At 70.6% G+C, this 41,003-nt stretch carries 37 protein-coding genes; 14 read left to right on the top strand and 23 right to left on the bottom strand.

Translation table 11 applies throughout. From position 1 onward, the window contains the following. Positions 1–30 precede the first annotated feature (30 nt). Positions 31–1,059, bottom strand: coding sequence for a glycosyltransferase family 2 protein (locus F3T56_RS32720; RefSeq protein WP_149828968.1), 1,029 nt, complete (start codon positions 1,057–1,059; stop codon positions 31–33). Positions 1,060–1,193: 134 nt separating this feature from the next. Between F3T56_RS32720 and F3T56_RS32715 the strand changes: the two genes are divergently transcribed. Next, on the top strand, positions 1,194–2,636 hold the full coding sequence (locus tag F3T56_RS32715) for an LCP family protein (protein ID WP_484422109.1): 1,443 nt from the start codon (positions 1,194–1,196) through the stop codon (positions 2,634–2,636). A gap of 133 nt (positions 2,637–2,769) precedes the next feature. Further along, complete coding sequence (locus F3T56_RS32710; protein ID WP_149828966.1) at positions 2,770–4,056, top strand: LCP family protein; 1,287 nt, start codon at positions 2,770–2,772, stop codon at positions 4,054–4,056. Positions 4,057–4,116: 60 nt separating this feature from the next. Here F3T56_RS32710 and F3T56_RS32705 read toward each other — a convergent pair whose 3' ends face one another. The 7 genes from F3T56_RS32705 to F3T56_RS32675 form a co-directional block, all read right to left on the bottom strand. Further along, positions 4,117–4,482, bottom strand: coding sequence for a four-helix bundle copper-binding protein (locus tag F3T56_RS32705; RefSeq protein WP_149828965.1), 366 nt, complete (start codon positions 4,480–4,482; stop codon positions 4,117–4,119). Positions 4,483–4,580: 98 nt separating this feature from the next. Next, positions 4,581–5,528, bottom strand: a complete 948-nt coding sequence (locus tag F3T56_RS32700; protein WP_149828964.1) for a hypothetical protein — start codon at positions 5,526–5,528, stop codon at positions 4,581–4,583. Beyond that, positions 5,525–6,667 (bottom strand): protein phosphatase 2C domain-containing protein, encoded by a 1,143-nt coding sequence (locus tag F3T56_RS48450; RefSeq protein WP_281291931.1) that lies wholly within the window; start codon positions 6,665–6,667, stop codon positions 5,525–5,527. The genes F3T56_RS32700 and F3T56_RS48450 overlap by 4 nt, the downstream gene beginning before the upstream one ends. A gap of 37 nt (positions 6,668–6,704) precedes the next feature. Next, complete coding sequence (locus F3T56_RS32690) at positions 6,705–7,370, bottom strand: vWA domain-containing protein (RefSeq protein WP_149828962.1); 666 nt, start codon at positions 7,368–7,370, stop codon at positions 6,705–6,707. Positions 7,371–7,421: 51 nt separating this feature from the next. Further along, positions 7,422–7,955: a hypothetical protein gene (locus tag F3T56_RS32685; protein ID WP_149828961.1), complete on the bottom strand. Its 534-nt coding sequence runs from the start codon at positions 7,953–7,955 to the stop codon at positions 7,422–7,424. A 14-nt stretch (positions 7,956–7,969) separates the two neighbouring features. After that, on the bottom strand, positions 7,970–9,295 hold the full coding sequence (locus F3T56_RS32680; RefSeq protein WP_149828960.1) for a methyl-accepting chemotaxis protein: 1,326 nt from the start codon (positions 9,293–9,295) through the stop codon (positions 7,970–7,972). 287 nt (positions 9,296–9,582) lie between these two features. After that, complete coding sequence (locus F3T56_RS32675) at positions 9,583–10,740, bottom strand: acyl-CoA dehydrogenase family protein (RefSeq protein ID WP_149828959.1); 1,158 nt, start codon at positions 10,738–10,740, stop codon at positions 9,583–9,585. A gap of 198 nt (positions 10,741–10,938) precedes the next feature. Between F3T56_RS32675 and F3T56_RS32670 the strand changes: the two genes are divergently transcribed. Then, complete coding sequence (locus F3T56_RS32670) at positions 10,939–12,282, top strand: UDP-glucose dehydrogenase family protein (RefSeq protein ID WP_149828958.1); 1,344 nt, start codon at positions 10,939–10,941, stop codon at positions 12,280–12,282. A gap of 177 nt (positions 12,283–12,459) precedes the next feature. Further along, the gene (locus F3T56_RS32665) at positions 12,460–12,822 is read left to right on the top strand and encodes a VOC family protein (RefSeq protein WP_149828957.1); all 363 of its coding nucleotides are present in this window, start codon (positions 12,460–12,462) and stop codon (positions 12,820–12,822) included. A gap of 12 nt (positions 12,823–12,834) precedes the next feature. Here the strand turns inward: F3T56_RS32665 and F3T56_RS32660 are convergent, their stop codons facing one another. The 4 genes from F3T56_RS32660 to F3T56_RS32645 all read right to left on the bottom strand — a co-directional run bounded on the left by F3T56_RS32660 (position 12,835) and on the right by F3T56_RS32645 (position 17,141). After that, entirely contained in the window at positions 12,835–14,070 is a 1,236-nt protein-coding gene (locus F3T56_RS32660; RefSeq protein ID WP_149828956.1) for a dipeptidase, read from the bottom strand. Positions 14,071–14,202: 132 nt separating this feature from the next. Continuing rightward, the gene (locus F3T56_RS32655) at positions 14,203–15,381 is read right to left on the bottom strand and encodes a dipeptidase (RefSeq protein ID WP_149828993.1); all 1,179 of its coding nucleotides are present in this window, start codon (positions 15,379–15,381) and stop codon (positions 14,203–14,205) included. A 78-nt stretch (positions 15,382–15,459) separates the two neighbouring features. Further along, entirely contained in the window at positions 15,460–15,984 is a 525-nt protein-coding gene (gene purE, locus F3T56_RS32650) for a 5-(carboxyamino)imidazole ribonucleotide mutase (RefSeq protein ID WP_149828955.1), read from the bottom strand. Continuing rightward, positions 15,981–17,141: a 5-(carboxyamino)imidazole ribonucleotide synthase gene (locus F3T56_RS32645; RefSeq protein ID WP_149828954.1), complete on the bottom strand. Its 1,161-nt coding sequence runs from the start codon at positions 17,139–17,141 to the stop codon at positions 15,981–15,983. The genes purE and F3T56_RS32645 overlap by 4 nt, the downstream gene beginning before the upstream one ends. A gap of 201 nt (positions 17,142–17,342) precedes the next feature. On the opposite strand from F3T56_RS32645, the gene F3T56_RS32640 reads away from it, so the two are divergent. Further along, the gene (locus F3T56_RS32640; protein WP_149828953.1) at positions 17,343–17,915 is read left to right on the top strand and encodes a GtrA family protein; all 573 of its coding nucleotides are present in this window, start codon (positions 17,343–17,345) and stop codon (positions 17,913–17,915) included. 126 nt (positions 17,916–18,041) lie between these two features. On the opposite strand, the gene F3T56_RS32635 is transcribed toward F3T56_RS32640, so the two are convergent. The 7 genes from F3T56_RS32635 to F3T56_RS32605 all read right to left on the bottom strand — a co-directional run bounded on the left by F3T56_RS32635 (position 18,042) and on the right by F3T56_RS32605 (position 25,415). Continuing rightward, positions 18,042–19,310: an ATP-binding protein gene (locus F3T56_RS32635; protein WP_149828952.1), complete on the bottom strand. Its 1,269-nt coding sequence runs from the start codon at positions 19,308–19,310 to the stop codon at positions 18,042–18,044. Between the two features lie 280 nt (positions 19,311–19,590). Next, on the bottom strand, positions 19,591–20,268 hold the full coding sequence (locus F3T56_RS32630; RefSeq protein WP_149828951.1) for a response regulator transcription factor: 678 nt from the start codon (positions 20,266–20,268) through the stop codon (positions 19,591–19,593). 261 nt (positions 20,269–20,529) lie between these two features. Next, entirely contained in the window at positions 20,530–21,960 is a 1,431-nt protein-coding gene (locus F3T56_RS32625) for a hypothetical protein (protein WP_246204115.1), read from the bottom strand. 14 nt (positions 21,961–21,974) lie between these two features. Then, positions 21,975–23,123 (bottom strand): hypothetical protein, encoded by a 1,149-nt coding sequence (locus F3T56_RS32620; protein ID WP_149828991.1) that lies wholly within the window; start codon positions 23,121–23,123, stop codon positions 21,975–21,977. Between the two features lie 48 nt (positions 23,124–23,171). Continuing rightward, positions 23,172–23,906 (bottom strand): LPXTG cell wall anchor domain-containing protein, encoded by a 735-nt coding sequence (locus F3T56_RS32615; protein WP_149828950.1) that lies wholly within the window; start codon positions 23,904–23,906, stop codon positions 23,172–23,174. A 226-nt stretch (positions 23,907–24,132) separates the two neighbouring features. Continuing rightward, entirely contained in the window at positions 24,133–24,714 is a 582-nt protein-coding gene (locus F3T56_RS32610; RefSeq protein WP_149828949.1) for an ATP-binding protein, read from the bottom strand. A 332-nt stretch (positions 24,715–25,046) separates the two neighbouring features. Next, positions 25,047–25,415 (bottom strand): STAS domain-containing protein, encoded by a 369-nt coding sequence (locus tag F3T56_RS32605; protein WP_149828948.1) that lies wholly within the window; start codon positions 25,413–25,415, stop codon positions 25,047–25,049. A gap of 248 nt (positions 25,416–25,663) precedes the next feature. Here F3T56_RS32605 and F3T56_RS32600 point away from each other — a divergent pair, with 248 nt between their 5' ends. After that, positions 25,664–26,566, top strand: coding sequence for an RNA polymerase sigma factor SigF (locus tag F3T56_RS32600; RefSeq protein WP_149828990.1), 903 nt, complete (start codon positions 25,664–25,666; stop codon positions 26,564–26,566). 238 nt (positions 26,567–26,804) lie between these two features. Further along, entirely contained in the window at positions 26,805–28,574 is a 1,770-nt protein-coding gene (locus tag F3T56_RS32595; protein WP_149828947.1) for an RICIN domain-containing protein, read from the top strand. Between the two features lie 35 nt (positions 28,575–28,609). Here F3T56_RS32595 and hutI read toward each other — a convergent pair whose 3' ends face one another. The 4 genes from hutI to hutU form a co-directional block, all read right to left on the bottom strand. Continuing rightward, the gene (hutI, locus tag F3T56_RS32590) at positions 28,610–29,893 is read right to left on the bottom strand and encodes an imidazolonepropionase (protein WP_149828946.1); all 1,284 of its coding nucleotides are present in this window, start codon (positions 29,891–29,893) and stop codon (positions 28,610–28,612) included. Further along, positions 29,890–31,227, bottom strand: a complete 1,338-nt coding sequence (locus tag F3T56_RS32585; RefSeq protein ID WP_149828945.1) for a formimidoylglutamate deiminase — start codon at positions 31,225–31,227, stop codon at positions 29,890–29,892. Before F3T56_RS32585 ends, hutI begins: the two co-directional genes overlap by 4 nt. Continuing rightward, entirely contained in the window at positions 31,224–32,426 is a 1,203-nt protein-coding gene (locus tag F3T56_RS32580) for an allantoate amidohydrolase (protein WP_172639247.1), read from the bottom strand. The genes F3T56_RS32585 and F3T56_RS32580 overlap by 4 nt, the downstream gene beginning before the upstream one ends. Positions 32,427–32,587: 161 nt before the next feature. Next, a complete protein-coding gene (gene hutU, locus F3T56_RS32575; protein ID WP_149828944.1) occupies positions 32,588–34,306 on the bottom strand; it encodes a urocanate hydratase in 1,719 nt (572 codons plus the stop codon). A 144-nt stretch (positions 34,307–34,450) separates the two neighbouring features. Between hutU and F3T56_RS32570 the strand changes: the two genes are divergently transcribed. From F3T56_RS32570 to F3T56_RS32540, 7 genes are all read left to right on the top strand, one after another. Continuing rightward, positions 34,451–35,920, top strand: coding sequence for a type III PLP-dependent enzyme domain-containing protein (locus F3T56_RS32570; RefSeq protein WP_425473678.1), 1,470 nt, complete (start codon positions 34,451–34,453; stop codon positions 35,918–35,920). Positions 35,921–36,326: 406 nt separating this feature from the next. Then, positions 36,327–36,725 carry a hypothetical protein gene (locus F3T56_RS32565; RefSeq protein ID WP_149828943.1) on the top strand — a complete coding sequence of 133 codons (399 nt, stop codon included), beginning with the start codon at positions 36,327–36,329 and terminating at the stop codon, positions 36,723–36,725. After that, on the top strand, positions 36,722–37,549 hold the full coding sequence (locus tag F3T56_RS32560; RefSeq protein ID WP_149828942.1) for a hypothetical protein: 828 nt from the start codon (positions 36,722–36,724) through the stop codon (positions 37,547–37,549). Before F3T56_RS32565 ends, F3T56_RS32560 begins: the two co-directional genes overlap by 4 nt. Before the next feature lie 37 nt (positions 37,550–37,586). Then, the gene (locus F3T56_RS32555; protein WP_149828941.1) at positions 37,587–38,120 is read left to right on the top strand and encodes a roadblock/LC7 domain-containing protein; all 534 of its coding nucleotides are present in this window, start codon (positions 37,587–37,589) and stop codon (positions 38,118–38,120) included. Between the two features lie 16 nt (positions 38,121–38,136). Further along, complete coding sequence (locus F3T56_RS32550; protein WP_149828940.1) at positions 38,137–38,511, top strand: roadblock/LC7 domain-containing protein; 375 nt, start codon at positions 38,137–38,139, stop codon at positions 38,509–38,511. A 151-nt stretch (positions 38,512–38,662) separates the two neighbouring features. Then, the gene (locus F3T56_RS32545) at positions 38,663–39,349 is read left to right on the top strand and encodes a lipoprotein (protein ID WP_149828939.1); all 687 of its coding nucleotides are present in this window, start codon (positions 38,663–38,665) and stop codon (positions 39,347–39,349) included. Between the two features lie 180 nt (positions 39,350–39,529). Then, positions 39,530–40,921 carry an APC family permease gene (locus tag F3T56_RS32540; protein ID WP_149828938.1) on the top strand — a complete coding sequence of 464 codons (1,392 nt, stop codon included), beginning with the start codon at positions 39,530–39,532 and terminating at the stop codon, positions 40,919–40,921. Positions 40,922–41,003: the final 82 nt, after the last annotated feature.

Here is a 41,003-nt window from a genome sequence, read left to right as displayed (position 1 = left end):
TGTGGGCCCCGACTCGTACGTCCTTCGCGCTCAGCTCTCGGTGAGCACCGCCGGGCGGCGGGACGCGATGACCTTCTTCGCCAGCGACTTGGGGCTGGTGAGGAAGCCGAAGCCCCAGGACATGTGCATCGTGGCGAGCGCGATGGGGATCTGGAGGCGGGCCTTGAGCGGCAGGCCCTTGCCGGCCGGGATCGAGCCCGCGACGATCGCCGCGAGGTAGCCGCCGGGGACGACGAAACCCAGCGGGGTCAGCAGGCCGCCCACCAGCAGCCCGGCCGCTATCGCGCACACCGCGGTCGGCGGGGCGAGGTAGCGCAGGTTGATGGAGCCCTCGTGGTAGCGGGCGACGACGTGGCGCCAACGCCCGTAGTCCTTGTACTGCTTGGCGAGGGCCTTCACGCTGGGCCGCGGCCGGTACGACACCCGCAGCTCGGGCGAGAACCAGACGAGCCCGCCCGCCTCACGGATCCGGAAGTTCAGCTCCCAGTCCTGGGCGCGGATGAACTCCACGTTGTAGCCGCCCTGCTGCTCAAGGGCTTCGCGCCGGAAGACGCCGAGGTAGACCGTCTCGGCCGGACCGGCCTGGCCGCCCGTGTGGAACGCCGCGTTCCCCACCCCGATCTTCGAGGTCATCGCCGCCGCGACCGCGTGCTCCCAGTCGTTCTCGCCCTCGGCGTGCATGATCCCGCCGACGTTCTGCGCGCCGGTCTCCTCCAGGAGCCGTACGGCGGTGGCGATGTAGTTCGGCGAGAGGATCCCGTGGCCGTCGACGCGGACGACGATCGGGTGGCGGGAGGCTCCGATCGCGGCGTTGAGCGCGGCGGGCGTACGACCGGTGGGGTTGGGCACGGTGTGCACGCGCGGGTCTTCGGCCACGAGCTCGGCGGCGATCTCGTCCGTGCGGTCCGTGGACGGACCGAGGGCGATCACGACCTCCATCTCACCGGCGTACTCCTGCGCGAGGATCGCTTGGACGGCGCCGCGCAGATGCCGCTCCTCGTCGAGGACAGGCATGATCACGGACACGGCGGGGAGCCGCACGTCGGGCTTGGCGTTCATAGGGGGCTCACGTTACCGCGAACGGGGGACACGAACGCGACCCGCCCGGTCGCCGGGACGGGCCGCAGATCGTATGGCCCTACGGTGCTCACGGATCCCCCACTCCCCCGACCGGTCTCGCGGAGGTATCTCCCGTGCCCACACCGCCCCGCCACCCCGCCCGGCCCCCGCAGCCCCGACCGCCCGTGCGTCCACGGAGGACGAGTTGGGCCATGCGGGCGGCGACCACACTGTCGGTGGTGGTGCTGGCCGCCGCGGGCATCGGGCACGCGGTCGTCACGCGCCTGGACGGCGAGATCGCCCGGGTCGACGCCTTCAAGGACATGAAGAACCGACCCGAGGCGGGCCACGGCATGAACGTCCTGCTGGTCGGCACCGACGGCCGCGAAAGGATCAGCGAGGAGGAGCGCCGCAGGTACCACCTCGGCGGCGAGCCCTGCCACTGCACGGACACGATGATGATCGTCCACATCGCGAAGGACCGTGAGCGGGCCAGCATCGTGAGCCTGCCGCGCGACTCGTACGCCGAGGCCCCCGCGCACACCGACCAATCCACCGGCGAGAAACACCCGGCCCATCCGATCAAGCTGAACGCGGCCTACGCGGAGGGCGGCCCGCAGCTCACCGTGCGCACGGTCGAGCACATGACCAAGGTGAAGATCGACCATTATGTGGAGGTCGACTTCACCAGCTTCATGCGGACCGTGGACGTCCTCGGCGGCGTCAAGATCTGCACTGCCGAGCCGCTCAAGGACTCCTACACCGGCCTCGACCTCCCCGCCGGCACCCATGAACTCGACGGCGGCCAGGCCCTCCAGTACGTCCGCTCCCGCCACACCGACGGCTCCTCCGACCTCGGCCGTATGAAGCGCCAGCAACGCTTCATGGCGTCCCTGATGTCCCAGGCGACGTCCTCCGGGGTGCTGCTGAACCCCATGAAGTTCCGCGACATCACCCGGGCCGTCCTCGGCTCCGTCCGCGCCGACAAGGAGTTCGGCACCGGCGAGCTGATCGACCTCGGCCGCGCTCTGCGCAACCTCACGCCCGCGTCCTCCGAGTTCACCACCGTCCCCATCGAGCGCATGGGCTACCCCGTGAAGGGCATCGGCTCGACCCTCAAGTGGGACGGCACCAAGTCCGACCGCCTCTTCAGGGCCCTCCGCGACGACCGCCCCCTCGCCCCCTACAAGACCCGCGTCAAGTACGTCCAGGTCGACGTGGCCCCTCAGCAGATCCGCGTCCAGGTGGCGAACGGCACGACGGTGTCCGGCCTCGGCAGGGCGATGGACAAGCAGCTGGCGGCCACCGGCTTCCGCACCACGAAGACCCCCGTGAACGCCCCCCAAAGTGACGTTCGCCGCACCGTCGTCCTCTACGACCCCCGCTGGGACCGCTCGGCGAAGTCCCTGGCCACCGCCCTCCCCGGCGCGGAACTCCGCACGGTACGCGGCCAGGGCCCCACCATGAAGGTCATCGCGGGCAAGGACTTCAAAAAGGTGCAGAAGGTACGGGTTGAGGATCCTCAGCAGGACGAGGCCGGAGTGCTGAAGGGCAACGAGGTGTCGTGCGCTCCGTAGCAGGCGCCTCTGAACCGCGGGGTGTCCGGCCCTCTACACATGCGTGCGATTTGTGTCAGCTTGGCAACAGCCCTGCCCTTGTTTTTCGTCGACCCTTGTAAACGACACAGCTCGGCACTGCACACTGGGGCGCATGAACGATTGGCCCGAGGGATGGTCCGGCAACAACCGCGGTGGCGGCTACGGACACGGAAGCGCGAGCGCACAGCCCGACGGGGCGCGTGTGATGCGCCAGGTCCGTCGCGGCCCGTCGGCACCCCCGCAGGGCGGCGTGCCACAACAGCCGTCGTACGGCGACTCGTACGGTGACGGTTACGGCAACGGCCCCGACCAGTACGGCGGCGGCCCCAACAGCGACTACAACACCGGCCAGGTGTACGGCTCCGGCGGCCCGGGCGCTCCCGGTGGCCATGGCGGCCGCGGTGACCGTCCCGCGCCGGACTGGCGCCGCCGTATCAAGGTGACGGCGATCACGGTCACCGTCGTCCTGCTGGCGACGACGATAGGCACGTACTTCTGGGCCGACTCCAAGCTGAACCGCGAGGTCGACCTCTCCAAGGTCATCGAACGGCCCGAGGCGGGCGAGGGCACCAACTACCTGATCGTCGGCTCCGACAGCCGTGAGGGTCTGTCCGACGAGCAGAAGAAGGAACTCCACACCGGGTCCGCCGACGGCAAGCGCACGGACTCGATGATGATCCTGCACACCGGCTCGGGCGGGCCCACCCTCATATCCCTCCCCCGCGACTCGAACGTCGAGATCCCGACCTTCGTCGGCTCCGAGTCCGGCAAGACGTTCGAGGGCACCGGCCGCCAGGTGAAGCTGAACGCGGCGTACGCGGAGGACGGCCCGGAGCTGCTGGTCCGCACCGTCGAGGCCAACACGGGCCTGCACATCGACCACTACGTGGAGATCGGCTTCGCGGGCTTCGCGAACATCGTCGACGCGGTCGGCGGCGTGGACATCGAGATCCCGAAGGGCGGCATGAAGGACACCAAGTCCGGTGCCAACTTCGAGGCGGGCACGCAGACCCTGAACGGCGAACAGGCCCTCGCCTTCGTCCGCACCCGCTACGCCCTCGCGGGCAGCGACCTGGACCGTACGAAGAACCAGCAGAAGTTCCTCGCGGCCCTCGCCAACCAGACCGCGACGCCGAGCACGGTGCTGAACCCGTTCAAGCTGTACCCGACGATGAGCGCGGGTCTGGACACCCTGATCGTCGACAAGGACATGAGCCTGTACGACCTGGCCGACATGTTCTGGGCGATGAAGGGCGTGACCGGCGGCGACGGCAAGTCCATGAACATACCGATCTCGGGCAACTCCGCCAACGGCAACCTCCAGTGGGACACCACGAAGGTGAAGCAGCTGGTGGAGCAGTTGAAGAACGACGAGACGGTGACGGTGTCGAGCAACTGACCCTGCCGTACGACCGAGGGGCACCCCGTGGACGGGGTGCCCCTCGGTCGTACGGCAGGGTCAGGCGGTCGCGCCCGCCATCGTCCGGCACGTCTCGGAGCAGCGGCGACACGCCTCGGCGCAGCGCATCATCTGCTGGTCGTCCGGCATGGACATACACGCCTCGGCACACATGTCACAGGCGCGGGCGCACATCGCGCACATCTCGGCGGACAGCGGCGAGCGGCGCATCATCATGTCCGCGCACATACGGGTCATCTCGGCGCAGTCCATCAGCGCGCGCATGATCTGCATCTGCGCCTGGCCGCCGGCCTGCATGCAGGAGCTCATGGTCTCCTCGCACACGCTGTGGCACGTCATGCAGGCGTCGACGCAGTCCTGCATCTCCTTGCTCATCGCGGTCATCGTTCCGGCCTGCTGCTTCATGGCTCCTCCTGGGGATGGTGGGAGCGGGGGCCCGGGGCGGGCCCCGTGCACTTCCGTCCTACGCCTCATCACCCTGCCGCGCCACAGGATCCGGTGGGTCAGTCCCGCAGACTGATCCGCCCGCGTCTGCGCGGACCGTCGAACTTCGTGCGGTCCACGGGCGGCCGCACGGCCGGCTCGGCGGCGGCGAGTCTGATCGTCTCGCGGCCGGCCAGTGCGATACGCCACTGACCGAGGTGCGGTCTCTCACCACGCGGCTCGGCCGCCTGGTCCCACAGGGCCCTGACCGCGTGCTCGCGCCGGTCGTCGAGCACGCCGGGCAGCGGTTCCAGCCGCCGGCCGGGGGCGCTGTACGCGTCCTGGCTCAGCACACGGCCCACCAGCAGGGCCACCTTGTAGCGGTCGCTGTCGACGGTGACCGTCCCGGGCACGGCCAGCGGGTCGTGCCAGTCCGGTGTGTCCGCCTGCTCCAGGACCGGCGGACGTCCCACGAGCCGTACGCCGTCGCAGTCCAGGAGGTGTACGGCGGGCCCCGGCCGTACGGTCCACAGCACGTTCGCCTGCGACACGTCACCCACGACCAGGCCCAGCGCGTGCAGCCATTCGAACAGCTCCACGGCGGCCACGACCAGGGCCTGGCGTTCCGCCGGTGTCGGCTGCGCGACGGCCTGCCATGCGGCTTTGGGGGCCCGGAGCAGGTACGACAGCTCGTTCAGCCGGGTGTCGCCGCGCGAGGTCCGCCACGTCATGCTGTCCGGCGCACGGTGCATGAGGAAGCCGGTCACCCGGCCGCCGTCCACGACCCGGCACAGCGGCCAGGCGGTCTCCCGGTCCAGACGGTCCCGGTCGGCGGGGGCGAGGCCCTGGCGGAGGGCGACGAGGGCGGCGAGTTCCCTGCCGTCGACCTTGTGCGGCTCGCGGTAGCTCTTGTACAGCAGCCGTCCCGGGCCGGTGACATCGAAGACCTCGCCCTGGCCGCCGTCGCCGATGCGGTCACCCAGGGCCAGGGTGTGCAGGGGGACATCGGCTCCGTCGACGGGGCTCATGGCGTGCCCTCCCAAAGGACGACCGCGGTGCGGTCGTCGTCGTACGACTTCACCCGGTACTGCAACTGCCACAGGAAGTCGGCCGGCGCGGGCGCGGTCCCGGAACCCCAGGCGGAGCGCAGGAAGTCCCGCATCCCGCCGTCCCCGGCGAGCGGTGCGGACAAGCCGTCCGTGCACAGGACCAGTACGTCGCCGGAGAGAGCCGGGCCGAGGAGGCGAGCGCGTACGCCGTGGTCGTGCGGCAATGCCGCGGTGCGGGTGTCGATCATCCCGTCGTCACCGTGCTCCGGATCCGTCACGGCCAGATACCACTCGGCGTCGCGCAGCAGCGCGGTGCCGCCATCGCCGACGGCCAGGAATCCGCGGGTGCGGATCTCCGGGTCCAGGGGCACGAGCAGGCAGCGCAGGGTGGTGGCGTACGCGGCCGGATCGTCTCCCCGCTCGCGGGCGTGGTGGGTCAGGAGCGTTCCGACGCGCTGCACCAGGGTCTCCACCAGCGAGGCGAATCCGTCCTGGTCGCCCGTGCGGAGCGCCTCGGTGAGCTCGGCGGAGGCGGCGTCGAGGTGCAGCGCGGCCAGTCGGCAGGCCTCCTGTGAGCCCACGTGCGAACGGGCGGCCGACCCCACGCCGTCCGCCACGGCGAGCAGCAGCAGCTCGTCACGGCCGGGCTCTCCGATGCGGGTCAGCGCCAGGGAGTCCTGGCGCGGCTCACTCTGGTAGCGGTGCGAGTCGCCGCGTACGGAGGCGGCTCGCACGGTCAGGGAGCCGTAGGCGGCCCCGTCCACCACGATGTCGGGGATCAGGGCCGCGGTCGGGTCACGGCGCACCGCCGGGATGTGACGGGGTTCCGCCGGATACAGGGGCGGCTTCGGGCCGGAGTGACGTGGGACTCCCAGGACGGGGATGTGCGGTGCTGCGCCGTCCGACGGGGGTGGGGGTGGGGGTGGGGGTGGGGGTGGGGGTGGGGGTGGGGGTGGGGACAGCGGTGTGGCCTCGGTGACGGTGGTGGCTGGTGGGACGGGCTGCCGCAGGGGTTCGGAGAAGACCTGGCCGACGCTCCGCCACGTCTCGTCCAGCGGATCGGGCGGATCGGGCGGATCGGAAGGCTCCAGGGCGGCGTGGGACGTTCCGGCGTTCATGCGCGCGGTGTTTCTGTCCTCTCCCATCGGTACGGCCTCACAGCTTGTCGAGGGAAACGGTGGAGAACCCCGGCACGGTGTCGTCCACGGCCAGGGTGAACCCGTCGCCGCCGTCCGCCGCTATGCTCCCTGCCGAGCGGACGATCGACCGCGTGAGGCTGGACGCGAACTCGCGCAGCGCCTGGGCCGGTGACACCGCGCTGTCCTGCTGCATGAACGCCCGGAAGTTCGCGACGTGCGCGATCGTGGACTCCTGCGCCTCGCCGATGCCGAAGGCGATGATCTTGGGGCAGAACCGGGACTCGGTGAGCTCCTTGTACGCCTGCTCCCAGTCCTCGTCGGTGGGGATGCCGTCGGACAGGAAGAAGACCACCGGGCGGTACACCTCGTGGCCTTCCGCCTTGAGCGCGGCCACGTCGGCCTCGACGCAGCGCAGCAGCGTGCGGAACGCGTCACCGTACGAGGTGAGCCCACCGGCCGCCAGCGCCGGCACCTCGTCGATGTCGCTGAGGTCGACGAGCGGCTGCAGCACGGTGGCGGTGTCGGAGAATCCGATGAGGCAGAAGCGAGTCTTGTCGGCGACGGTGGGGTTGGTGCTGATCTCGTGGTGCAGGTCCGGGAGAGCGCGGTTGATGGCATCGATCGACTCGCCGATCATCGACCCCGACTCGTCACAGAGCAGGTAGAAGGGCAGGATCTGCAAGGTCGGTACCTCCGGGACGTGGGTCGGTAGGCGTGGGTCAGTAGGCGTGGGTCAGTAGGTGTAGAAGTAGATCTCGATGTCGGCGTGGCCCGAGGAGGCTCCGCCCTTCCAGAAGTCGCGTGTGGTGGCGCCGCGGAACATGTCCGGACGGGCCTTCTCCAGCAGGGCGTTGACCTCGTGGGCGTAGGCCCCTCCGCCCCCCGGGTCGGGGTGGCGGCCGAAGGTCAGCACGAAGGCGGCCTGCCGCCCGTCGTACCGTTCCGTCACCTTGCGCAGCCCGCGCAGGATGGCGTCCTTGTCTCCAGCCCTGGCGTTGATGGCCACCTTGACCGGAGTCCGGACGACGGCCCGCGGGCCCTTGGGCTTCTTGGGCTTCGCCGAGGCCGAGGGCGAAGGCGAGGGCGAAGGCGAGGCGGACGGTGAGGGCAAGGGCGAGGGCTTTGTGGCGGGCTTCGCGGCGAGCGGATCGGCCTGGTCGCCCATGGCCACCAGGGCGAGGACGAGCAGCATGTCCGCGAACAGCCACCCCGCCAGGTGCAGCGGCTCGAACCTCCGGCGGCCCTTCGACTCCGTAGCCCGTTTCATCCCTGTCACCTGTTTCATCCCCATCGCCCCCACAGCCCCTTCCCGCGGGGTCGAGCCTCGACCGGGAGCGCCGGAGGCGATTGCGGGGGCTCAGGAATCCGATCCGCGGGAGCCGACTGTCCGGGGTCCTGATGGCCCTGGTCCTGGTCCTGGTCCTGGTCCTGGACGTCGGTCACCCGCACCAGCCGCAACGACGGGTCCGTCCGCAGTGCGTCGGCGAGGCGCGCGAATCCCTCGGCCGCCGCGCGCAGCGCCTCCGTGTGGGCGCCCAGCTCGCGCACCGCCTGCTGGGACTCCTCGACCGCGCGGGCCGTGTCCTCGGTGATCTCGCCGATCCTGCCCAGCAGTTGGGAGGAGACGTCGGAGGCGACCTCCATGCCCGTGGTGTGGGCGCGCTGGGCCGCGGCCAGCACGGTGACCGAATCCTCGACGCGGCCGCCGGCGCCCTCCACGGCGAGCCGCACCCCGCTGCTGGCGTCGCGGACGTCGTCGAGCGCCTTGCGGACCTGCACTCCGCTGTCGCTGACGGCGGCCTCGATGCGGCCCGCCGCGGCCTCCAGGGGCCGGATGGAGGTGTCCACCCCGGCCAGCCGTCGCTCTGCCGCCTCCACCGCACCGCCCACGACCGAGGCCGCCGACGTCAGGTCCTGCTGTAGGCGTATGGCCTTGCTGCCCAGCTTGTTGAGGGTCGAGGCCGCCGAGGAGAGCTCGGCGGCGAAGCGCTGCGGTGAGCCGTGCCGCTGCTGGTTGACCAGCAGCTGGGCACAGGTCAGTGCCGGTACGAGCCGCGCCATCAGCTCTTCACAGGCCCGCTCCGCGGCTTCCTCCCGGTGGGTCACGGCGGACCGGCGCAGACCGTGCAGGAGGATCAGGGTGAACAGCAGCGCGATGGCCGCCGTGGCGCTCATCGCCACGTGGCCGAAGGTGAAGGCGCCGGTGAGGTGCCCCTCGAAACCCGACTGCCAGAGTTGCAGGAACGGCCGGGAGGCGGCTTTCGGGTCCGCTCCGGTCAGCGCCTCGTACGCGCTGGAGGCCTGGGTCAGGCCGTACCAGGTGAGGAGCAGCGGTACGAAGACCAGCGAACCGAGCGCGCCTTCGGCATAGATCCAGGCCTTGTGCTCCGGCACCTGGTCCTGGGCCGCGTGGAGACTCTCCGGCCGCGCGTAGGCGGCGAGGAGATCGAGTTCGGACCACGGTTCGAGCGCGGAGGCGTCCGGGGCCCGAAGCGCGTCCGCGAGGGCGGTCAGCTCGTCCTTCCGGGTCCCGAGGGCCGGCCGTTCGGCCAGGTCCTCGATGCTCTGAGCGACCTCTTGGCGGTCCATCAGGGCACCCGTAGGCATGCCCCACCCCCTTAAGAAACTTGGCGGCACACGGGGTGAGTTGACGCTCGTCCGGATGAACGGCCTCTGCTCCCCCGCGAGTTCACACGCATCCGACGCGTGACCGAGGAGCACAGACAGTAGGCCAGGGCGCCGGGACCCGTCCCGAGATGTGACAAGACCCCGGCCTACGCGGTAAAGGGCGCAGTTGAGCATCGACGCTGATGAGCGACGACCGTCGCCGGGAAACACGCGTGGCCCTCCGCCGGAGAGGACGGAGGGCCACGGTCGGCCCGGGAGGGCGCGCCTTACGGCAGGTTGCGGGCCATGACGATGCGCTGGACCTGGTTCGTGCCTTCGTATATCTGCGTGATCTTGGCGTCGCGCATCATGCGCTCGACCGGGTAGTCGCGGGTGTAGCCGTAGCCGCCGAGGAGCTGGACGGCGTCCGTGGTGACCTCCATGGCGACGTCGGAGGCGAAGCACTTGGCGGCGGCGCCCTGGAAGGTGAGGTCGCTGTCGCCGCGCTCGGAGGCGGCGGCGGCTTGGTAGGTCAGGGCGCGGGCGGCGGTGACCTTCATGGCCATGTCGGCGAGCATGAACTGGATGCCCTGGAAGTCGGCGATCGCCTTGCCGAACTGCTTGCGCTCCTGGACATAGCCCTTGGCGTAGTCGAGGGCGCCCTGGGCGACGCCTAGGGCCTGGGCGGCGATGGTGATGCGGGTGTGGTCCAGGGTCTTCATCGCGGTGGCGAAGCCCGTGCCCTCGTCGCCGATCATGCGGTCGGCGGGGACGCGGACGTTGTCGAGGTAGACCTCGCGGGTCGGGGAGCCCTTGATGCCGAGCTTCTTCTCCGGTGCGCCGAAGGAGACGCCCTCGTCGGACTTCTCGACGACGAAGGCGGAGATGCCCTTGCTGCGCTTCTCGGGGTCCGTGACCGCCATCACCGTGTAGTACTCGGACTCGCCGGCGTTGGTGATCCAGCGCTTCACGCCGTTGAGGATCCAGTGGTCGCCGTCGCGGACCGCCTTCGTCTTCATGCCGGCCGCGTCGGAGCCCGCGTCCGGCTCGGAGAGGCAGTACGAGAACAGCGCGTCGCCCTTGGCGAGCGGGCCCAGGTACTTCTTCTTCAGCTCCTCGGAGCCGGAGAGGATCACCGGGAGCGAGCCCAGCTTGTTGACGGCCGGGATGAGGGAGGAGGAGACGCAGGCGCGGGCCACCTCCTCGATCACGATGACCGTGGCGAGCGCGTCGGCGCCCGCGCCGCCGTACTCCTCGGGTACGTGGACGGCATGCAGGTCGCTGGCGACCAGCGCCTGAAGCGCCTCCCTGGGGAAGCGGGCCTCCTCGTCCACCGCGGCGGCGTACGGGGCGATCTTGGCCTCGGTGAGGGAACGGATCGCGTCGCGGAGCATGTCGTGCTCCTCGGACGGGCGGTACAGGTCGAAATCAGCCGATCCGGCCACGGACTCTCACGCTCCTGACGCTAACTACCGTTAAGTAACTCAAAGTTTAGGGGTCCGTCCACGCGAGTGATACGTGAGCTTGGCGACAAGGAGAAGGACAAGGCGAAAGACAAGGAGAAACTCCCCCGTGAGGGGCCCGAACACGCCCCGACTATGCTCGTGCAGCGCACTCACGGCCGTATATCCCAGGAGCACTCCATGGCCCTCAAGATCACTGTGATCGGCACCGGCTATCTCGGCGCCACGCACGCCGCGGCCATGGCCGAGCTGGGTTTCGAGGTGCTGGGCCTGGACGTCGTCGAAGAGAAGATCGACATGCTCCGCCGGGGCGAGGTCCCGATGTACGAGCCGGGGCTGGAGGAGCTGCTGCGCAACCATGTCGCCGGAATCGAGGGGTCCACCGGGCGGCTGCGCTTCACGACCGACTACGCCGAGGTCGCGGCCTTCGGTGACATCCACTTCGTGTGCGTGAACACCCCGCAGCGGCACGGCGAGTACGCCTGCGACATGTCGTACGTCGACGCCGCCTTCGCCGCGCTCGCCCCGCATCTGACGGGCCCGGCGCTGGTCGTCGGCAAGTCGACCGTGCCCGTCGGGTCCGCCGACCGGCTGGCCGCCTATCTCGCCGAGCACGCGCCCGCCGGGGAGGACGCCGAGCTGGCCTGGAACCCGGAGTTCCTGCGCGAGGGCTTCGCCGTGAACGACACGCTGCACCCCGACCGGATCGTGGTGGGGGTGCGGAGTGAGCGCGCCGAGAAGCTGTTGCGGGAGGTGTACGCGACGCCGGTCGGTGAGGGCTCGCCCTTCGTCGTCACCGACTTCCCGACCGCCGAGCTGGTGAAGACCTCCGCGAACTCCTTCCTCGCCACCAAGATCTCGTTCATCAACGCCATGGCCGAGATGTGCGAGGCCTCCGGGGGCGATGTCGCCAAGCTGGCGGAGGCGATCGGGTACGACGACCGGATCGGCAGGAAGTTCCTGCGGGCCGGCATCGGCTTCGGCGGCGGCTGTCTGCCGAAGGACATCCGGGCGTTCATGGCCCGTGCCGGTGAGCTGGGGGCCGACCAGGCGCTGACGTTCCTGCGCGAGATCGACTCCATCAACATGCGCCAGCGCGGGCAGATGGTCGAGCTGGCCCGGCAGGCGCTGGGCGGTGGCCCTTTCCTCGGTAAGCGCGTGGCCGTCCTTGGCGCCACCTTCAAGCCCGACTCGGACGACGTACGCGACTCACCCGCCCTGAACGTCGCCGGGCAGATCCATCTCCAGGGCGGCCAGGTCACGGTGTACGACCCCAAGGGCATGGACAACGCCCGGCGGATCTTCCCGACCCTCGGGTACGCCGACACCGCGCTCGACGCCGTACGGGGCGCCGACATCGTGCTGCACCTCACCGAGTGGCGCGAGTTCCGCGAGCTGGACCCGGCGGCGCTGGGCGAGGTGGCGTCGAATCGGCTGCTGCTGGACGGCCGCAACGCGCTGGACCCGGCGCTGTGGCGCAAGGCCGGGTGGACGTATCGGGCGATGGGGCGCCCTACCGCGTAGGGCCCACGGGGCCGGGTTCACCGAGCGGGGTCACCGGGCGGTGCGGTGGGTGGCCGGCGTGGGCCGGCCACGGCCGGCTTTCCGGTGTGTCCAGGCGTCGGTGCCCGACTCCAGGTAACCGTTACTGGTTACCTGCTTCCACAGGTAACCGCGTCTCGCAGCCGAGGAGAGAAGGCCATGGCCATCGCCAAGCTGGATGTCGTCGTACTGGACTGTCCCGACCCGGTCGCGCTCGCCGGGTTCTATGCCGGGGTGCTCGGCGGGACGGTCGTCGAGGAGGCGGACTGGGTCGATCTGAAGCTGCCGGGGGGTGGGGTGGCGTTGGCGTTCCAGGCCGCGCAAGGGTTCGTGCCGCCGGAGTGGCCCGCGCCGGACCACTCGCAGCAGTTTCATCTGGATCTGACCGTGGACGACATGGATGCCGCGGAGAAGGAGGTGCTGGCGTTGGGGGCGCGGCCGTTGGAGGCGGACGACCGTGAGCGGAGCTTCCGGGTGTACGCGGATCCGGCGGGGCATCCGTTCTGCCTCTGCCGGAGCTGAGCCGGACACCCCCTAGCCGTCCAGATCTCCGATCTTCGCCGTCGAGGCCTCTCTGCGGTCCTGGGCGGCTCTGGCCGTGAAGTCGGCGGTGCGGAGGACTCGTTGGACGTTGCCCCAGGTCAGGAGGGCCAGGTCGTCCTGGGACCAGCCTCTGTGCATCAGCTCGGCCACCAAGCGGGGGTAGCAGGAGGCGTCGGCCAGGTTCTGGGGGTGGGCCGCGCCGGAGTCGTATGTGCCGGAGAGGCCCACGCACTCGGGGCCGACGATGGCGCGGACGTGGTCGAGGTGGTCGGCGACGTCGCGGATGGACGGGCCGGTCTGTTCGGCGGTGAGCGGGACCATGCACAGGCCGTGGGCCTCGCCGAGTACGGCGAGGAGGTCGTCGGGGAGGTTCACGGGGTGGGGGCGCAGGGCCGCCGCCGCCGAGCGGGTGCACAGGACGGGGGCGCGGGAGACCGCCAGGGCCCGGCGGACGGTGGACTCGGAGGCGCCGGAGACGTCGGCGAGGACGCCGAGGCGGTTCATCTCGCGGACCACTTCCTCGCCGAACCGGCTCAGCCCGGCCTCGCCCGCCCAGGAGGCGCCGGCGAGGGTGACGGCCTTCAGGCCGAGGGCGTGCAGGGCGCGGAGGATGCCGAGGGAGTCGCCTAGGGAGGGGGCCCCGGCCGGGCCGAGCAGGATGCCGATGCGGCCGCAGTTGCGGGCGTCGGTGGTTTCCCCCGCGCTGTGCACGAGCCGCAGGCCCTCGGGATGGGCGTGGACCACCGTCCGGACCAGGTCCAGCTGTTCGAGGGTGGCGCCGACGGCGCGCTCGCCCGTCAGCCGATCCGACAGGTGCAGCGACCAGAACAGCGCGCCGATGTGGCCCTTGCGCATCCGCGGCACATCGGTGTCCACGCCGCCCTCGCCCAGTTCGAGGTCGTACGAGGGGAAATGGCGCAGCACCCAGGGCAGCCCGCTGTAGCCGTCGGCCACGGGGTGGGCGGCGAGGAACTCGTGCGCCTCCCCCAGCCCGTCCGGATCCTCCAGCCCGTCCGGATCCTCCAGCCCGTCCGGATCCTCCAGCCCGTCCGGATCCTCCAGGTCCTCCTCCTGGCCTTCCAGGTTCTCCAGGTCCTCCAGCCTTTCGGGCGCGGCCGGGGGCGCCTTGGTGCCGTCGCGGGTGACCTCGGCCGTCTCGGCGCGGGGCGGCGCGTCGAGCGCGCCCGCTTCCGCTGTCGCTTCGAGTTCGTCCTGCAGGTCTGCCATGGCGGACCTCCGTAGCCGGTCGGTGAACGCAGTTACCGTCACCGTGGCACGGCGGCCGCCCGCCTTCCTGGTGGGTGGGGCGTTCGGGGGTAAACCGACCCGGGTGTCATTCGGGGGTGACCGACCCCGGTGTCAGCCGTCGAGCTGCTCCAGCGTCGCGTTCGACGGGGCCGTACGGGAGCGCAGATCACGGGCCACGTCCTCGGCCGCGCCCAGCACACGTACCGCGTTCTGCCAGGTCAGCTTGGTCAGGTCGGTCCGGGACCAGCCGCGGTCGAGGAGCTCGGCGATCAGGTTCGGGTAGCCGGAGACGTCGTCGAGGCCGTCCGGGGTGAAGGCCGTGCCGTCGTAGTCGCCGCCGATGCCGAGGTGGTCGATGCCGGCGACCTCGCGCATGTGGTCGAGGTGGTCCGCGACCGTGGACACCGTGGCGACCGGGCGCGGGTTCCGCTCCTCGAAGGCGCGGTGGATCGCCATGGCCTCGGGGGTGGTGTCGAGGTGGTGGAAGCCGTGGGCGCGCATGTTCTCGTCGGCGGCGGCCGTCCAGTCGACGGCGGCCTGGAGCACGAACTTCGGGACGAAGGTCACCATCGCCACTCCCCCGTTCGCGGGGAGGCGCTCCAGGACGTCGTCCGGGATGTTGCGGGGGTGGTCGCAGACGGCCCTCGACGAGGAGTGGGAGAAGATCACCGGGGCGACGGAGGTGGCGAGCCCGTCACGCATCGTCGTCGCCGCCACATGGGAGAGGTCGACGAGCATGCCCTCGCGGTTCATCTCCCGGACGACCGCGCGGCCGAAGGCCGACAGACCGCCGACGGCCGGGTCGTCGGTCGCCGAGTCCGCCCAGGCGATGTTGTCGTTGTGGGTGAGCGTCATGTAGCGGACGCCGAGCGCGTACAACGCCCGCAGGGTGGCGAGGGAGTTGTCGATGGAGTGGCCGCCCTCGGCGCCCATCAGGGAGGCGACGCGGCCCTCGGCGCGGGCCGCCTCCATGTCGGCGGCGGTCAGCGCGGCCCGCAGCGCCGCCGGGTAGCGGTCGATCAACTGCCGTACGCAGTCGATCTGTTCGAGGGTCGCGGGCACGGCCCCGGGGCGATCCGAGGGGACATAAACAGACCAGAACTGCGCCCCGACCCCGCCCGCACGCAGCCGGGCCAGGTCGGTGTGCAGATAGGCGCTCTGGTCGGTGGCGATGTCGCGGGCGTCCAGGTCATAGCGGACCTGCTCGCGCAGCGCCCAGGGCAGGTCGTTGTGCCCGTCGGCGACGGGGAACTCCCGCAGCAGCTCCCGGGCTTCCTCCAGATACGTCATGTTCATTTCCCCCGTCTCCCCCGCCTTGCTCATCGACTAATCGGTCACTGCTCGGTCACTACTCGGTCGACCACTCGGTCACTTGCCGAAGCCGAAGCCGTTGTCGGTGCCCTCGACCTTGGCGCGCAGGCGCTTGCCCTTCTCGGTGGCCTGGTCGTTCAGCTCCTGTTGGAACTCCCGCATACGGCCGAGGAGTTCCTCGTCCTGGGTGGCCAGGATGCGGGCGGCGAGCAGACCGGCGTTGCGGGCGCCGGCGACGGAGACGGTCGCGACGGGCACACCGGCCGGCATCTGCACGATCGACAGCAGGGAGTCCATTCCGTCGAGGTACTTCAGCGGCACGGGGACGCCGATGACCGGGAGCGGGGTGACGGAGGCGAGCATGCCGGGCAGATGGGCGGCGCCGCCCGCACCCGCGATGATCACCTTGATCCCCCGGTCCGCGGCCTCCTCGCCGTACGCGACCATCTCGCGCGGCATCCGGTGCGCGGAGACGACGTCGACCTCGAACTCAATCTCGAACTCGTCGAGGGCCTGAGCGGCGGCCTCCATGACGGGCCAGTCGGAGTCCGACCCCATGACAATGCCAACGACGGGGCTCATTCGGTGATCGTGCCTCTCAGGTAACCGGCGGCGTGACGGGCGCGGTCCAGCACGTCGTCGAGGTCGTCGCCGTAGGTGTTGACGTGGCCGACCTTGCGGCCGGGCTTCACGTCCTTGCCGTACATGTGGATCTTGAGCTGGGGGTCGCGGGCCATGCAGTGCAGGTACGCGGAGTACATGTCGGGGTAGTCACCGCCGAGGACGTTGACCATGACGGTCCACGGCGCACGCGGGCGCGGGTCACCCAGTGGCAGGTCGAGAACGGCCCGTACGTGGTTGGCGAACTGGCTGGTGATCGCGCCGTCCTGGGTCCAGTGGCCCGAGTTGTGGGGGCGCATGGCGAGCTCGTTGACGAGGATGCGGCCGTCGCGGGTCTGGAACAGCTCGACGGCGAGGTGACCGACGACGTCCAGCTCCTTCGCGATGCGCAGGGCCATCTCCTCGGCGCGGAGGGCGAGCGCCTCGTCCAGGTCGGGGGCGGGCGCGATGACCGTGTCGCAGACGCCGTCGACCTGCCGGGACTCGACCACCGGGTACGCCACGGCCTGGCCGTGCGGGGACCGTACGACGTTCGCGGCCAGCTCCCGTACGAAGTCGACCTTCTCCTCGGCGAGGACCGGGACGCCGGCGCGGAACGGCTCGGCGGCGTCCTCGGCCGAGCGGACGACCCACACGCCCTTGCCATCGTAGCCGCCGCGGACGGTCTTGAGGATGACCGGAAATCCGTAGCCCTCGGCCCCTTCGGGGAGCCCCTCGGCGGCGAAGGCCGCCACATCCGCCGGATCGGCGACGATCCGGTGCCGGGGGCACGGGACGCCGATCGCGTCGAGCCTCGCCCGCATCACGCCCTTGTCCTGGGCGTGCTGCAGAGCGTCCGGGCCCGGGCGTACGGGGATGCCGTCCGCCTCCAGGGCCCGTAGATGCTCTGTGGGTACGTGTTCGTGATCGAAGGTGATCACGTCGCAGCCCTGCGCGAACGCACGGAGCGTGGCGAGGTCGCGATAGTCGCCGATGACGACATCGCTCACCACCTGCGCCGCGGAATCCTGAGGGGTGTCACTGAGAAGCTTGAACCTGATGCCGAGCGGGATGCCCGCCTCGTGTGTCATACGAGCGAGCTGCCCCCCGCCGACCATGCCGACTACCGGGAACGTCACACCCCCAGGGTATCGGCCGCGGAATCGGCCACTCCCGGGTGTCCGGTTTCCCCCGCCTTTTCCGCCCTGGGCCCGGGCTGTGAGCAGCCCCACAGGCATTGCCAAGGGGAGCTGGTTAGCATGGCTGAACCAGTGATTTTCGACCGAAGATCAACTCACTTCGGACATAACAGACCGAACGAGCGACGGGGGCCGCGCACGATGGGAAGTACCACCTCGGGGCCTCATGGGAAGCCCCGCGGCGTCCTGCGCCGACGGATCGACCAGTTCGTACGTGAGGTCGTCAAGTTCGGGGCGGTGGGCGGTGCGGGGCTGCTGGTGAACCTCGCCGTGTTCAACCTTGTACGGCACGTCACCGACCTTCAGGTGGTGCGGGCCAGCGTCATCGCCACGGTCGTCGCCATCGCCTTCAACTACGTCGGTTTCCGCTACTTCACGTACCGGGACCGCGACAAGAGCGGCCGTACGAAGGAGATGTCCCTCTTCCTGCTGTTCAGCGCGGTGGGTTTGGTGATCGAGAACGGCGTCCTCTACACGGCGACGTACGGCTTCGACTGGGACAGCCCGTTGCAGAGCAACATCTTCAAGTTCCTCGGCATCGGCATCGCGACCCTCTTCCGCTTCTGGTCGTACCGCACGTGGGTGTTCCGCGCACTGCCCGCGCGAGCGGCGGTGGCACGCGCGGAATCGTTCCTCGAAACGGAGTCGGCCCACCCACCCGCCCTTACAGGGGGTGCGGTGAAACGATCAACGGCACCTTACGAACGCCACTGAGGACAGCGCGCCCTGAAGGGGCGCGGGGCTGTATCGATTTGCGGCTCCGCCGCGTGGGCGCGAGCAACCACATCAGACCCGCAGTCGCGCAATTACGCCCCGGAGCTACGGCGCCATGGCGAACCCTTACCGAACCGGCCGTTCCTCCACACCTGACGGCATTTTCGGCGTCCGCGACAGGAACAACGCGAACACCGGCGGCTTCGCCTGGAGCAGCTCCAGGCGCCCCCCGTCGGCCTCCGCAAGGTCGCGGGCGACGGCGAGCCCGATCCCCGTGGAGTTGCGCCCACTGATCGCCCGCTCGAAGATCCGCGCCCCGAGGTCGGCGGGAACACCGGGCCCTTCGTCGGTGACCTCGATCACCGCCTGGTTCCCGGTCACGCGAGTGCGCAACGCCACCGTGCCGCCACCGTGCATGAGCGAGTTCTCGATCAACGCGGCCAGCACCTGTGCGACCGCGCCGGGCGTGCCCACAGCCTGAAGGTGCCGCTTGCCGGAGCTGACGACGGCACGGCCGGCGCTGCGGTAGGCCGGGCGCCACTCCTCCAGCTGCTGCTTGATGACCTCGTCGAGCTCGAAGGAGACGGCCGAACCGTTGCGCGGATCACGGGAGTTGGTGAGGAGCCGCTCCACGACGTCCGTCAGCCGTTCCACCTGGGTCAGCGCGATGTGCGCCTCCTCCTTCACCGTGGCCGGGTCGTCGGTGAGGGTGATCTCCTCCAGCCGCATGGACAGCGCGGTCAACGGTGTACGCAGCTGATGGGAGGCGTCCGCCGCGAGGCGCCGCTCGGCGGTCAGCATGCGGCCGATGCGCTCGGCGGAGGAGTCCAGCACATCCGCGACCCGGTCCAGCTCCGGGACGCCGTACCGCTTGTGGCGGGGCCGCGGGTCGCCGGAGCCGAGGCGTTCGGCGGTCTCGGCGAGGTCGGTGAGGGGGGAGGCGAGGCGGTTGGCCTGGCGTACGGCGAGGAGGACGGCGGCGACAACGGCGAGCAGGGCGACCGCCGCGATGATCAGCAGCGTACGGCCGACTTCGCGGCTCACCGCCGAACGGGACTCCTCGACCGTGACGATCTCGTTCTTCTCGCCCGTGGCCTGGTGGCGGATGACGTCACCGGTGGGCTTCTCGCCGATCTCGATCGGGGGCTGGCCGGGGATCTCGATACGGGCGTAGCGGTCGTCGCCGACCTGGTCGCGGAGGACCTTGGCCGTGATGCGTTCGTCGCCGATGATGCGGCTGTCCACGATGCTCGTCAGCTGCACCGCCTCGGATTCGACCTGTTCCTGGGCGCTGTTGCTGATCGTGCGGGTCTCGACGATGACGAGGGAGAGGCCGAAGACCGCGATGACCACGAGGACTACGGCGAGGGTGGACTGAATGAGGCGGCGACGCACGGTTGCCCTCCGGGCGGGCGGGGTGTTTTACATGGTCCAGTGTGCCTTTGCCATGTGCGGCACCCGGGGCCGGGGCTGGGCGGGGGCGGGTTTCGCTTACCGGCGCGTGCAGGGTGCCGCTGCGCCCACCCTCCCCCACTCTCGACTTCGCTCGAGCGGGAGGGACCCCCATGAGCGGCAGGTGCCCCCATCGCCCCAGCGGCACGATTGCCCGCGGCTACGACAGCGGGGTGGGTAGCCGCCCCACCGCACGACTGCCCGCGGCTGGGACGGCCACGCCTCAGTTCTTCTCGAAGCGGAAGCCGACCCCTCGTACCGTCGCGATGTAGCGCGGGTTCGCCGCGTCGTCGCCCAGCTTCTTGCGGAGCCAGGAGATGTGCATGTCCAACGTCTTCGTCGACGACCACCACGTCGTGTCCCAGACCTCGCGCATCAGCTGGTCACGGGTGACCACCCGGCCCGCGTCGCGCACCAGCACCCGCAGCAGGTCGAACTCCTTGGCCGTGAGCTGGAGTTCCTCGTCGCCCATCCAGGCGCGGTGGGACTCGACGTCGATGCGGACGCCGTGCGTGGCGGGCGGCTGCTGGGGCTCGGCGGCGCCGCGCCGGAGCAGGGCCCGGACGCGGGCCAGCAGCTCGGCGAGCCGGAAGGGCTTGGTGACGTAGTCGTCGGCGCCCGCGTCGAGGCCGACGACGGTGTCCACCTCGTCGGCGCGCGCGGTCAGGATGAGGATCGGGATGGTGTGGCCCTCGGCACGCAGCCGGCGGGCCACCTCCAGGCCGTCCATACCGGGAAGCCCCAGGTCAAGGACGACCAGGTCGACACCACCCTGCATTCCGGCGTCCAGCGCGGTGGGGCCGTCCTCGCGGACCTCCACCTCGTACCCCTCCCGGCGCAGTGCGCGAGCCAGCGGCTCCGAGATGGACGCGTCGTCCTCGGCGAGCAGTACACGGGTCATGCAGTGATGGTAGTCCGCCGAGAACCGCAGGTGGAGGGTGATCGGCAAGCGCGCTTCACACCGTTCTCCGGCGCATTTCTTACCTCCGACAGGCCTCCACCGGGCGTGATCGAAGTCGGCGGCGATCCGGAGTGGGGATGGTGAAGGTCCGGAGGAATTCCGGCGGTGGCCGCGTCACAGCCCCCTTCTTACCTGTGATCCACCTCTCAAGCCCCGGCTGAAGGGCTGCCGTGCCCGTGGGTACGGCAGCCCTTCGGACGTTCAGCGCAGGTGCCGGCGCGGCATGAACGTGAAGATCGCGCCGCCGAGGAGAGCCGTGGTGCCCGCGAGGAGGGCCAGAGCCTTGAGCGTGCCCCTGCCGTCCGAGCCGGTGTCCGCGAGGCCTCCGCTCGTGCCGCCGGAGGCGGTGCTCGACGTACCCGGCGTACCGGCCGCGGTGCCGGACGAACCGGACGAACCGGATGACGAGGAACCGCCCGAGGCGCCGCCCGGCTGCTGTGTGGTGTCGAGGGTGAGTGAGACCAGCGACTCGGCCGGGGTGCACGTCGTGGTCGTACCGAGTGCGGTGATGGTCAGGACACCCGGGGCCAGCGTGGACTCACCGGTCGCGCCCGGCTTGTAGGTGCCGGTGAGATCGGGAATCTCCATGGGGTCGCCCGCCTTGATGTCCTCGGCGTTTGTCGGGCCCTCGACGTGGACCGACCCCTCGTCGGCGCCGCCGAGGACGACCTCCATGGAGGGCTTCACCGAGTCCTTGGGGATGTCGGCCGGGCTGTCCATCACCGACTTCTTGAACTGGACGGTGAGGTCGTAGCTCTCCCCGTCCTTCTTCGCGTCGATCTGCACCGGCGAGGTCACACTCTTGTCGCCGATGGGCGTCTTGCAGTCGTACGGGACCTTGACCTCCTTGCCGGGGAAGTCGGTCTGCCCGTCGCCGCCGCCCGAGCCGCCGCCACCGCCGGTGTCATCGCCACCGCCGCCGGTGTTCGTACCACCATTGCTGGTACCGCCGGTGTTCGTACCGCCATTGCTGTTGCCGCCGGTGTTCGTCGTGCCCTCGGTCGTCCCGCCCTCGGTGTTCCCGCCGGACGAGCCCCCGTTCGTACTGCTCGAACCACCGGTGCCGCTCCCACCACCCGTACTCCCGTCGCTCGCTGTCACGTTGATGGTGGCCGCGGCCGTCACCGGGGCGGTCGGCGCGCACTCGGTCTTGGTGGTGAAGACGTCGATGGTGTACGCGTCCGGCGTCAGCGTCACCGCGCCGGGCGCCGTCAGTTTCAGGGTGCCCTTCATGGCGGACAGCGCCATGGCGCCGCCCTTGGGGATGGCGGGGTTCTCGCGCGGCCCCAGCATCGCGATGTCGGCGGTCTGTGCCCCGGCGGCCTTGAGCTTGCCGCTCGGTTGGACGGAGTTGGCAGGCAGGTCGATGAGGTCGGGGTTCTTGGAAGCCGCCTGGACGAACTTCCACACCACTTCGACCTCCTCGCCGACCTTCGCCGTCTGTGGGGCGGTGATCTCCACCTTGGTGGTCCCCTCGACGGGCGGCAGCCCCGAGGCCGCCGGCGGCACGCACTTCGTCGCGAACGCCACCTCCGCCGCGTACGCCGGCACCGCGGCCGCGCCGAGCAGGGTCCCGGCCCCGCCGAGCAGCAAAGCGACCCCGAGGGCACTCGCTCTTCGCTGTGCTCTCACAGCTCTCACGGCTCTCACGTGCTTCCCTTCCTGATCCGACTCGTCTGACTCGTCTCGGTCGTCGGAGTCGTCGGGCTTTCCTCTGGTGGGTGTTGCGGTGCGGAGAGCTGCCCCGACGCCGTCGCCCCCGGATCGGTGTCCGGCGTGAACCAAGGCAAGGTCGGGGTCGTACGAGCGGTCGTGCTGGGTGTCGTGCGGGAGTGGGCGCCGTTCGACGTGCCCAACAGGGGCAGACGGAAGGCGAGTTCGGGGAGCCGTCGGCCGCTTCGTCTGGACGGCGTCGTACCCCCCGGCCGTACCCGGTCCACCACCGCCATGCCGATGCGGAACAGCGCGGCCGGTACGACCACGCACAGCATCAGCCAGAAGAGGGTGACGCCCCAGGGGCGGCCCACGCCCCAGGGGTGTTCGGCGAGGACCTTGCCGCCGTAGGTGAGGGAGACGCTGTAGTCGCCGTGGGCCCCGGCGGCGAGCTCCACCGGCAGGGTGATGCGTGCCTTGCGGCCCGGCTGGATCGTGCCGTTCCACTGGTGTTCCTGCCACTGCGGGGCGAACACCCCGTGGGAGGTGCCGACTTGGAAGACGGGGTTCTCGACGGGTGAGGTGCCGACGTTGCCGACGGTGAAGACCAGCTCGCGGGCGGGCGGGGCGCCGAACCAGGTCAGCAGCCCGCTCGAACCGTTCAACCGGGTGTCTGTCAGGACCGACAGCCGCCCGCCGGTCGCCTCCTGGGGCAACGGCTCCACCGAGTGCCCGGCGACCTGGAAGACCGCGAACGCCTCCGCCTTCTCGCCCGTGATGGTGGCGACGTGCACGACACACGGACAGGGTACCGGCGGCTCGGCCACCGGCAGCTTCCGGCTGAAGTCGCCCTCGTCGTCGGCGGTCACGGCCCGGCCGTCGGCGTTGGCACAGGAGTCGGTGCCCCCGGGCACACCCCGGGACGGCTCGGCCTGGCCGCAGACAAGGATCATCAGCAGCGCCTCGGACCGCCATCCGCTGCCGGTCACGGTGATCGAACCACCGGCCCCTGACTGCGACTTGGAAAGCGTCACGGTCGGCTTCTCCGCCGCCCGGGCGGGCACGTCCGCGAACGGCACGACGGGCAGTACGGCGAACAGCACGGCGGCCACGAGCGCGCACACCACCGCCGGCCCGGACATCCGTCCCTTCACCACGTCACCGCTCCCGTCACGACTCGACTCGCGCCTTCAGCGACGTACGGCCTGGTTCCTGCGGGTCACCCACAACACGCCCGCCGTGCCCGCGAGCAGCACCGTGCCGCCGAGCGTGCCGAGGGCGACCGCGGAGTCCAGGGGACCGGTCTGCGGAAGCTCGCCACCCGAACCGTCCGTGCCGCCCGTACCGCCCGAGGCCGAGCCACCCGTCCCGCCCGACGCGCTCCCGCCCGCCGCCGCCGTGACGTCGAGGCTCAGGGACGGGCCGGGGTTGTTACCCGGCATGCATGTGGTGACCGTGCCGAGGGCCTTGATGGTGAGTACACCCGCGGTGAAGTCGACCTTTCCGGACTTCTTCGGGGTGTACGTCCCGCTCAGGTCGTTGATCTTGATGGGGGTGTCGGCCGGAATCGCCTCCTGGTTGGCCGGCCCCGTCACCGTGAGCGTGCCGCTCTCGGCACCGCTCAGCTTGATCGTGGCACTCGGACTCATCGCGCCCTTGCCCAGTTCGACCGGGCTGGACGAGACGCCCTTCTGCCAGGACATGGTGATCTTGTAGCCGCCGCCTTCCTCGACGCCCTTGATGTCGATGGGCGACACGGCGGACTTGTCACCGATCGGCGTCTTGCAGTTGTACTCGACGTCCACGACCTCGGCATGGGCCACGGGGGCGGCCATCAGCACCGCCGAGCCGGCCAGGGCCGCGAGGGACGCGAGCGCGGCGGTTCGTTTCTGGTACGTCCGGTACGACACCTCGGCACCCCACATTCTGACGGAACATCAGATCGGCCGCTCAAGGTACGCCGGGGGTCTTGGAGAAGGAAGACACACGCAGGTGTTGGATATGTGTCGATGAACCGGGCCCCACATTCACGGTTGAGCCGAGCCCGGGAAACCCAAGGGGCGCGGGGCTGTATCGATATGCGGCTCCGCCGCGTGGCGCGAGCAACCACGAACGACCCGCAGCCCCCGAACCGCAAGCCCCCTACGGCGCTTAGGCCGGCGCCCCCAACTCCGCCCAAACCGTCTTCCCGGCAGCCCCAGGAGTCCGTACAACCCCCCAGTCAAGACAAAGCCGCTGCACGATGAACATCCCATGCCCACCCGGCCGCCCCGCCCGATGCGGCGTCCGCGGCGCCGGAGACCCCGCCCCCCGGTCGGACACCTCGATCCGCAGCACCTTGTTGTCGCACCGGATCCACAACTCGGCCGGGCCCCCCGCATGGAGACACGCGTTGGTGACCAACTCGGAGACCACCAGCAGCACATCCTCCGCCGCGGCCCGCTGGTCGGCGGTGGCCGCGGGCAACCACCCCCACGCGTACAGCGCCTGGCGGGTGAAGTCACGGGCGAGCGGCACCACACCACTCTCGCCGTCGAAGCCGAGCCGCCGGGACCGGCCATCGTTCACGGCACCGGCGGGCGCGGCCGCGGGCGCGGCACCGACAGGCACGGCACTGGCAGACGCGGCACCGGCGGGCGCCGTCGGCGGGTCCTCTCCGGGCGCCCCGGAAGCGCCGCCGACACCCGGTTCCGGGCCGCGGTCGCCCGGCGAGAAAGGCCGGGTGGTGCTCATCAGCGCTTCACCTCACCGATTCACCAGTTCACGATTCAGGACTCATCAAGGGTGCGGGACAAAGACCCGCGGCACGTGCCGTTCCGTGCTGTCATCCGTAGTGCCATCCGCAAGTGCCATCCGTACTTCCGCGCTTCCGTCGCGACTGCCGACCCGTTCAGGATGTCTCCTGCCCGAGCGAACCGTCAGAACACCCACGTTTTCGGCACAGAACCTGTGACCCGAGTAACCCGCTGGTCACGGAGTGACATGCGGTCCGGAGCGCGGACCGGGGTGAGGTTCGTCAAACATGGGGAGCCGTGGCGCGACTCACACGGTCAAACTCACACGCTCTAGTCGGCCAGCGCCGCGTCGAGGGTGTCGTGAACGGTGAAGACCGCGTCCGCCCCGGTGATCTCGAAGACCCGGGCGACCGCCGGCAGCATCGCCGCCAGATGGACCCCGCCGCCCGCGGCATCGACCCTCAGCCGGACACCCAGGAGGACGTTGAGCCCGGTGGAGTCGCAGAACTCCAGCCGCGAGCAGTCCACGACCAGGCGCGTGAATCCTTTGTCCAGGCAGCCTTCGAGTGGCTCACGCAACAGATCGGCGGTGTGGTGATCGAGCTCACCCGCCGGGGTCACGACGGCGCTGGGGCCCTCTTCCCGCACCTCGACCCGTAGTCGGCCCGACTGTGCGCTGCCGACCGTCCCACGGTCCATGCCGTCTCTCTCCCGACCCGTCGTGGCTGCTGACTCGCCCTCGAACACTACGCCTTCTCCACACCCTCCGACACCCGAACAAACGCCCAGGAGTGGACATTTCGCCACAGTAGGCACTTGCGACGACCTCGGGAAACCGGGTAGGGCTAGTAGGGACACCAATCAACACGGCCGGCTTTGGAGGCGCCGCACACCGCAGTGCACGAATTGGCATCGGCGGCCATACGCCGAGAACGATGGAGGACATCATGTCACCCCGGCTCGACGAATCGCATACCCAGAGGGCGACGTCGGCACCCTCTCCGGAAGACACGCCGGACGACCTCGCCCACGACCAGGGCGACGCGCTCGCCGGCCTCCCGGAGATCCCCCCGTACGACGAGGTGGGGCCGGTGGATGCCCGGGCCTTGTCCAAGACGCTCTTCGAGCGGCTGGAGTCCCTCGAAGAGGGCACCCACGACTACTCGTACGTCCGCAACACCCTGGTCGAACTCAATCTCGCTCTGGTCAAGTTCGCCGCCTCCCGCTTCCGCTCCCGCAGCGAGCCGATGGAGGACATCATCCAGGTCGGCACGATCGGCCTGATCAAGGCGATCGACCGCTTCGAACTGAGCCGGGGCGTCGAGTTCCCCACCTTCGCGATGCCGACGATCGTCGGCGAGATCAAGCGTTTCTTCCGTGACACGAGCTGGTCCGTGCGGGTCCCGCGCCGTCTTCAGGAACTCCGGCTCGACCTGGCAAAGGCCGGTGACGAGCTCGCTCAGAGGCTCGACCGCGCTCCGACAGTGGGAGAGTTGGCAGAGCGCCTCGGCCTCACGAATGACGAGGTCGTCGAGGGCATGGCCGCGTCGAACGCGTACACGGCCTCGTCGCTCGACGCCCAGCCGGAGGAGGACGACTCCGAGGGCGCGCTGGCGGACCGGATCGGCTACGAGGACCACGGGATCGAGGGCATCGAGTACGTCGAGTCCCTGAAGCCGCTGATCGCCGAACTGCCGTCGCGCGACCGGAAGATCCTCTCCTTGCGGTTCGTCGCCAATATGACGCAGTCCGAGATCGGGGACGAGCTGGGCATCTCCCAGATGCACGTCTCCCGGCTGCTGTCACGGACGTTGGTACGGCTGCGCAAGGGGCTGACGGTCGAGGAATGACCACAGGGCCGCTGTGACCACGGGGCCACTGTGACCCAACCCGGCCGGGTAACGGAGGAGTTGTGACGCTCCTCCGGTATCCGGCCGAGTCGTTTCCGGTCCCGTCATTCTGCCGTTCCCTTACCGCGGGGAACACCTTTTCTCACGAGTCACCTTCCTTCACTATGGTCACCCGTCAGACTGTTCGGTACGCAAGGAGGCCGAACGGGCGGACACGGGGGTGCGAGGAGGCACGAGGATGGCTCGGGCTCAAGACGAGCGCCCCGACGACGACATCGGTGACGGCACCGGTGACGGCACCGGGTGCGCGGACGCGTCCGACGCGCGCCTCACCGCGCTGTTACGCGCCAACACGCCCCTCGCGTACCCGGCCCTGCGCGAACTCCGCGCACGCCACCACCCGTCGGTCCTCGCCTACGCACGCCTGTGCGCGGCGAGCGAGTCCGCGGCCCGGCAGTTGGCGGCACAGGTGTTCTCCCTCGCGACCCGGGAGACGGCGCGCGGCAGCGAGCCGAGCGTCCCGTGGCGGCACCAACTGCTGCTCCTGACCGGCCGGTCGGCCGCCGCCTGGGCCCGGGACGACCACGCGACCGGCCTCGATCCGACCCTGCTCCACACCCTGCGCACGACCGGTCCCGACGGCCCGGTGCCACCACTGCTCGCGGCGTTCGAGTCTCTGCCGCCCCGTGCCCAGGGCCTCATCTGGTACGGCATCGTGGAGCGTGAACCCGACGACCGTACGGCCCTGTTCCTCGGTCTCGCCGCCGACCACGTGGCGTACAAGCAGAAGCCCGCGCTCCACGTCCTGCGCCAGGCCTGTCTCAAGGTCCGCCTCGCCGCCTCCGATGATCCGCGCTGCCAGGACTTCCGCCGGCTGATCGAGGAGTCCGTACGCCCGGACACGCCCCGCCACAGCACGGATCTGCAGTCCCACATGGCGCACTGCGCGCACTGCACCGGCGCGTACGAGGAGCTGTGCACCCTGCGGGACGCCCCGCGCGCGGCCCTGGCGGCGGGGCTGCTGCCGTGGGGCGGTACGGCGTACGCGCGCAGAGAGCCGAATACGCCTCGCCGTCGTCCTTGGGCGACGGCGGCGGAGACGGCGGAGACGGGGGCCGCGACCGGGACGGCAGCAGGGGCGACAGCCGGGGTGGCGGAACCGGTGACGGCGACGATCGCCAACTGGTCGGATGCCGCGGCGGATACGGCCACGGCGGGGAGGGGGACGCTGGATCCGAGGACAGGAGCGGGGGCGGAAGGTGGCGCGGGGGCGGTGCCCGGGGCGGCGCGGCCCGCCTCCCGTCGGCTCGTGGTGAGTTCGGTGGTCCTGGGGGTGGCCCTGGCCCCGCTGCTGGTCTTCCTGGTGTACTCGGGCGGCTCCTCATCCCCGGACGCGGCCGATTCCATCGGTACGCCGACGAACCCGCCGCCGGGGAGCGTGACGTCACCGGTCCCGTCGAGCCCGACTCCATCCCCGTCCCCCTCCGCCTCGACCAGCGAGAGTCCTTCGGAGTCCCCGAAACCGACGAAGCCGCCCGAGCAGACGAAGAGTCCGAGCCCGTCGAACACCGACCGCCGGACACCGTCGCTGCCGTCAGGGCCCCCGCTGAACGGCGCCTACGCCCAGGTGGTGAACGTCGCCACGGGCCTGTGCCTGGACATCCGGGGGGAGTTGGAGGACGGCACCGACGTCGTCACCGCCACCTGCTCCTCCCGTGACACCCAGCGCTGGCGCGTCGACTCACACCGGGACGCCCTCCAGTCCTTCGCCGACCCCGACCTTTGCCTCGACAGCCGTGGGGGGACCGACGAGGGCGTGGGCATCTGGGAGTGCGACGCGCTCGACGGCGACAACGGCGAGAACCTCCGGTTCACGGTCGACTCCCAGGGCTTGATCCGCCCGGCCATCGCCCCGGACCAGGCGGTGACACCGGACAAGCTGGGCTCGGTCTTCCTGGCCGAGGCGACGGGGCGTGCGGGGCAGCGGTGGCGCGCCGGGGCACCCTGATCCCCTTCCCCTGATCCCCTTCCCCTGGTCCCTGGTCAGACCACGCGCGTCCCGCGCCGCCACACGCCCGTGACCAGGGGAACTCCCGGCCGGTAGGCGAGATGGACGTGGCTCGGCGCGTCCAGGAGCAGCAGGTCGGCGTACGCGCCCGGCGTGAGGCGGCCGATGTCGTCGCGGCGGAGCGCCCGCGCGCCCCCGGCCGTGGCCGACCAGACCGCCTCGTCCGGTGTCATCCCCATGTCCCGTACCGCGAGCGCGACGCAGAACGGGACGGACGAGGTGAAGGACGACCCCGGGTTGCAGTCGGTCGAGAGGGCGACGGTGACGCCCGCGTCGAGCAGCCGGCGGGCGTTCGGCCACTCGGCGCGGGTGGAGAACTCGGCGCCGGGCAGCAGCGTGGCGACCGTACGGCTGTTCGCGAGGGCGTCCACGTCGGCGTCGGTGAGGTGGGTGCAGTGGTCCGCGCTGGCCGCGTCCAGCTCGACGGCGAGTTGCACGCCAGGCCCGTAAGAGAGCTGGTTGGCGTGGATGCGCGGGTGCAGGCCCTTCGCCTTGCCGGCCGTGAGGATCGCGCGGGCCTGGTCGCCGTCGAAGGCCCCCTTCTCGCAGAAGACGTCGGCCCAACGGGCGTACGGGGCACAGGCGTCGAGCATCTCGCCGGTGACCAGGGCCACGTAGGCGGCGGGGTCGTCGGCGTGGTCGGGGGGCACGATGTGGGCGCCGAGGTAGGTGACCTCGTCGGTGTGCCGGGCGGCGATGCGCAGGGCCCGGGCCTCGTCCTCGACGGTCAGGCCGTAGCCGGACTTCGTCTCGAAGGTGGTCGTGCCCTGGCGGAGGGCCTCGCGGAGGTAACGGGTGAGGTTCGCCTCCAGTTCCTCGTCGCTCGCGGCGCGGGTGGCGGCGACCGTGGTGCGGATGCCGCCGGCGCTGTAGGGGCGGCCGGACATGCGGGCGTTGAACTCGGCGGTCCGGTCGCCCGCGAAGACGAGGTGGGAGTGGGAGTCCACGAAGCCCGGAAGCACCGCCCGGCCACCGGCGTCGACCCGATTGTCAGTGGCGGGTGCTTTGCTTTGATCACCGGTCCACGCGATGCGTTCACCGTCGATGACGACGGCCGCGTCCTGGACCAGTCCGAGGGGGGATCCGTCGCCGAGGGAGGGGTCGTTGGTGACCAGGGCAGCGATGTTGGTGATGAGCGTGCTGGCGGTGCTCGCGGAGTTGGCGGGGCTGACGGTCGTCGGGCTGCTCATGGCGTCCTTGGTGGCCTGGTCGGCGGTGGGCTCGGGGTCCGGGTCGGGGGGCGACGGGGGTGGGGTCATCCGCGCAGGGCTGCGACGGCGTCCGCGAGGGCTTTCGGCACATCCGGTACGAGGGCGTGCGCCCCGTCCCGTACGACGTGCCGACCGCCCACGACCGTATGGCACACATCTGCTGCCGACGCGGCGAATACAGCCGTCTCCGCGCCGAGCCGTGGAGGCGGGCCTGCCGTCCTGACCGAGTCGAGCGCGATCGTCGTGAAGTCGGCGAGCGCGCCCGGTTCCAGGGTGCCCGCCTCGTCCCAGCCGAGGGCCGCGTGGCCGTCGGCCGAGGCCGCCCGCAGCAGGGCCGCCGCCGGCCAGTGACCCCGGGTACGGGTGCGCAGCCGCTCGTTCAGCTCCATCGCGCGCGCCTCTTCGAGGAGGTCGACGACGGCGTGGCTGTCGGAGCCGAGGCAGAGCGGGGAGCCCGCCCGTTGCAGGGCCACGGCGGGGCCGATGCCGTCGGCGAGGTCGCGTTCGGTGGTGGGGCACATACAGGTGCCGGTGCCGCTGTCGCCGAGCAGGGCGATGTCGGTATCGGTGAGGTGGGTGTTGTGCACGCCCGTCGCCCTCGGCCCCAACACCCCGTTTTCGGCGAGGAGTTGGGTGGGTGTGCAGCCGTGTGTCTCCTGGCAGGCGTCGTTCTCCGCCGTCTGCTCCGAGAGATGCACGTGCAGCGGGGCCCGCCGCTCCTGAGCCCACCGCGCCACCGTCGCCAACTGCCCGGCCGGCACGGCCCGTACGGAGTGGACGGCCGCACCGATCCGCGCGTGATCCCGGTCCTTGAGAACTGAACAGCGTTCCGCCCACGCCTCCGCCGTGCCGTCGGAGAAGCGGAGCTGGTGGTGGTTGGGCGCCTGTCCGAAACCGGAGGAGAGGTAGGCGGTGTCGAGGAGGGTGATCCGGATCCCGGCCTCCTGAGCGGCCGCGATCAGCGCCTCTCCCATGGCGTTGGGGTCGGCGTACGAGGTGCCGCCGGGGGCGTGGTGCACATAGTGGAACTCGCCGACGGAGGTGATACCGGCCAGCGCCATCTCGGCGTACACCGCGCGGGCGAGGGCGTGGTACGTGTCCGGGGTCAGCCGGTCCGCGACCTGGTACATGACCTCGCGCCAGGTCCAGAAGGTGCCGGAGCCGACCTGGACGGTGCCGCGCAGGGCCCGGTGGAATGCGTGGGAATGGCTGTTGGCCAAGCCCGGCAGCGTGAGGCCGCGCAGCACCTCAGCCCCTTGCGGCGGAGCGGGCGTCCCCGTGCGGACCGCCGTGATCCGACCGTCCGTCACCTCCAAGGCCACGCCGGGCTCGACATGGGTGCCGAGCCAGGCGTGTTCGAGCCAGTAGGTCGTCTCCGTCACCTGCGGGCCAGCCCTTCCAGTACGTCGGCGAGCGCGGTCACCCCGGCCAGGCAGTCGTCCTCGGCGGCATGCTCGGCCGGGGAGTGCGAGACGCCCGTGGGGTTGCGCACGAACAGCATGGCGGTCGGGACGCGCCCGGAGAGGATCCCGGCGTCGTGTCCGGCCCCGGTCCCGAGAACCGGCACCTTCAGGTCGGCTTCCCGGCCCAGGATGCGGGCGATCTCGTCCCGCAGGGCGTGCTCGAACTCCACGACGGGGGTGAAGGACTCGCGGACGACATCGAGTTCGACCCCACCCGCCCGGGCGTGGTCACGGGCCGCCTCCTCGATGGCGGCGACGACGACGTCCAGCGTCTCCTGGTCCTCGGCGCGGGAGTCGAGCCAGCCGCGGACGAGGGAGGGGACTGCGTTGACGCCGTTCGGCTCGACGGAGATCTTGCCGAAGGTGGCGACGGCCCCGGCGAGCCGCGCCTCGCGCCGGGCCGCGAGGACGGTCTCCGCGTACGACAGCATGGGGTCCCGCCGGTCGACGAGCCGGGTCGTTCCGGCGTGGTTCGCCTCGCCCCGGAAGTCGAACCGCCACCGCCCGTGCGGCCAGATGGCACTGGCGATCCCGACGGCGTCCCCGGACAGACCCAGCGCCCGCCCCTGCTCGACGTGCAGCTCGACGAACGCCCCGATCCGCGCGAGCCGCTCCGGGTCGGCCCCGATGCCCTCCGGGTCGTACCCGGCGGCCTCCATGGCCTGCGGCAACGTCACCCCGTCCCCGTCGGTCAGCCGCCACGCCTCCTCGACGGTGAGCCGCCCGGCACTGAGCCGCGACCCCACACAGGCCAGCCCGAACCGCGCGCCTTCCTCATCCCCGAAGTTGACGACGCCGACCGGCTTGTCGAGCCGGGCCCCCCTGGCCCGCAGTTCATCAAGCGCGGCAAAGGAGGACACGACACCGAGGGGTCCGTCGAAGGCTCCGCCATCGGGAACGGAGTCGAGGTGCGACCCGGTGACCACCGCGTCCCCCTCCACGGGATCCCCGAGCCAGGCCCACTGATTACCGTTCCGGTCGACCTCGTAGGTCAGTCCCCGGGCACTGGCCTGCGCCTCGAACCAGTCCCGACACTCGGCATCGGCCCCGGTCCAGGCGAACCGCCGATAACCACCGGACTCGGGATGCCGCCCGATGGGCCGAAGCTCACGCCACATCTCATGAAACGAGGCACCCCGTACAGACTGTGGGCAGTCGTTCCGCAGGGCGATGGGGGTCCCCCCGCTCGAACGAAGTTGAGAGTGGTGAAGGGTGGGCACAGCCGGACCCGCAGTCGGCGACGAAGCGCCCGCCCCCACCGGAGAGTTGCCGTCCTGGGTCACGCCCGGTCACCCTCACGCATCGGCACGCGCACACCCCGCTCGTCGGCGACCGACTCCGCGATGTCGTACCCGGCGTCGACATGCCGGATCACACCCATCCCGGGGTCGTTGGTGAGTACCCGCCGGATCTTCTCGCCGCCCAGCTTCGTACCGTCGGCGACAGTCACCTGACCCGCGTGGATGGACCGGCCCATGCCCACGCCACCCCCATGGTGGAGGGAGACCCAGGACGCCCCCGACGCCACGTTGACCATCGCGTTCAGCAGCGGCCAGTCGGCGATCGCGTCGGAACCGTCGAGCATGGCCTCGGTCTCGCGGTAGGGAGAGGCGACGGACCCACAGTCGAGGTGGTCGCGCCCGATCGCGAGTGGCGCAGCCAGCTCCCCGCTGGCGACCATGTCGTTGAACCGCTCACCGGCCTTGTCCCGCTCCCCGTAGCCCAGCCAGCAGATACGCGCGGGCAGGCCCTGGAAGTGGACCCTCTCCCCCGCCATCTTGATCCACCGGTGGAGGGATTCGTTCTCGGGGAAGAGGTCGAGGATCGCCCGGTCGGTCTTGGCGATGTCGGCGGGGTCGCCGGAGAGGGCGGCCCACCGGAAGGGCCCCTTGCCCTCGCAGAAAAGCGGCCGGATGTACGCCGGGACGAAGCCGGGGAAGGCGAACGCGCGCTCGTATCCGGCGAGTTGGGCCTCGCCCCGGATGGAGTTGCCGTAGTCGAAGACCTCGACGCCGGCGTCCAGGAAGCCGACCATGGCCTCGACGTGCCTGGCCATCGACTCCCGGGCCCGGGTGGTGAACCCGGCGGGGTCCTTCGCCGCGTAGGACGCCATGTCGTCGAAGTCGACACCCAACGGCAGGTAGGACAGCGGGTCGTGGGCGGAGGTCTGGTCGGTGACGATGTCGATGGGGGCGCCCATCGCGAGGAGTTGCGGGACGAGTTCGGCGGCGTTGCCGAGGACGCCGATGGACAGCGGACGGCGGGCGTCACGTGCCTCCACCGCCAGCTGGAGGGCGTGGACCAGCGAGTCGGCCTTCACATCGAGGTACCGGTGCTCGATACGGCGTTCGATCGCCCGGGGGTCGCAGTCGACGCAGATCGCGACACCGTCGTTCATCGTCACGGCGAGCGGCTGGGCGCCGCCCATGCCGCCGAGGCCGGCGGTGAGGGTGATCGTCCCGGCGAGTGTGCCGTCGAACTTCTTGGCGGCGACGGCGGCGAACGTCTCGTACGTGCCCTGGAGGATGCCCTGGGTGCCGATGTAGATCCAGGAGCCGGCGGTCATCTGCCCGTACATGGTGAGGCCGAGCTGTTCCAGGCGGCGGAACTCCTCCCAGTTCGCCCAGTCGCCGACGAGGTTGGAGTTGGCGATGAGGACGCGCGGGGCCCACTCGTGGGTCTGCATGACACCGACCGGCCGGCCCGACTGGACCAGCATCGTCTCGTCCTGCTTCAGCGTCCGCAGCGTACGGACCATCGCGTCGAAGGAGCGCCAGTCACGGGCGGCCTTGCCCGTGCCGCCGTAGACGACGAGCTTGTCGGGGTGCTCGGCGACCTCGGGATCGAGGTTGTTCTGCAGCATGCGCAGGGCGGCTTCCTGCTGCCAGCCCAGGGCACTCAGTTCCGTACCGCGGGGCGCTCGGACAGGACCAGGGGGCGGCCCGTAGGGCCTCGTTCGAGGGTGGTGGTGGGAGACGGGCGGGCGGGGTCCTGACACGGGTCTGCCTCCTCGCTTTACAGCAACTATTCACATCCTGACTTGATGAATAGAGCTAGTCAATACGGCCGTACGGCCCGTGCCGGCGCGCCTCGGGTGTTTGGCTGGAGACACTGGCTGTACGGGCCCGCGGACACTGGCTGTATGGGCTTCGGAAACGACACGACAACGGGGGACGAGATGGGAGACGTGACGAACGGGGCAGGCGGGAAGGGGCCGTCCACCGGGCGGAACGGGGCGGCCGAGGAGTCGGACGGGGAGCGCACGCTCCGGCTGTTCGACACCGAAGCCGACCGTGCCGCCCGGCGGGACGACGCCGTGCGGGCGGCCGTGGAGCAGGGGCTGGTCGGCCCCGGTAGCCCGGTGGTCGGACTGCTGGACGTCACCGGGATCCGGGCCTCGGCGGCGGAGCTGCGCAGGGCGTTCGACGCGGTGACGGCGCCCGGCACGCCCGTACTGCACGCGTTCGCGGTGAAGGCGACGCCGCTGGTGCCGGTGCTGCGGCTGCTGCGCGAGGCGGGCATCGGCGCGGAGGTGGCGAGCGCCGGGGAGCTGGCCCTGGCGCGGGCGGCCGGGATGTCGCCGAAACAGACCGTGCTCGACTCCCCCGCCAAGACCCCGGCCGAGCTGCGGGAGGCGCTGGCGCTGGGCATCGCGGTCAACGCGGACAATCCGCAGGAGCTGGACCGCATCGACGCGCTCGTGCGGTCGGCCACCACCCGCTCCCCGCTCGGCGTCCGGGTGAACCCGCAGGTCGGCGGCGGCACCATCGACGCGCTGTCCACGGCGACGGCCACGTCGAAGTTCGGGATCGCGCTACGGGACCAGGGCGCCCGGGAGTGGGTCGTACGGACGTATCTGGACCGCCCCTGGCTGAGCCGGCTGCACGCGCACACCGGCTCGCAGGGCATGCCGCTGTCGCTGATGGCACGGGGGATCACCGAGACGTACGAGCTGGCCGAGGAGATCAACCGGCGGATCGGGCGGCGACAGATCGACACGATCGACATCGGCGGCGGGCTGCCGGTGAACTTCGCGTCGGAGGCGGCGACACCGACGTACGCGCAGTACGCGCAGCTGCTGGCGGAGGCGGTGCCGGGGCTGTTCGACGGGCGGTACGGGCTGGTCACCGAGTTCGGGAGGTCGCTGCTCGCGAAGCACGGGACGGTGCTCGCGCGGGTGGAGTACACGAAGCGCTCCGGCGGGCGGCCGATCGCGGTCACCCACGCGGGCGTGCAGGTGGCGACGCGGACCGTGTACGCGCCGGGGTCGTGGCCGCTGCGGATCGTCGCATACGACGGGAAGGGGCGCGCCAAGGAGGGGCCGGCGGTGGTGCAGGACGTGGCCGGACCCGCCTGTTTTACGGGGGATCTGCTGGCGGAGGGGCGGGCGTTGCCGTTGTTCGAGCCGGGGGATTACGCGGCCGCGCTGGACACGGGGGCGTATTACTTCGCGCATCACTATGCGTACAACTCTCTGCCTCGGCCCGGGATTTATGGGTACGCCCCCGGCGAGGGGGAGATGCGGTTCGCGGCGGTGCGGACGCCGCAGACCGCGGAGGAGATTGTGGCGGAGGCGGGGGGAGGGGAGAGGTCTGGGCTTCTGGGGCTTTGACAGGCGCCTTGGAGCTCGGGGGGAACTTGTCGTGTGGCGGCTGCGGGTTGTTCGTGGTTGATCGCGCCCACGCGGCGGAGCCGCATATCGATACAGCCCCGCGCCCCTAAAAGAACCGGGGGCGTGCGGGGGTTTTAGCCACCCTCTTCTGCGCGCCCCACACCCCCGGAATGGGTGACATCCGGACCGCGTCTGACGCCTCGCCATGCGGTTCGACCGCATAGCCCCACCTCAGCGCGTCGGCGCCTTATGTCGCCTCAACACCCCCCGAAAACCAGGCAAGTCGACCCACCCTAGTCACCCGTCGGCATGTTCCGCTGGAAAATGCCAGATCCCTCACTCCTCGTGCACACGTTGCGTAGCGTCTGGGTCACTCAGCCGAACCGCAGGCAGGAGGGGAGCCACGGTGCCCGGAATCGACGAGTGTCTGGTGGAGGCCATGAGGCTGCCCGGTGCCCTGGGCGCCGCGGTGGTCGACTGGACCAGCGGACTGGCGCTGGGCACGGTCGGGGAGGCACCCGGCGGTGACCACGAGACGACGGCGGCGGAGGCCGCGGAACTGGCCCGGCTCGCGGCGGAGCACCGAACGTTCGCACCGGAGGAGGGTTCCGACTGGTCCGGGGCCGGCCTGCCGGTCGAGGACCTGATCGTCAGCAATCGGGACACGTACCACGTGCTGCGGTTCGTGCGGACGACGTTCGACAGCAGCGTGTTCCTGCATCTGTGGCTGGCCCGTACCGACGGCAACCTCGCGCTGGCCCGGATCCGGCTCGGCGAGATGGCGGGACGGCTGGTGCTGGCATGAGCGTGATCACCACACCCGCGCCCCGGCTGCCCGTCCGTGGAGCCCAGGCACGCCAGGCCGTCTCGCCCATGCTGAAGCGGCTCGCCGCCGAGCGTGCCACCGGCGTACTCCTGCGGGAGTGCGGCTCGCTGTATCTGTCCGAGGGCGAGGTCGTGCACGCCGAGAGCCCCCGGTCCCCGGGCCTCGACGTACTGCTCACCACCGGCGGCATCCTCGACTCCGAGGGCTGGCGCGAGGCGGTCGACACGGCCGGGGCCGGGCTGCGGGTCGGGCGGTTCCTCGTCGACAGCGGCCGGGTCGCCCGGGGCGCGCTGGAGCTGTGCCACACGGGGGCGTTGTTCGACGCGGCGTACTTCGTGCTCGGCCCGAGCAGCGCACCGGCCGGCTTCCGGTACGGGGCCGCGCACTGGCTCGGGCCGATCCGTCCGGTGCCGGTGGCCACGGTGGAGCGTGAGGCGCTGCGCCGCCGCGACCTGCTGCACCGCATCTGGCCCGACCCGGCGACGGACGACGCCCCGCTGATCAGAGCGGCCGGCCTCGCCGTCCCACCGGTCCCGGCCCGCCAGGAAGCCGTACTCGGCCAGGTCAACGGCTTCCGCACGGCAGCCGACATCTCCCGGTCCCTGGGCCGCCCCACCTTCCACACCCTGGTGGACATACGCCGCCTGGCGGCAGCGGGGCTGATAGCCACAGCGCCGTCGAACGCGTACGAACCCGCAGCCGGTGACGAAGTATCAGCCCCCACCCAACCTTGGCCGCTCACCGTCACCGACCCCGACATCGCCCTACTGCAAAGGCTCAGGGATGCGCTGGAGGCCCTTTGAGCCGCAGCGGGAGCGTCCCGCCGAGAGGAGACTGCTCATGGCCGCGGAGGCCGAAGTCCTCGACGAACTGCACCGGTTGAGGGCCCGTATACCCCAGTTGACCGGCGCGCTCGCGGCCAGCGTGGACGGGCTCGTCCTCGCCCACGACACCCCGGGCGTGGAGGCGGAGGGCGTGGCGGCCCTCACCGCCGCCGCGCTGGGCGTCGCCGTACGCATGACCGACGCCACCGGCAGCGGCGACCTCCGCGAGCTGCTTCTGCGCGGCGAACACGGCTACGTGGCGACGTACGCGGCGGGCTCCTCCGCCGTGCTGACCCTGCTGGCCCAGGACCGCGTCAACGTGGGCCGGCTGCACCTGGAGGGCCGCCGCGCCGGCACCCGCATCGGCGAACTGGTGGACGCGGCGCCACGCCCCGCCGACCGCTCGGCGATCACCAAGTCCACGCCTACGGACCTGACCCCGGCCAAGGCCACGGTCAGGTCCACCCCGCCCCGCCGCACTCCCCGTCCGTCCACCCTCCGCGCCACACCACGAACCACATCCAACGCACGTACAAGAACTGAGAGTTGAGAGGAAACAGCACACCATGGCCAACACCGAGACCGCGTTGAAAGAGACCCTCGCGTCCATCGAGGGCGCGACCGGAGCCGCCCTCGTCGACTACACCAGCGGCATGGCACTGGGCACGATCGGCGGCAGCAAGAGCTTCGACCTCACCGTCGCGGCCGCCGGCAACACCGATGTCGTACGCGCCAAGCTGCGCACCATGGAACACCTCGGCCTCAAGGGAGACATCGAGGACATCCTGATCACCCTGTCCGACCAGTACCACCTGCTCCGGCTGCTCACCGGCCGTGGCGGCAACGGCCTCTTCCTCTACCTGGTCCTCGACTCCAAGCGGGCCAACCTGGCCATGGCCAGGCACCAGTTGAAGAGGATCGAGGCGGAACTGGAGATCTGAGGCCCACCGGGCAGGCCCACTCTCCGGGCGGCGCACCCCACCTCGGGGGCGCCGCCCGCATCCGCACAACTGTACGATCACCGTGGTCTTCCCTCCGCTACCGTGTCCCGCCGGAACGGAGAACCGGACCGGAGAAAGGGAGACGGCAGCTGTGCGAAGAACGGTGAGACGGTCGGTACTGGCCCAGGTGGCCCTGCTGACCGGAGTGTTGACGGCCTGCTCGGAATCGACATCGACGGACGAGGCCAAGGAGTCCTCCCCCTCGGTGATCGCGTCCGAGTCGGCCAAGGCAGCCGAGGCCGTCGAGAGCGGCGGCACCGTCGGCCCGGCCGGTTCCGCCTGCGAACTGCCGGTCACCTTCGACACGGCCGCGAAGTGGAAACCGGAGGCCATCGGCACCGCGCCCGCGGAGAGCGACAGCGGGAACGAGATCGCCGAGGAACTGGCCGAAGGGCTGCTCCACCAGGGCCCCTTCACCGCCGCCTGCGAGATCGACGCCAAGCCCGCCGGGAACATCGGTTTCATCCGCGTCTGGACCGGCGAGGCCGGCGCGAAGGCCGAGGACGCGGAGGCGCTGCTCAAGGAGTTCGTGGCAGCCGAGGGCAACACGAGCGAGGCGCGGTACAGCGACTTCGCCTCGGACTCCGACGTATCCGGCGCCGAGGTCCAGTACCTCTACACCAGCGAGGCCCTGGAAGAGACCAAGAAGGAGCGGGCGTTCATCACCGTCACCCCCGAGGGCCCCGTCGTCGTCCATCTCGGCGGCTTCGACACGGCCGAACACGAGGCGATGCTCCCGGCGTACGAACTCGCCAAGCGGACGCTGCGCACCACGTGAGCCGGCCGCTCACGCGCCACGTGAGCCCCGCGAGCCCCGTCCGCGCCCCGTGAGCCGTGCCCGTGCCTCCGAACCTCTGGTGAAGCTCTGAGAATCGGTTGCATACGCATCCACGGCCCGGGACCGGGCAGAACTCCCCCGGACGGATCACCGTCGGAACACCGATCGGGGGAGGTTCTGATGCCCACCACCGAAACGACCGCCGGAGCGCCGACGCCCGCCGAGGAGACCGGCCTCAAACGCGTGCTCGGCCCCAAACTGCTGATCCTCTTCGTGATCGGCGACATCCTCGGCACCGGCATCTACGCGACGACGGGCAAGGTCGCGGGGAAGGTCGGCGGAGCCCTCTGGCTCCCCTTCGTCATCGGCTTCGTCGTCGCGATCCTGACGGCCGCCTCGTACGTGGAACTGGTCGGCAAGTACCCGAAGGCGGCCGGGGCGGCCCTCTACACCCAGAAGGCCTTCAAACTGCCGTTCCTGACGTTCATCGTCGCCTTCATGGTGATGTGCTCGGGCCTGTCGTCGGCGAGCGCCGCGGCGCGGGCCTTCAGCGGCGACTATCTGAGCGAGCTGACGAACGACGCGCTGCCGCCCACCCTCATCGCCATCTCCTTCATCGTGCTGCTCGCCGCGCTGAACCTGCGGGGTGTCTCCGAGTCGGTCAAGACGAACGTGATCCTGACCCTCGTCGAGCTGACCGGCCTGATGATCATCCTCGCGATCGGGGCGTGGGCGGTCCTCAGCGGCGACGGGGAGCCGTCCCGGCTCACCGAGTTCGAGGCGAGCGGCACGGGGTACGCGCTGATCACCAGCGTCCTGGGCGCCACGGCCCTCGGCTTCTTCGCCTTCGTCGGCTTCGAGGACTCGGTGAACATGGCCGAGGAGACGAAGGACCCCGTCAAGACCTTCCCCCGCGCGATCTTCATCGGCGTGGCGGTGACCGGCACGATCTACGTCCTGGTCGCCCTGGTCTCGTCCCTCCTCGTCGACCACAAGACCCTGGAGGGTTCCAGCGGACCGCTCCTCGAAGTGGTGAAGGCCGGCGGGGTGGACTTCCCGCACAAGCTCTTCGCCCTCATCGCCCTCTTCGCGGTCACCAACTCGGCGCTGATCAACATCATGATGGCCTCGCGGCTCTGCTATGGCATGGCCAACGAGCGCATCCTGCCGCGTGGCATGGCCCGCGTACTCCCCCGCCGCCGCACCCCCGTCGTCGGGATCGTCTTCGTCACTCTCCTCGCCATCGGTCTCGTCTCCACCGGCGAGATCGAGGGCCTCGGCGACACCACCGCGTTCCTGTTGCTGTGCGTCTTCGCCGTCGTCAACATCGCGGTCCTCGTCCTGCGCCGGGACCGCGTCGAGCACGCGCACTTCCGAACGCCGACGGTGTTGCCGGTCCTCGGCGCGGTGACGGCCCTGATCCTGGCCAGCCCTCTCGCCGACCGGCCGGCCGACGTGTACATCCGTGCGGGGGTTCTTTTGGCGATCGGGGTCGGGCTGTGGGCGGTGAACAAGGTGGTTCTTCGGGCGCGGGGGGAGGACCAACCGGCGCGGGAGAGCTCGGGAGGTTGAGGTCGTCGAGCGGCTGCGGGTGGGTGGGGGTTGTTCGCGCAGTTCCCCGCGCCCCTGAAAGACACGGCCCTGCGGGCCGAAA

It is taken from the genome of Streptomyces tailanensis (genome assembly GCF_008386495.1).
GTDB lineage: Bacteria > Actinomycetota > Actinomycetes > Streptomycetales > Streptomycetaceae > Streptomyces > Streptomyces tailanensis.
This window is presented reverse-complemented; position numbering and strand designations above follow the sequence as displayed.

Coding starts and splice junctions, on each gene's coding strand:
- F3T56_RS32720 (WP_149828968.1), bottom strand. CDS start 1,059: ATGAACGCCAAGCCCGACGTGCGGCTCCCCGCCGTGTCCGTGATCATG.
- F3T56_RS32710 (WP_149828966.1), top strand. CDS start 2,770: ATGAACGATTGGCCCGAGGGATGGTCCGGCAACAACCGCGGTGGCGGC.
- F3T56_RS32705 (WP_149828965.1), bottom strand. CDS start 4,482: ATGAAGCAGCAGGCCGGAACGATGACCGCGATGAGCAAGGAGATGCAG.
- F3T56_RS32700 (WP_149828964.1), bottom strand. CDS start 5,528: ATGAGCCCCGTCGACGGAGCCGATGTCCCCCTGCACACCCTGGCCCTG.
- F3T56_RS48450 (WP_281291931.1), bottom strand. CDS start 6,667: ATGAACGCCGGAACGTCCCACGCCGCCCTGGAGCCTTCCGATCCGCCC.
- F3T56_RS32685 (WP_149828961.1), bottom strand. CDS start 7,955: ATGAAACGGGCTACGGAGTCGAAGGGCCGCCGGAGGTTCGAGCCGCTG.
- F3T56_RS32680 (WP_149828960.1), bottom strand. CDS start 9,295: ATGCCTACGGGTGCCCTGATGGACCGCCAAGAGGTCGCTCAGAGCATC.
- F3T56_RS32670 (WP_149828958.1), top strand. CDS start 10,939: ATGGCCCTCAAGATCACTGTGATCGGCACCGGCTATCTCGGCGCCACG.
- F3T56_RS32665 (WP_149828957.1), top strand. CDS start 12,460: ATGGCCATCGCCAAGCTGGATGTCGTCGTACTGGACTGTCCCGACCCG.
- F3T56_RS32660 (WP_149828956.1), bottom strand. CDS start 14,070: ATGGCAGACCTGCAGGACGAACTCGAAGCGACAGCGGAAGCGGGCGCG.
- F3T56_RS32655 (WP_149828993.1), bottom strand. CDS start 15,381: ATGACGTATCTGGAGGAAGCCCGGGAGCTGCTGCGGGAGTTCCCCGTC.
- purE (WP_149828955.1), bottom strand. CDS start 15,984: ATGAGCCCCGTCGTTGGCATTGTCATGGGGTCGGACTCCGACTGGCCC.
- F3T56_RS32640 (WP_149828953.1), top strand. CDS start 17,343: ATGGGAAGTACCACCTCGGGGCCTCATGGGAAGCCCCGCGGCGTCCTG.
- F3T56_RS32630 (WP_149828951.1), bottom strand. CDS start 20,268: ATGACCCGTGTACTGCTCGCCGAGGACGACGCGTCCATCTCGGAGCCG.
- F3T56_RS32620 (WP_149828991.1), bottom strand. CDS start 23,123: ATGTCCGGGCCGGCGGTGGTGTGCGCGCTCGTGGCCGCCGTGCTGTTC.
- F3T56_RS32615 (WP_149828950.1), bottom strand. CDS start 23,906: ATGTGGGGTGCCGAGGTGTCGTACCGGACGTACCAGAAACGAACCGCC.
- F3T56_RS32610 (WP_149828949.1), bottom strand. CDS start 24,714: ATGAGCACCACCCGGCCTTTCTCGCCGGGCGACCGCGGCCCGGAACCG.
- F3T56_RS32605 (WP_149828948.1), bottom strand. CDS start 25,415: ATGGACCGTGGGACGGTCGGCAGCGCACAGTCGGGCCGACTACGGGTC.
- F3T56_RS32600 (WP_149828990.1), top strand. CDS start 25,664: ATGTCACCCCGGCTCGACGAATCGCATACCCAGAGGGCGACGTCGGCA.
- F3T56_RS32595 (WP_149828947.1), top strand. CDS start 26,805: ATGGCTCGGGCTCAAGACGAGCGCCCCGACGACGACATCGGTGACGGC.
- hutI (WP_149828946.1), bottom strand. CDS start 29,893: ATGACCCCACCCCCGTCGCCCCCCGACCCGGACCCCGAGCCCACCGCC.
- F3T56_RS32580 (WP_172639247.1), bottom strand. CDS start 32,426: ATGTGGCGTGAGCTTCGGCCCATCGGGCGGCATCCCGAGTCCGGTGGT.
- F3T56_RS32570 (WP_425473678.1), top strand. CDS start 34,451: ATGGGCTTCGGAAACGACACGACAACGGGGGACGAGATGGGAGACGTG.
- F3T56_RS32560 (WP_149828942.1), top strand. CDS start 36,722: ATGAGCGTGATCACCACACCCGCGCCCCGGCTGCCCGTCCGTGGAGCC.
- F3T56_RS32555 (WP_149828941.1), top strand. CDS start 37,587: ATGGCCGCGGAGGCCGAAGTCCTCGACGAACTGCACCGGTTGAGGGCC.
- F3T56_RS32550 (WP_149828940.1), top strand. CDS start 38,137: ATGGCCAACACCGAGACCGCGTTGAAAGAGACCCTCGCGTCCATCGAG.
- F3T56_RS32540 (WP_149828938.1), top strand. CDS start 39,530: ATGCCCACCACCGAAACGACCGCCGGAGCGCCGACGCCCGCCGAGGAG.